Below are 57671 nucleotides of genomic sequence, written 5' to 3' on the forward strand. Positions count from 1 at the left end.
TTCATAAAATGGATCTCCTTTGCGCTTTTTACGACTGCAATCGTATTTTATAATATCAAGTATATCATAAAAATATGGTAAAAGTGTGAAAAAAATAACACGATTCAACATTGTCAATGCTCAAAAATGACGATATAATGAGTGCAAGTGAGCCAAATGAAAATTTATTTTCAGTTGGCGAACGACGAATGTCGCTTACGCGATAGCGTAAGATTGAGTGCAAGTGAGAAAACGCGGCGAGTAAGGGAGTGAATAAAATGGATGACTGGAGTAGTTTCAGAACGACGACATCCGAACAGCAGCGCCTCCGGGCTGCACTTTCCGGCTTTTGTGAATCGCAGGATCTTCCGGAAGAACAGCGAGCCGCATATACCGCATACCTGCGGAAACGCATCCGTCCCGCTGTCGAAATGCTGATTCGTGAGGATGATTTTTCAAAGCTGGAACGTATTCTGCAGACCGGATGGCTGTCCGATGCAGACCGAAAACGTTTTCTCAACCTTGCTGCCGACCAGCAGAAATGGCAGGCTTTCCGTATTCTCCTGAACCGGAGCTCACAGGATCCGATGCAGGAGAATACGGAAAGCAGAAAAACAGAAGCTGCGTTTCAAAAAGAAAAGCCCACAAAAGAAAAAGAAGCGCTGGCGCTCCGGCTTTTCGAAGAAGCCCGCAAAAACCTCTGCTGGTTGTACCCGGAACTTGGTGAAGCGATTCTTTTCTTTCAGCATCAGCCATCCGACAGGACAAAAGCCATCACATCCGACGGTCATACGATATATTTTAACTCCGATTTTGTACTCTGCATGTGTGCCGAAAATTCATCGTTCCTCAAGGAAGGCTATCAGCACCTGCTGCTGGAATGCATCCGCCGGTTTGGGAAAGAAACACCGGAGCCGGAAAAAAAAGAACAGCCCCCGGTTTCATGGCTGATGCCGGAAAAAGAAAAACAGTCTCCGGTTTCATGGCTGGTGCCGGGAAAAGAACCGGAACTTATCGAGTCTTTTCAATCAGTCTGGAAACGTGCTTCCCGCAAGTTGGCGGAAAACTACGGCACCGGCGGCCTGCGGCGAGGCCAGAACCGTGGTGGAAAAAAAGAAACCCTGTCCGGGATCGAAAAAAGAGCGTACGATTACCGCCGCTTCCTGAAACGCTTTACCGTTACCCGCGAGGAAATGGAGCTGGATCTCGACAGCTTCGATCCAGTCGCTTACCATTATGGGCTTATGTATTACGGAAATTTCCCTTTCATCGAGCCGCCGGAGACGCGCGAGGGAAACCGTCTCGAAGAGCTGGTTATCGCGATCGACACATCCGGTTCGTGCAAAAAAGAAATTGTAGCAAAGTTCCTTGGTGAGACGCGCAGCATTCTTGAAGAAAAAGAAAACTTCTTTTCCCGATGGAACGTCTGCCTGATCCAGTGCGACAGCTTCGTGCAGGATGTCACGATGATCCATTCACCGAAAGAATGGGAAGCTTACCGTGAAACAATTATCATCAAGGGCCGAGGCGGAACCGATTTCCGTCCTGTCTTTCAGAAAGTGGAAGAGTTGCGGAAACAGCATGTATTCCGAAACTTAAAAGCGTTGATCTATTTTACCGACGGAGACGGAATTTATCCCGAACAAAAGCCCGATTACGAGACGGCATTTGTCTTTGTCAGACAGACCGAAAAAATGAATCTTGTCCCAAAATGGGCAAAAAAACTGCTGACAGAAGAATGTACTCTTTGAACAAAACTGACAAAAAAGCATCTCGCAAAATCAAACACAGAAAGATTTCGAGAGTACATAAAGAGTGCATAAGATAAGAGAGATCATATGAACATACAAGAAGCAAAAGAGACAATTGAAAAAGCCCTGCGCGCATACTTTGCAAGAGATGAAATTGGTTTTCCGCTGGTTCCGCTCCGGCAGCAGCGTCCCATTCTCCTGATCGGCCCGCCGGGCATCGGAAAAACGGCAATTATGGAGCAGATCGCAGAAGAGTGCGGTGTGGGGCTTGTCGCCTACACGATGACACACCATACGCGTCAGAGTGCCATGGGCCTTCCGGAGATCTGCACACGTGGAATCGAAGGGAAAATGGTACATACAACGGAATACACGATGAGCGAGATCATCGCCTCGATCTATGACTGCATGGAGCAGACCGGAAAGAAGCGGGGTATCCTCTTTCTCGATGAAATTAACTGCGTCTCCGAGACCCTCGCTCCGGTAATGCTGCAGCTTTTGCAGGACAAAAAATTTGGCAATCAGCACATCCCGGATGACTGGCTGATCGTGGCCGCCGGAAATCCGCCGGAATATAATAAATCTGTGCGGGAATTTGATGTGGCAACGCTTGACCGTGTGCGGAAGATCGAGGTGGTTCCCGAGCTTTCCGTGTGGCTTTCCTATGCAGAGAAAAATCAGATCCACAGCGCCGTGACAACGTACCTTATGGCACACAGTGACCATTTTTATTCTGTTTCGCAGGAAGCGGATGAGAAGCGTTTTGTGACAGCACGCGGCTGGGAGGATTTGTCGGCAGTGCTGAAAAGTTATGAAATCCTGCATTTTCCGGTCGACGAAGCACTGATCGGACAATATTTGCAGGAAGAAAAGACGACGGAGGAATTCAGCTCGTACTACCGGATTTACGAAAAATATGGACAGGATTACGGTGTAGAGGAGATTCTGACCGGTGCATTTTCCGGAAAATCATGGCAGAAAAACAGAAGATGGCGGCAAATGGTTCCGCAGAAGAGCGATCTGTACTGCTGTCTCTGTTTCATGCGGCACTTCAGAAAGAGGCATCCGGCTGCCAGAAGCAGGAGCACACGGCAAAGGAGCTCTCCGAGTGCTTTCGCCAGTTTACCGGGCTTTGCAGGCAGAAAAAAGATGAGACATACGCATCCTGGCTACAACAGAAAGAGCAGGGATTTGCAGTGTGCAAACAGCAGGGACTGCTGAAAAAGGGCGAGAAAGAAACGAATGCGCGGGTCTTGAAAAAGTTAAAAAAACTCGAGGAGACCGCTAAAAAATGTCGCAAAACCGATTCGGATCAGATGAAAGAGCTTTTTGAAACGGTATGTGAACTGGAACAGGAAAAAGTGGAGAAGGAAGTAAAGGATGTGAAACTGCAGATCCGCCGTGCCGCTGAATTTTTACAGAACAGCTTTCCGGGCGGAGCAGAAGTGGTGCTGTTTGAAGCAAATCTGGCGCGAAGTCCAGCGTTACGGAGCTTTTTGATTGAGAAAAGCATGGATGCCAAATGATAAGCTGCCACTTTGGAAAGAAGAAAATGGTTCTGAAAAGCCCATCTCTGGAGAAAAATGATTTGAAAGGAAGAGGAAGAACAGGACAGAGGAAGGAAGAAAAAGATGAATTATAAAATGATCCTGCAGTACGATGGCACGCGCTATAACGGCTGGCAGAAGCAGGGAAATACGGACAACACGATTCAGGGCAAGCTCGAAACGCTGTTGTCCAGGATCGCAGGAGAGCCGGTGGAGATCCACGGCGCGGGCAGAACCGATGCCGGCGTCCATGCGGCGGGACAGGTCGCAAATGCAAAGTTCCATACTGATTTATCCGATGAAGAACTTCTGCAGACAATCAACCATTATCTGCCGGAAGACATCGAAGTCACCAGCCTCGCGCGGATGCCGGAGCGCTTCCACAGCCGTCTGAATGCGGTGGACAAAACATACGAATACCGTATCGTGATCGATGGCAGAAAACATGTTTTCGAGCGGAAATACGTGTATTTTCCGGAAGCACCGCTCGATGTGGAAAAAATGAAAGAAGCATCGAAAGCGTTTATCGGAACGTATGATTTCAGGAGCTTCTGTGCCAACAAACGTATGAAAAAATCGACAGTACGGACGATTACCGGAATTGATTTCTGCGAGAAAGACGGGATTCTTATCATTTCCTATACCGGAACCGGTTTTCTGTACCACATGGTGCGGATCCTGACCGGAACACTTGTGGAGGCCGGGATGGGAAAACGGGATATCGCATCAATGACGGAGCTTCTCAAAGCAAAAAATCGCGAAAGTGCGGGTTTTCTTGCACCGGCATGCGGACTCCTGTTAAAAGAAGTCCGATATGAATAACCGAAATAATCAGGGCAATGCACCAGCCTTTTTTGCATAAAAAACCGAAAAAAGGCTGTGAATTGATAAATGCAGCATAGAAAAGAGAAAGGATGAGGTGAAAAGCATGTTTCAGAAGAAAAGAAATACTTTTCATGGCGGCGTTCACCCGTACGAGGGAAAAGAGCTCTCTAAGGACAAACCGATTGTCAAAGCGCAGCCGGGCAACTTATTGTATTACGCAGTGTCACAGCACATCGGAGCGCCTGCTGTGCCGATCGTACAAAAAGGCGATCATGTAAAAGCGGGACAGAAAATCGCAGAAGCGGGAGGGTTTGTTTCGGCTCCTGTTTACGCATCGGTTTCCGGCACGGTAAAAGGAATTGAGAAAAAAGTTTCCGCAGCCGGTTCCCCGGTAGACTGTATCGTTGTGGAGAACGACGGGTTGTATGAAAAAGAAACATTTGAGGAGTGCCCGCACTGGGAAAAACTCGACGCAGATACGATTCGGAACAAGATCAAAGAGGCCGGAATCGTGGGAATGGGAGGTGCAGGCTTCCCGACACACGTCAAAGTATCCCCGAAAGATCCGTCAGCGATTGACCACATTCTCGTCAATGGAGCAGAGTGTGAGCCGTATCTGACGAGCGACTATCGCAGAATGCTCGAAGAGCCGGAAAAGGTGATCGGAGGCTTAAAAATCATGCTGCATATGTTCCCGAAAGCAAAGGGAATTATCTGCATTGAGGACAACAAACCGGACTGTATCGCGAAATTTTGCGAGCTGGTGCTTCCGGGGGACAATATTGAGGTTCTAGAACTAAAACGAAATACCCGCAGGGTGCCGAGCGTATGCTGATCTATGCAGCAACGGGGCGAAAGGTAAATTCTTCCATGCTGCCGGCGGACGCGGGCTGTATCGTGGATAACATTGATACCGTGACCGCTATTTACCAGGCAGTCCGCTTCGGCGAACCGCTGATGAGCCGTATCGTTACCGTGACGGGAGATGCTGTACAGAATCCGTGCAACTTTGAAGTACCGGTCGGCATGCTCTTGTCCGAACTTTTAGAGCAGGCAGGCGGTTTGAAAAACGAGGCGGTCAAGATCATCTGCGGCGGCCCGATGATGGGAAGAGCCCTGTTTACAATGGATGTTCCTGTTACCAAGACAACATCTGCACTGACCTGCCTTACGGAGGATGAAGTATCTGCGCTGGCACCATCTGCCTGCATCAATTGCGGACGCTGTGTTTCCGTCTGTCCGGGTCAGATTCTTCCGGCCCGCCTTTCTGTTTTTGCGGAGCACGGTGAGGAAGAGAAGTTCCTGAAATATGGCGGAATGGAGTGCTGTGAATGTGGCTGTTGTTCCTTTATCTGCCCGGCAAGACGTCCGCTGACGCAGGAGATCAGCTCAATGCGTAAAGTGCTTCTGGCAAAGAGAAAGAAAAAATAGGGGGACCTTACATATGAATGGATTATTACACGTATCATCTTCCCCGCACGCACGGTCCAAGGTAACGACGGATAAAATCATGTTTGCCGTCCTGCTTGCCCTTGCCCCGACAGCCTGCGTGGGAATCTGGAATTTCGGCCTTAGGGCGCTGCTTCTGATTGTGATTTCGATGGCAGTCTGTCCCCTGACGGAATATCTGTATGAAAAAGGAATGAAGAAACCGGCGACGATTGCCGACGGCAGTGCACTGGTAACCGGCCTTCTGCTGGCCATGAACATGCCGGTGCAGGCGCCTCTTTGGATGCCGGTAATCGGCGGTGTGTTTGCAATTCTCGTCGTAAAACAGCTTTTCGGCGGTCTTGGCCAGAACATTATGAATCCGGCGCTTGCAGGAAGATGCTTCCTTTTGATTTCCTTCCCGGGTCATATGACCAACTTCGCTGCCCCGGCAGCCGCACACCTCGTGGATACCGTATCCGGTGCGACACCGCTCGCCGCAGCAAAAGCAGGAGAGCAGGTGAATCTGCTGTCCATGTTCCTTGGAAATACGGCCGGAACGATCGGTGAGACTTCCGCACTGGCACTTCTGATTGGCGGCATTTTCCTTGTCTGCATTCATGTGATCGACCTCAATATTCCGCTCATCTACATTGGAACAGAGCTTTTATTTGCCCTGATTTTCGGCGGCCACGGTTTTGATATCAACTTCCTTGGCGCGCATCTTTTTGGCGGTGGTCTGATGCTTGGTGCGTGGTTCATGGCAACTGATTACGTTACCCGTCCGATCACAAAGAAGGGACAGTATATCTACGCGGTCATTTTAGGACTTCTGACCGGTGTATTCCGTATCTTTGGAAATTCGGCAGAGGGCGTTTCCTATGCCATCATCTTTACCAATCTTCTGGTTCCGCTTATTGAGCGCGTGACCGTGCCGGTTGGATTCGGAAGAGGAGGCAAGAAAAAAGCATGAACAAAATCATAAAAAACGCACTGATTCTTGCGGCGATCACGCTGATTGCCGGATTGCTTCTCGGGGCGGCACATCAGGTAACCCTGGAGCCGATTCAGAAGCAACAGGAGAAAGAAAAACAGGAATCCTGCCAGAATGTATTTCCAGAGGCAGCTTCCTTTGAAGAAGTAACGATGAGCGATGCAGAAAAGGCAGAGCTTGCGGCAGCATTAACTGGCCACGATTTTAATGCCCAGACGATAGATGAGCTGCTGTTTGCAAAAGACGCATCCGGCGCGACGATCGGCCTGGTTGAGATCATCTCCACAACCGAAGGCTATGGCGGCGGCATGCAGTTCTCGATGGGAATTGCATCGGACGGAACGACAAAAGGAATCTCTTTCCTGTCACTTTCCGAGACGGCCGGCCTTGGTATGCGTGCCGACACAGACGATTTCAAGAATCAGTTCAAGGATAAAAACGTAGAAGCATTCTCCTACACAAAATCCGGCGCATCCGCGGATGATGAAATCGATGCGCTGAGCGGAGCAACTCTGACAACGAACGCTGTAACAAACGGTGTCAATGCAGGAATCTGCTGTTTTAACTACTGCAACGAATCCGGTCTGCTTTCCGGAGAGGGAGGGAACTCATGAGAAAAGATACGCCGCTGGAACGGCTTTATAATGGTATCATAAAAGAAAACCCGACCTCGTCATGATGCTAGGTATGTGTCCGACGCTTGCGGTTACCACTTCTGCAAAGAACGGTATCGGCATGGGCCTTGCGACGATGGTCATCCTGACCGCCTCCAACCTGATGATTTCCCTGCTTCGGAAAATCATCCCGGACGGCGTGCGTATGCCAGCATACATCGTTGTTGTGGCATCGTTTGTAACCATCGTGGAATTTTTGATGGAAGGTTTTATTCGGGCACTCTATTCCGCCCTTGGCATCTACATCCCGCTGATCGTTGTAAACTGTATCATCCTGGGACGCGCCGAGGCATATGCTGGAAACATGGTCCGATCCCGTCTTTATTTGATGGTATCGGAATGGGCCTTGGTTTTACCGTCGGTCTGACCCTGATCGGTATGTTCCGTGAACTGATCGGAGCCGGAACCCTGTTCGGTATCCAGGTAATGCCAGGCGCTTACGAACCGGTCAACATCTTTATTATGGCGCCGGGAGCCTTCCTTGTGCTGGCAATGCTCGTTGCGGTGCAGAACCGCATCAAACGCCAGAAGTCAGAGAAAACCGGAAAACCGGCAGTCCCGGCAGAAGAGACCGGCTGTATGGCATGTGCCAATAAGGCATACTGCCAGGCTGTGAAAGGAAAGGAGGAAGCGAAATGAAAGAACTGATTTTAATTGCGATCGGTGCGGCGCTGGTGAACAACGTTGTCTTAAGCCAGTTCCTCGGCATCTGTGCTTTCCTCGGTGTTTCCAAAAAGATGGATACGGCGGCCGGCATGGGCGGAGCGGTTATTTTTGTCCTCACGATTTCTTCATTTGTGACAAGTCTGATTTACAAATTTATCCTGGCACCGGCAGAACTTGATTATCTGAAAACGATCGTTTTCATTCTTGTCATCGCGGCGCTGGTACAGCTCGTTGAGATGTTCCTGAAAAAGACGATTCCGTCTCTGTATCGAGCGCTCGGCGTTTACCTTCCGCTGATTACAACAAACTGCGCGGTACTCGGTGTGGCACTCATCAACGTACAGAAGGATTACACGATTCTGCAGGGTACGGTTTACGGTCTGGCAACCGCAATCGGCTTTACGATTGCCATGGTGCTGATGGCCGGCCTGCGGGAAAAGATGGAGTACAACGATATCCCGGAGTCATTCAAAGGAATGCCGATCGTTCTTCTTACGGCTATGCTGATGTCAATGGCATTTATGGGATTTTCCGGAATGATCTAGGAGGGATGAAGAGATGAATGGTATTTTAGCAGCCACCCTGATGGTGGGTGGAACCGGCCTTTTGATTGGTATTCTCCTTGGAATTGCCGGAAAGAAGTTTTATGTGGAAGTGGACGAGCGCGAGACGAAGGTCCGTGAAGCGCTGCCGGGCAACAACTGCGGCGGCTGCGGTTACCCGGGCTGTGACGGAGCGGCGGCTGCAGTGGTAAAGGGTGAAGCCCCGATTTCGGTCTGTCCAGTCGGCGGTTCTCCGGTTGCGGCAGCGATCGGTGCCATTATGGGACAGGAAGCCGGAGCACAGGAGCGCAGAAAAGCAGTGGTACGGTGCGCCGGTACGTGTGACGTGGCAAAGAACAAGTATGAATACACGGGTGCAAGGGACTGCTCCTACGCTGGTTTTGTACCGGGCGGCGGTCCGAAGAGCTGCGGAAACGGATGTCTTGGTTTTGGAAACTGCGTGAAGGCATGTAAGTTTGATGCGATCCATATTGAAAACGGCATTGCCGTTGTGGACGGCGAAGCGTGCAAGGCATGCGGTGCCTGCGTGAAGGCCTGTCCGAGAAATCTGATCGACCTGATTCCGTATGAGCAGAAGATCACGGTGAAATGCCGCTCAACCGAGAAGGGCAAGGCGGTGATGGCAGCGTGTGAGATCGGCTGTATCGGATGTAAGAAGTGCGAGAAGAACTGCCCGTCGGATGCAATTCACGTTGTGGACCAGCGCGCGGAGATCGACCCGGCAAAATGTACAGGCTGCGGCCTCTGCGCGGAGAACTGCCCGCGGAAGTGTATTATGGTAGAAAAATAAAAATGAGAAATTCCATGCTGTGGGAGGGAACTTCTGCGGCGTGGAATTTTTGCTTTTCGGTGATATCGTGTTAGCCAATGCCGGGGGTGGCTGGCTTGACTTGAATTTGGGAAAATGATAAACTGAAAGTCAGAAAACGAGGGGCGAAAAGCTAAAAAAATATAAAATAGCAGAAAGGACGGGGCAAAAGTATGACAATGACAATGGATGAACTGATGAAAGTGCTCGATATGCAGGAGGATATTCTGCAGTTTACGCATTTTACAAATGCAGACGCATGGGAACTGGGAACGATGATCCTGATGGAGGCAAGACGGCGCGGAGCGCAGGTTGGCATCATGATTCGCAGAAGCAACGGGGAAGTTGTATTCCAGTATTGTGATAACGGCATTACGCCGCACAATGTGGAGCTGATGAGACGGAAGAGCAATTCGGTGCTTCTGACGGAGCGGAGTTCGCTGCAGCTCTACATGGCAGCGACGAATGCGCCGGAGAGCGTAAAACAGATGGTACTGGACCCGAAGGAATACGCAATGCTGGGCGGAGGTTTTCCGATCTGCGTGGAAGAAGTCGGCGTTGTGGCAACCGTAGCAGTGTCCGGCATGGGACAGGTTTCGGATCATGATGTGATTGTGAAATGCATCAGCAAATATTTGCATATCGATGAAGTACCGAGAATCAGAACTGTATGAAAATGATGATTGAAACTAAATTTTGTGTATGATACAATGTCACCGGCAAAAAGACATGACAGTTCCATCAGGGACAACAAAACCCCCGTGAGCGGCAACTCACGGGGGTTGGTTTATGTCAGCAGGTTTTGCATATCTTCCGGCAGTGGTGCGTGGAAGTTTAAGGGTTCTCCGGTGATCGGATGGACGAAGGAGAGCGATGCAGAGTGAAGTGCCTGGCGGGGGAAAGTGCCGGGAGTTTTGTTGTAGAGGGTATCGCCGAGCAGCGGATGGCCGATGTAAGCCATGTGGACGCGGATCTGGTGGGTGCGGCCGGTTTCGAGGTTGAGTTCGAGGTGGGAGAAAACGGAGCAGTGTGCGAGGGTGCGGTAATGGGTTACGGAGCGCTCGCCGGAGGCAAAGTCGACGGTGCGTTGGATGAGGGAGCCGTCGAGGCGGGCGATCGGGGCGTCGATGGTGCCGGATGCAGCGGTTTCGCCGAGGGCGAAGGCCTGATACGTGCGGTGGATTTCGCGGGAGCGCATGGCCTGGGAGAGGACGGCGGCGCTTAAGGCGTGCTTGGCGAGTACGATAAGGCCGGTGGTGTCGCGGTCGAGGCGGTTGATGCAGCGGTAGACGAAGGGTTCACCTTTCTGTTCAAAATACCATGCAATGCCGTTTGCCAGCGTATTTTCATAATTTCCAATCGACGGATGAATCGGCGTATCAGCGGGTTTATCCACAACGAGGATGTCGTCATCCTCATACACAACCGAAAACGGAACCGGCCGCGGCAGAATTCCGTCGGAGGGTTCTGTTTCGACAAGGTGCGTTTCGATCACATCCCCGGCGTGCACGGCCTGGCTCGTCCAGGCGCGGACGCCGTTTCGGAAAATGCCGTCCTCTGTGCGTTTTAGCCCGTAATAATATGGCGCGAATATCCATGCCGGCGGAGAAACCATTCCACAGTCAGATTTTCCCGTTCCTCCTCCGGCGAAACCACATATGTAAACCTGTGTCCCATACACAAAACCTCCGTTTCTATAGCTTTTTTATCGAATGAACCCTGTCATTTCGGGGCAAAATTTCAAAAAGAGACTTTCCCAGTCTTTCGCAAGTATAGCCGAAAACAGATGGAAAAGCAAGAAACTTACCTTTCTATAGCGAAAATATAAAAAAGTATAAAAGTTTCATGAAATGTCAGAATTTGATTGATTTTAGCGAAAGAAAAGTTTATGCTACTAAAAAAGAAAGAAAATCAAGAAACAGGAGGGGATACAGATGAAACAGGTGCAAAAACCGAAAAAACCCATAATTTTTTATTATGTGATTGCGCTGATCGTCATTCTGCTGTTAAATCTTCTGCTTTTCCCGAGACTTCTCGAGCCAAAAGTAACAGAAGTTGATTACGGAAAATTTTTGCAGATGGTAGATAACAACGAAATCAGCGAAGTCCAGATCCAGTCAAATGAGATTATTTTCAGCGACAAATCAAGCCCGGCGAATTATTATAAGACGGGTGTGATGAATGATTACAAGCTGGTAGATCGTTTATATGAGGCAGGTATTACCGAATTCGGAACGCCGATCATAGAGCAGATGTCGCCACTCATGGAATTTCTTTTAACATGGGTAATACCGATCGTTGTGATGGTTGCGCTCGGACAGTGGCTGATGAAACGCATGACGAGCAAGATGATGGGCGGCATGGGAAATGCGATGAGCTTTGGAAAGAGCAACGCCAAGGTTTATGTACAGTCCGAAACCGGCATTAAATTTGCAGATGTTGCCGGAGAGGATGAGGCAAAAGAAATTTTACAGGAGATTGTTGACTTCCTCCATAATCCCAAAAAATATGAAGAAATTGGTGCAAAAATGCCGAAAGGAGCACTGCTTGTCGGCCCTCCAGGAACCGGTAAAACGCTGCTTGCAAAGGCAGTAGCCGGAGAGGCAAATGTTCCGTTCTTCTCCATTTCCGGTTCTGAGTTTGTCGAGATGTTCGTCGGCATGGGAGCTGCGAAGGTGCGTGACCTGTTCCAGCAGGCAAATGAGAAAGCACCGTGTATCGTCTTTATCGATGAGATCGATACCGTCGGCAAAAAACGTGACGGCGGCGGATTCTCCGGAAACGACGAGCGTGAGCAGACCCTGAACCAGCTGCTTGCCGAGATGGATGGATTCGATGGAAAGAAAGGCGTTGTCATTCTGGCAGCGACGAACCGTCCGGATTCCCTGGACCCGGCACTTCTTCGTCCGGGCCGTTTCGACCGCCGTGTGCCGGTTGAACTGCCTGACTTAAAAGGCCGTGAGGAAATCCTGAAAGTCCATGCGAAAAACATCCGCGTGGGCGACAATGTCGATTACAATGCGATCGCACGTATGGCATCCGGTGCTTCTGGTGCAGAACTTGCCAATATGATCAACGAGGCAGCACTCCGTGCCGTCCGTGATGGAAGAAAATTCGTCACCCAGGCGGATCTGGAGGAGAGCGTTGAGGTTGTCATCGCCGGATACCAGAAGAAGAATAAGATCATGACCGACAAAGAGAAACTGATCGTTTCCTACCACGAGGTCGGCCATGCACTCGTCGCAGCACTGCAGAGCCATTCCGCTCCAGTTACGAAGATCACCATTATCCCGCGTACGTCCGGCGCCCTCGGCTATACGATGCAGGTGGATGAAGATGAGCATAATCTGATGAGCCGTGAAGAGCTGGAAAATAAAATTGCAACCCTGACCGGCGGCCGTGTGGCAGAGGATCTGGTGTTCCATTCCATCACGACAGGTGCTTCGAACGATATCGAGCAGGCAACGAAGGTGGCAAGAGCCATGATCACCCGCTTCGGTATGAACGAGGAATTTGGTATGGTTGCATTTGAGACGGTAACGAACCAGTACCTCGGCGGTGACACTTCCCTGGCATGCTCCGAATCGACAGCAGCACAGATTGATGAGAAGGTTGTTGCAGCAGTCAGAAAACAGTACGACAAAGCAGAGCAGCTCTTAAAAGATAACATGCCGAAACTCCACGAGCTGGCAAAATATCTGTATGAGAAAGAGACGATCACAGGTGATGAGTTTATGGAAATCCTGAATTTATCCCCGGATCAGCTCACGACAACGAGAATGGAAACAAACTAAAAAGCGATAAAAGCAGATGAGAATCCCGCGTTTCAAGGCGACTTCAGCCTTGCGCGGGATTCTTTCTTGTGCTATAATGCTGTAATGCGAAATTATGACACAAAAAGACAGATTTTTTTAGGATAGACCAAGAGAACATAAGGAGAAACGCAATGAAGAAAAAACAGGCATGGAAAGTGATGGGTGCTGTCCTTGCGGGCACACTGGTATTTTCCGATGCAGTTCCGCTCCGTGCCAGCGCATCGGCAGGAACGGAAAAAAGCGCAGTACAGAACGAAACTGTCTCCGGAACGGAGAACGGTACAGAGACAAAACGGGCAGCCGTTTATGTGAATCTGAAAACCGGCGATGATACGGCAGACGGTACAACGGCAGAGACAGCAGTAAAAACCGTGGAAAAAGCACAGGAGCTTCTTGCAGTTGCAGCGGCAGAACTGCAGGCGGACGGGAAAACAACCGAAAAAAACACTGCTGCAGATACCAGCAAAACGGCAGCGGAGGAAGCAGCAGAAAAATATCTGGTATTCGTCGGAATGGATGAAAAAGAGCTGGAAACGTATCGAAAGAAACAGCAGAAAACAGACTTTTGGGGAAGAGTAACAGATACCGTTTTTGCGGCAGATGAAATCGTGGTGACAGAAGCCGGATATGAGGCTGTTCTGGCAGCAGAAAAAGCAAAAGAAACGGTTTCGGAAACACCAACGCTTGCGCCAGGCGAGTCTCCGGCACCGGATGCGGCAGAAGATACCGTAACACCAACTCCGGGTCCGACGGAAACGCCGGATGCAGAGCCAACCGCAGAACCAACGGTGACCCCGGACGCAGAACCGACGGAAACGCCGGACGCAGAGCCGACCGTAACGCCGGCGGAGGAACCAACGGCAACTCCGACACCGGATGCGGACAACGGAGAAGATACAGGGGATACACCAACGGCAGCGCCGACACCGGATGCGGAACCGACCGTAACGCCGGAAGTAACTCCGACGACAGCACCGGGCGAGAATACCGATGACAGTGAAAATCCGGAGAATCCGGAAACTCCGGCAGAAGATCCAACCGTGACACCTGCCCCGGATGATACAGCAAAAGACGATCCTGCAGCAGATGATACAAACCAGGACGATACAAACCAGGATAACCAGAACGGAACGGGAAATGATGCATCATCGGACCAGTGGAAACAGGATGAAAATCTGGATGACCTTGTAAAAGATGAAATTCAGAAAGAAAACGAAACCGTAAAAAATTTCGATGAAATTTCCAATCCATCCGGTACGGACAGCACAGAAGACGGCTATCTGATCTCCAATGTCTCTCTTTTGATCCAGCCGGTGGCAGTAAGTCTGTCCAGAAGCCTTGTATCAGAGGAGCAGACGGAAACAGCAGAAGCTGAGACGGCGGACGAAGGCGAGCATGAACTGCTTGCAGCTGCAGAGCAGAAATCCAACCTGAGTGCAGGTGAAATGACAGCAAGTGCAGCCGATGACGTAAGTACGCTGCGTGCCGCAGGAACGATCCTTGTAGGACCGGACAACTACGGAACGAATAAGACATCCACTCCGACTCCGACAGCCACACCGTCGAAGAGCAGCAGTAACAACAGCTCTTCCAATTCCAATACCGGAAGCACAAAGATTCCGCAGAAGAAGACACAGACCACTGTAAGCATCCGCAGCATCCCGGTCAACACCGGCGATGAGACGATGGTGCTTCCGCTGGCGATCAGCTCCGCACTTTCTGCAGCCGTTATGTTCTGCATGGCATTCCTTCAGATGCAGGCGAAACGCGCAAATAGCATGGCCGCATGGCTGGAATTCAAAAAGAATCATCCGTTTGACGAAAAATAAAGAAACAGGCATATCCGGAAAAGCCATTCCATACATTTACAGTATGGGAGGGCTTTTTCTTATGGAAGAAAAGAAAACATGGGCGGTGGGTGCGGGCAGCGGGATCAGCTGGCTGAAGGCTCTTCTCGTTTCCTATCTGATCTCGGTGCTTCTTCTTTTGCTGCTGTCTTTCCTGCTCTGGAAATTTTCCTGGAAGGAAAGCTGGGTGCAGGCGGGCATTGTGGTGATCTATCTGGCATCAAGCTTTTCCGGCGGAAGAATGGCAGGAAACATGGCGGGAAAACGGCGGTTTCTCTGGGGCATCTGCTTTGGAATCGTGTATTTTGCCATTCTGATCATCGTCTCCGCAGTCTTCCTGCCGGGCGGATTTGCCGGAGCCGGAAGACTTCTGTGGGCGGCAGCAGTCTGTGCCGTCGGCGGAATGGCAGGCGGAATGACGGCACACGGCAGATAAAAGCGGACAAAACAGAACATTTTTTCAAAAAACAGACTTTTAAATTTGAAAAACCTATGCTATAATGGGAAGAGCTAATGGCCGAAGACTATAAAAAAGTCGCGCGTCAACTACAATGAAGGAGGAATGTGCCATGAAACACATCAAAACTTTAAATACAAAAAGCTTACAGAACACTGTAAAAAAAGGTGGATGCGGTGAGTGCCAGACATCCTGCCAGTCCGCATGTAAGACTTCTTGCACCGTAGGCAACCAGAGCTGCGAGCATAAGTAAAAGTAATCCATAAGGACGAGTAAAAGGTGTTCCCAGAACCGGTTTCGCCGGATTTGGGAACATTCTTTTTGCCAGGCACATCAAAAAAAGAGAGAGTTATAGAAAGGAATACCACAGTGATACATTTATATAAAAGCAATGGCTTCAACATGGTGCTGGACGTCAACAGCGGCTCCGTCCATGTTGTGGATGACTGCGTATACGATGTCCTTTCCTGCATGAACGAAGGAAAAAATGCAGAAGAGGCAGCAGAGGCGCTTAGCAGTAAATATGCCGAGCAGGACATCACCGAAGCCAGAGAAGAAATTCAGGAACTTACAGATAACGGCATGCTCTTTACAAAAGACATTTACGAAAACGCAATTGATCAGTTTTCCAACCGTCCGACCGTCGTAAAAGCACTCTGCCTCCACATTGCACACGACTGCAACCTTGCCTGTCGTTACTGCTTCGCAGAAGAGGGCGAGTATCACGGAAGACGTGCACTGATGTCCCTGGAAGTCGGCAAAAAAGCGCTTGATTTCCTGATCGCAAACTCCGGCAGCAGAAGAAACCTCGAGGTAGATTTCTTCGGCGGTGAACCGCTGATGAACTGGGATGTTGTAAAACAGCTCGTAGCCTACGGAAGAGAACAGGAGAAGTTACATAACAAGAACTTCCGTTTCACCCTGACCACCAACGGTGTTCTCTTAAACGACGAGGTCATGGAGTTCTGCAATAAAGAGATGGGCAACGTCGTATTAAGTATCGACGGAAGAAAAGAAGTTCACGATCACATGCGTCCGTTCCGCAAAGGTGCCGGAAGCTACGATCTGATCGTGCCGAAATTCCAGAAATTCGCTGAGCTTCGTCATCAGGATAAATACTATGTGCGCGGAACCTTCACGCATTACAACACAGACTTTGCAGCTGATGTTCTCCATCTGGCAGACCTCGGCTTCAAGCAGATCTCGGTTGAGCCTGTTGTAGCGCCTCCGACCGAGGACTATGCGATCCGTGAGGAAGACCTTCCGGTGATCTTCGAACAGTACGACATTCTGGCAAGAGAGATGATCAAGAGAGAAAAAGAAGGAAGAGGCTTCAATTTCTTCCACTTTATGATCGATCTGACCGGCGGACCATGTGTTTATAAACGTCTTTCCGGCTGCGGTTCCGGAACCGAGTACCTTGCGGTAACACCGTGGGGCGATTTCTATCCGTGCCACCAGTTCGTAGGACAGGAAGATTTCTGCCTTGGAAATGTTTACGAAGGCGTGAAAAAGACAGAAACGGTCAACGAATTCAAAAAATGCAACGTTTATTCCAAAAAGGAGTGCAGCCAGTGCTTTGCACGGTTCTACTGCAGCGGCGGATGCGCGGCAAACTCCTACAACTTCACAGGTAAGATCAACGATGTTTACGAGATCGGCTGTAAGATGCAGCAGAAGCGGATCGAGTGCGCATTGATGATAAAGGCAGCTCTGGCCGAAGATTAAAGAAAAGAGGAAAATCGCGACATGATGAAAAAGAAACAGAGTATCATCGCGCTCGTCCTGGCAGCCATTGTAACAGTGCTTCTTGGATGGACGATGATCAAAGGATGGGGTCCTACCGGAACCGGTTCGATGAAGAACATCAACCTGGGTCTGGATCTGTCCGGCGGTGTCAGCATTACCTACCAGGCCGTAAAGGACAACCCGACAGACGAAGAAATGTCAGATACCCGCTACAAGCTGGAACAGCGTGCGCAGCAGTACAGCGAAGAGGCACAGGTATATCTGCAGGGCGACAACCGTATCACCATTGAAATCCCGGGTGCAACCGATGCAACCACCATTCTGGAAGAGATGGGTAAACCGGGAAGCCTGTATTTCATCAAACAGACCAACGATGACGGAACAGAAAACTACACCTACGACAGCTCGACCGGCGAGTACGTTCTGAACGGAAAAACTATCGAAGAGCTCGAGGAGGACGGCTCCGTCGTTCTGACCGGTAAAGATGTGGAGAGCGCAGAAGCCATGCATCAGCAGAACTCCACCACAAAAGCAACCGAGAGCGTCGTTCAGCTGAAAATGACCGACGAAGGAAAACAGAAATTTGCAGACGCAACCCAGGAAGCCTACAGCGCAGGAAAGAGCATCGGTATCTATTATGATGAAAAATTCGTCAGTGTACCGAGTGTAAACGCTGTGATTTCCGATGGTACTGCAGTCATCTCCGGCGGAAACATGGACTGGGATGAAGCAACCAGCCTGGCATCCACCCTCCGTATCGGTTCCCTTTCCCTGAAACTTGAGGAGATCAACTCCAGCGTCGTTGGAGCACAGCTTGGATCTGCAGCTGTTTCCACCAGCGTAAAAGCGGGAGCGATCGGCATTGTACTGATTATCCTTTTCCTTGCAATCGTATATCGCCTGCCTGGTATTGCTGCCGGATGGGCACTGCTCATCTATGTTGAGCTGAATCTGATTGCTTTAAATGCATTTGACCTGACATTGACCCTGCCTGGTATCGCAGGTGTTATCCTGTCGATCGGTATGGCGGTCGATGCGAACGTTATCATTTATGCCCGTATCGAGGAGGAGATCGGTGCCGGAAAGACGGTTCATGCGGCAATCCGCGACGGATTCAAGAAGGCAGCTTCTGCCATCCTGGACGGAAACGTGACGACCTTGATTGCAGCAGCTGTTCTGTATGCGCTTGCGAGCGGAAGTGTCCGCGGATTCGCCATGACACTTGCTCTTGGTATTGTTCTTTCCATGTTCAGCGCCATGGTTGTTTCCAGACTGCTGGTCAACAGCCTGTACGGTATGGGACTGAAGGATGCGAAATACTACGGAACCAAGAAAGAGCGCAAGGGATTTCCATTTGTGGAAAAGAGAAAGATCTTCTTCACGATCTCCTGCATTCTGCTGCTTGCCGTTCCAGCCAGCATGATTTTCATGCATCAGACAAAGGGAAGCGCACTGAACTTCGGCCTTGACTTCAAGGGCGGTACTTCCATCAACGTTCCGTTCAACGAGGATTACTCCATCGAAGAGCTGGACAAAGAGGTAGAGCCGGTTGTGGAAGGCGTGACAAAAGATTCCAATATTCAGATGACAAAGGTTGTCGGAGGCAACAATGTCATCATCAAAACACGTTCTCTGACTCTGGAAGAGCGTGAGCAGGTTTACCAGGCAATGGCAGACAATTTCGGTGTCGATACTTCTGAAATCACTTTCGACAACATTTCTTCTACTGTAAGTAAAGAAATGAGCCAGAATGCGATGAAAGCAGTTATCATCGCTGTAGTCTGCATGCTGCTGTACATCTGGATCCGTTTCCGCGACATCCGTTTCGCATCGAGTGCCATCCTTGCACTGATGCACGATATCGCCATTGTATTCGGATTCTATGTGGTATCCCGTATTTCGGTCGGCAGCACCTTTATCGCGTGTATGCTGACGATCCTCGGCTATTCCATCAACAGTACGATCGTCATCTTCGACCGTATCCGTGAGAATCTGCCGGAGTTAAAGAGAGAGCCGATCGAGTCCCTGGTTGACCGCTGCATCACGGACACCCTGACCCGAAGCATTTACAGTTCCCTCACCACCTTTATCACCATCTTTGTTCTGTTCGTGATGGGAGTTTCTTCCATCCGCGACTTTGCAGCACCTCTGATGGTTGGTATCGTATGCGGAGCTTACACTTCTGTCTGCATCACAGGTGCCCTGTGGTATGTGATGAAGCACGTTGGAAAAAACAAATATGTGCCGTCCAAAGCAGTACAGAATAAGACAAAAAATAAATAAAAGCAGCAAAAACCATAAAAAGAGAAACGCCGGACCGGAAAAGTCCGGCGTTTCCTGCTAACAGGAAAGAGGAGAACATATGAAGAAAGAACGCTGGGTAGTTTCGGCAAAACGCGCCGATTTCCAGGCAATTGCGGACCGGTTCGGCATCGATCCCGTCATCGCCCGCCTGATCCGGAACCGGGATGTGACCGGGGAGAAAGAGATCGAAGAGTATCTCTTCGGTGATCTGGAGCAGCTCCACGATCCGCTGCTGATGAAGGATATGGAGCGCGCGGCAGATCTGATCGCAGAAAAAATTCGGGAGAAAAAGCCGATCCGCATCATCGGGGACTACGACATCGACGGTGTTACGGCAACGTATATTCTGCTGACCGGATTAAAAGATCTCGGTGCCGATGCGGATGTGCGTATCCCGGACCGGATTGCAGACGGATACGGCTTAAATGAGCATCTTGTGCAGTTTGCCGCGGATGAGGGGCGGGACACGATCGTCACCTGTGACAACGGCATCGCGGCGGGCAGTCAGATCCGTCTGGCAAAAGAACTTGGCATGACGGTTGTTGTGACGGACCACCACGAGGTTCCGTTTGAGGAGGATGAAAACGGAGAACGCCGCTACATCCTGCCGCCAGCGGACGCGGTTGTCAATCCGAAACAGAAAGACTGTTCCTATCCGTTTCCGGGCCTCTGCGGTGCGGCCGTCGCATGGAAACTGATCCAGACGATGGAGGCAAAAGCAGGTATTCCAAAGGAGCACAGCTTCCGCTTTCTGGAATTTGTCGCCATTGCGACGATCGGTGATGTGATGGATCTGCAGGGAGAAAACCGGATTTTTGTAAAAGCCGGCCTCGGGCGCTCCATAAAACGCAGAACCTCGGCCTGCAGGAGCTGATCCGTGTGCAGGGCATCGAGGCGGAAAACGTGACACCGTATCACATCGGCTTCGTTCTCGGCCCGTGCATCAACGCATCGGGACGGCTTGACACGGCGGAGCATTCGTTAAAACTGCTCTGCGCAAAGACACGTGAGGAGGCCGCAAAGCTTGCCGGGGACTTGAAAGACCTGAATGAAAGCCGCAAAGAGCTGACGCGCCAGGGTGAGGCGAAAGCAATCGAGCTCGTGGAAACCTCCCCGCTGCAGAACGACAAAGTCCTCGTCGTCTATCTGCCGGACTGCCACGAGAGCCTTGCCGGAATCATCGCAGGTCGCCTGCGGGAGCACTTCCACAAACCATCCTTCGTACTCACCAGAAGTGAGGAGGGCGTCAAGGGCTCCGGCCGCTCGATCGAAGCGTATTCGATGTATGAGGAGCTCTGCAAATGCAAAGAACTGATGACGAAATTCGGCGGCCACCCGATGGCTGCGGGCCTTTCCCTCGCAGGAGAGGAGATGATCGAACCGTTCCGCCGGGCACTGAACGATAATTCCACGCTGACGGAAGAGGATTTCGTCGAAAAAGTTGTGATCGATGTGCCGATGCCGATCACCTACATCACCAAAAATCTGATCCGCCAGTTAAGTCTCTTGGAGCCGTTCGGAAAAGGCAACACGAAACCGCTGTTCGCACAGAAAGGACTGACTGTATTAAATTACCGCATTTTTGGAAAGAATAGAAACGTGGTGAAAGTACAGCTTGCCGATGCGGGCGGATACCAGATGGATGGTGTCTATTTCGGCGAGGGAGAAGCGTTCGCCGCATACGTGGATGCACATCCGACCCTCTCGGTAGCGTACTATCCGTCGATCGATACGTGGAACGGACGCGACAAATTACAGATCAATATCCAGAGTTATTTTTAAAGATGCAGAAAAGCCGCAAATACCTGATTTTTCTGCCCTGTTTTCTATCGGAAACAAAATTGACGCAGAAGAATATTGATGCTATACTGTAAGGTGAATTGTCAAACCTTGACGAAACGGAGGAATATTTTATGAAAAAAGTAGAGGATTACGTAAGAAGTATTCCGGATTTCCCGGAACCGGGTATTATTTTCAGAGATGTAACGAGTATCCTGCAGGACGCAGACGGACTGCAGCTTGCCATAGATGAGATGCAGCATTTTGTAGAAGAAGTAGACTGTGACGTAATCTGCGGAACCGAGTCCCGCGGCTTCATTTTCGGTATGCCGATTGCTTACAATCTGCACAAACCGTTCGTGCCGATCCGTAAAAAAGGAAAACTTCCTCTGGAGACCATCGAGGAGAGGTATGACCTGGAGTACGGCAGCGCAACGATCGAGATGCACAAAGACTCCATCAAACCGGGCCAGAAGGTAGTCATCATCGACGACCTGATTGCAACCGGCGGTACCGTGGAGGCTTGTGCAAAAATGATCGAGCGCCTCGGCGGCGAAGTAACCAGAATCGTGTTCCTGATGGAGCTTGCCGGCTTAAAAGGACGCGAAAAACTGGCAAAATATGATGTAAAATCTGTCATCCGTTACGATGGCAAATAACGTATCCAACGAAACGCAGGGGTTAATCATGAGAGCGGAGGATACATATGGAAGAAGAGAAAAGAATCAGTGAAGAAGAATTAAAGAAGGATGTGGCGGCGGCAGAAGCCAGAATCCGCAAGACGGACGATTTTACAAGTCCGGAGGAATTATACGGGGAATTGATCGCTTCTGTGAAAAAATATCATCCATCGGACGATATTTCCCTGATCGAAAAAGCATACCGCGTGGCAGCGGATGCACATAAGGACCAGAAAAGAAAGAGCGGGGAACCGTACATCATCCATCCGCTCTGTGTGGCAATTATCCTGGCAGATCTGGAGCTCGACAAGGAGTCGATCGCGGCAGGCCTTCTGCACGACGTTGTCGAAGATACCGTCATGACCGAAGAGGAGCTGACCGAGGAGTTCGGCCCGGAGGTGTCCTGATTGTAAGCGGTGTCACGAAGCTGGCACAGCTGAAATATTCTGCGGATAAGGTCGAGGAGCAGGCAGAAAACCTGAGAAAGATGTTCCTTGCGATGGCAAAGGATATCCGTGTTATTCTGGTAAAACTGGCGGACCGTCTGCACAACATGCGGACTGCACAGTACTGGTCGCCGGAGACGCAGAAGAAAAAAGCGCGTGAGACGATGGATATTTATGCCCCGATCGCACAGCGCCTCGGTATTTCCAAGATCAAGGTCGAACTCGATGACCTTTCTCTGAAATATCTGGAGCCGGATGCGTACTATGAACTGGTGCAGAAGGTCAGCATGAAGCGGGAGCAGCGGCAGGAGTTTGTCGATGCGATCGTAAAAGAGGTGACCCGTCATATCCACCAGGCCGGCATTGAGGCAGATGTCAACGGACGAATCAAGCACTTTTTCAGCATCTACAAAAAGATGGTCAACCAGCATAAGACGCTGGATCAGATCTATGACCTCTTTGCGGTCCGCATCATCGTGGAATCCGTCAAAGACTGCTATGCAGCGCTCGGTGTCATCCATGAAATGTACACGCCGATCCCGGGCCGTTTCAAAGATTACATTGCGATGCCGAAGCCAAACCGTTACCAGTCCCTGCATACAACCCTGATCGGACCGAACGGACAGCCGTTTGAGATTCAGATCCGTACTTATGAGATGCACCGGATTGCAGAATACGGTATCGCTGCACACTGGAAATACAAAGAGGCCTCCGACGGCAAGAAACCGGGACCGGAGCAGGAAGAGGAAAAACTGACCTGGCTGCGCCAGATTCTGGAGTGGCAGCAGGACATGGCGGACAACCATGAGTTCATGAACCTCTTAAAGAGCGATCTCGACCTGTTTGCCGACAATGTTTACTGTTTCAGCCCGGCGGGCGATGTCAAAACGCTTCCGGTCGGCTCCTGTGCCATCGACTTTGCTTATTCCGTCCACAGTGCGGTCGGCAACAAGATGGTCGGAGCGAGGGTCAACGGAAAACTCGTGCCGATCGAGACGGAACTTCACAACGGAGACCGCGTCGAGATCATCACCTCGCAGAACTCCAAGGGACCGAGCCGCGACTGGCTGAAAATTGCGAAGAGTTCCCAGGCAAAGAGCCGCATCAACCAGTGGTTCCGCCAGCAGAACAAGACGGACAACATCGTCAAAGGCAAGGAAATGCTCACCAGCTATGCAAAGCTGAAGGGCAAAAACCTTGGAATCTATACGAAACCGATGTACGAAGAGGCTGTCATGAGAAAGTACGGCTTCCGCGACTGGGATTCCGTTCTTGCGGCCATCGGCCACGGCGGCTTAAAAGAGGGCCAGGTCCTCAACAAGCTGATTGAGACGTACGAAAAGCAACATAAAAAAGAGATCACCGACGAGCAGGTGCTCGAGGCGGCATCCGGAGAGAAAGTTCTGCCGGTTGGAAAGAGCAAGGGCGGCATCGTCGTGCGCGGTATCCACGATGTGGCAGTTCGCTTCTCAAAATGCTGCAATCCGATCCCGGGCGATGAGATCGTGGGCTTTGTCACAAGAGGACGCGGCGTGACCATTCACCGCACCGACTGTGTCAATGTCCTGAATCTGCCGGAATCTGAGCGGGCGCGCCTCATTGATGCTGAATGGCAGGCAGAGGACAACGGCGGCTCTCTCTATACCGTGGAGATCAGCGTTTACGCAAACAACCGTACCGGTCTTCTGGTGGATATCTCCAAGATCTTTACCGAGCGGAAGATCGACCTTGCGGCGATGAACGTGAGAACGAGCAAGCAGGGAACGGCTTCCATCGATGTGACGTTCGACGTGCACAACAACGAAGAGCTGAACAGCATCATCGAGAAGGTACGCCAGGTGGAGAGCGTGATCGATATTCAGAGATCGAGAGGATAAAAAGGAGAAAAGCGTATGATAAAGGTAAATTACCGGGCACTTGGAATGCTCTCGACAAACTGCTACGTTGTGGAAAATCCGGACAGCCAGAAGGTGCTGATCGTGGACCCGGGCGATTCGCCGCTGGAGATTGAACGCCAGATCGACGAGATCGACGGCGACCCGGAGGCCATTCTGCTGACCCATGGCCATTTCGACCATATGCTGGCAGCGGATGCACTGCGGAAAAAGTACCATATCCCGGTCTATGTCCATGAAAAAGAGCAGCACCTGCTGGGGGATCCAAAGAAAAATCTTTCCGGGCTCTGGAGCAAACCGTACACGATGCAGGCGGACAAAACCGTAAAAGAGGGCGATGTGCTGCATCTCGCAGACTTTGAAATCCACGTTCTTGCGACACCGGGGCACACGGCAGGCGGTGTCTGCTACTATATTCCGGCAGAGAAAGCACTTTTTTCCGGTGATACGCTGTTCTGCGAGTCCTACGGAAGATACGACTTCCCGACATCCTCCGGCAGAGAGCTGATCGCGTCGGTCAAGCGCCTGTTAAAAGAGCTTCCCGGGGATGTGACCGTGTATCCGGGCCACAACGATGAAACTACGATTGAACATGAAAAGAGGTACAATCCCCTTGCTTAATATCAGCCTTTGTTTTAACAGAAAAGATTTTGAATACGATGTGTATTCCTTGATCAAGGCATTCTATCCGGGCTGTGAGATTACCTCATGGTACGAAGAGGATGGGGCGCTGGACGGGGAATTTGCATATTATGATACGATCACATACGAGGCGGATCAGATCTGTTTTTCGATTGCAGACGAGAAACATGAGACGCTCGCTTCGCAGTGTGAGGCGGTGGAATATGAAAAAGACCGCCATGAAACGAAAAATGTCCTGAAACGGATGGTATACCGCACGCTTTCCGAAGTGAGCGGCAAAGAACTTCCATGGGGCGATCTCACCGGCATCCGTCCGACGAAAATTCCGATGAAGATGCTTGAAGAGGGTAAAAAAAATGTAGAGATTGCGAAATACATGCGCGAAACTTACTACACCAGCCCGGAAAAGACGGCACTTGCGATCACGATTGCCAACCGGGAAAAGGACATTTTAAAGACGATCGACTACGAACACGGTTACAGCCTGTACATCGGCATCCCGTTCTGTCCGAGCATCTGCCTGTACTGTTCCTTCGGCTCCCATGTGTTAAGCCGCTGGGAGCATATGGTAGATCCGTATCTCGATGCACTGATCAAAGAACTGATCTTTATCAGTGAGAACATGAAGGATTACACCCTTGATACGATCTACATCGGAGGCGGTACGCCGACCACGCTGAATGCGGCACAGATGGAGCGCCTGCTCACGAAAGTGACAGAGCTCTTCCCGATGGAGCAGGTGCAGGAGTTCACCGTGGAGGCAGGACGGCCGGATACGATCAATGAGGAGGTCTTAAAAGCCATCCGCAAATTCCCGGTCACCCGTATTTCGATCAATCCACAGACCATGAACCAGGAAACGCTGGATCTGATCGGACGCCACCATACCGTGGAGGAGATCGAGGAGAAGTTCCGTATGGCGCGTTCCCTTGGATTTGACAACATCAACATGGATCTGATCGTCGGTCTGCCGGGCGAGGACAAGGAAAAAGTGGCGCATACGTTGGAAAAAGTGGAAGCGCTGAATCCGGATTCCCTGACCGTCCATTCCCTTGCGTTAAAGCGTGCAACGAGACTCAACCTGTTCAAAGACAAATATCAGGAAATCTCGTTTGAAAACTCTGCCGAGATCATGAAAATGACGATGGACAGCGCACACCGCATGGAGATGGGACCGTATTACATGTACCGCCAGAAAAATATGGCGGGTAACTTTGAGAATGTCGGCTACTCCCGCGAAGGAAAAGCAGGTATCTACAACATCCTCATTATGGAGGAAAAACAGTCCATTCTGGCCGCGGGAGCCGGAGCGTCCACGAAATTCGTGTTTGAACACGGAGAGCGCATTGAGCGGGTGGAGAACGTGAAGGATCTGAAAAACTACGTGGAGCGTATCGATGAAATGATCGAGAGAAAACGTATCGGAATGGAGAAGTATCTGCCAAAATGAAAGAAAATTCCAGTCAGCAGCTTCACATGCTGCGCTATACCCTGACCGAGCAGCTCATCCATGGCATGGAAGTGAGCAATTTAGCTTACGATCTTGCGCGGGAACTTGGGTATGAGAAAGAAATCTGCTATGAGCTTGCAAAAGCGGGCGTTCTCCACGATATCGGAAAGATTGTACTGGAGAATTACGTAGAAGAACAGGATACGCTCGTCGTTGAGGAGATGCGCTTTGTGCGGACCCATTCCACACTGGGCTATGAACTCCTGCAGGGACGCGGCTACTCCGATTTTGTGCTGGAGAGTATTCTGTATCACCATGAAAATTATGACGGAACCGGGTATCCGGCCAATCTGGCGGGAGAAAAGATTCCGTTTGGGGCGCGTATCTTACGCATCTGTGATGTGTACTGCGCGCTGACCTCCGACCGCCCGTACCGGAGTGCGTTTACGCGGGAACAGGCGATGGAGCTTATGACAGAAGAAGTCAAAAATTTCGATCTGAAAATGTTCCTGGCATTTCAGAGAGTGATCCACAGCGGCAGCCGGAAAGCGATCGAGCTTTCTGATGTCGATGAATTGATCCGGGAAATCATAAAGGAGAAAACAGAAAATGGCATTAAAAAAGAAACCGGTTACCGGAATGAAAGATATTTTACCGAAAGAAATGGCAATCCGTGACTACGTGATCCGTCTGATCAAGGAAACTTACGGAACCTTCGGCTTTACCTCCATGGAGACCCCATGCGTGGAGCACATCGAAAACCTGAACAGCAAACAGGGCGGCGAGAATGAGAAACTGATTTTCAAGATCTTAAAAAGAGGAGAGAAGCTGAAACTTGAGACAGCTGAGAAGGAAAACGACCTTGTGGACAGCGGCCTTCGTTACGACCTGACCGTTCCGCTCTGCCGTTATTATTCCAACAACGCAAACGAGCTGCCATCCCCGTTCAAAGCACTTCAGATGGGAAATGTATGGCGTGCCGACCGTCCGCAGAGAGGAAGATACCGCCAGTTCATGCAGTGCGATATCGATATCCTCGGCGAGCGACCAACCTCGCAGAGATTGAGCTGATCCTTGCTACCACCACACTGCTTGGAAAACTGGACTTCAAGAACTTTACGATCCGTATCAATGACCGCCGCATCTTAAAAGCAATGGCAGCCTACAGCGGATTCCCGGAGGAGTCCTATGACACCGTATTTATTATCCTCGATAAGATGGATAAAATCGGTTTTGAGGGCGTTGCCAAAGAGCTCGAGGAAGCCGGCTTTGCAAAAGAGTCCGTAGAGAAATACCTGAAAATGTTCGAGGAGATCACCCCGGATACCGCAGGCGTAGAGTACTGCCGTGAGAAACTTGAGGGATTCCTTGACAAAGAGTACGCAGACGGCCTGAAGACCATCATCGACAGTGTCAATGCCGTGAAGACCGCAGAATTCAAGATCGCTTTCGATCCGACTCTGGTGCGCGGAATGTCCTACTACACCGGACCGATCTTCGAGATCGCTATGGATGAGTACGGCGGATCTGTCGGAGGCGGCGGACGCTACGATGAAATGATCGGAAAATTCACCGGAAACCAGACCTGCGCATGCGGATTCTCCATCGGATTTGAGCGTATCGTTATGCTTCTGCTTGAGAGAGATTACCAGATCCCGGGCGCGCAGAAGAAAAAAGCGTACCTGATCGAGAAAAACATGCCGGCAGAGGGAATGCAGAAGATCATTCAGCAGGCGACAAAAGAGAGAAGTGAAGGCACGGCCATCAACATCGCCGTGATGAAGAAGAACAAGAAATTCCAGAAAGAGCAGCTTGCCAGCGAGGGCTACACTGAGATCGAAGAATTTTTTGTTGACAAAATGTAAGGAATATCCAATAATAGTAATCGCATGAAAAAACGATGTGCTGCGGATGCAGATTCTTTGTGTCCGCAGTTCCAAATAGGAGGAACAAGAAAATGGCTGAATCCATGAAAGGCCTGAAGAGAACCTGCCGCTGTGCGGAAGTCACAAAAGCAGATATCGGAAAAAAAGTAACCCTGATGGGCTGGGTACAGAAGAGCCGTAATAAAGGCGGAATTATTTTCGTCGATCTGCGTGACAGAAGCGGTATTATGCAGATTATCTTTGAGAACGGCCCGATCAGTGAGGAAGGTTTTGAGAAAGCAGCAAAACTGCGCAGCGAGTTCGTCATCGCCGTAGAAGGTGAAGTTATGGCCCGCTCCGGTGCTGTCAATGAAAATCTGGCAACAGGAGAGCTCGAAGTAAAGGCTGAGTCCTTACGCATTCTTTCCGAGGCAGAAACCCCGCCGTTCCCGATCGAGGAGGATTCCAAGACGAGAGAAGAGCTCCGTCTGAAATACCGTTACTTGGATCTGCGCCGCCCGGACATCCAGAGAAACCTGATTATGAGAAGCAAGGTGGCAATGCTCACCCGTGAGTTCATGTCAAAAGAAGGTTTCCTTGAGATCGAAACCCCGATGCTGACGAAATCCACACCGGAAGGCGCCAGAGACTATCTGGTACCGAGCCGTGTTCATCCGGGCAGCTTCTATGCACTGCCGCAGTCTCCGCAGCTGTTCAAACAGCTTCTGATGTGCTCCGGCTATGACCGCTATATCCAGATTGTAAAATGCTTCCGTGACGAGGACCTGCGTGCCGACCGTCAGCCGGAGTTCACCCAGATCGATATGGAGCTTGCTTTCGTTGATGTAGATGATGTTATCGATGTCAATGAGAGACTGCTGGCACACCTGTTCAAAGAGGTGCTCGGCGTTGAGGTACAGCTCCCGATCCAGAGAATGACCTGGAAAGAGGCTATGAACCGTTTCGGTTCCGACAAACCGGACCTGCGTTTCGGTATGGAGCTGGTTGATGTTTCCGAGACCGTAAAAGATACCGAGTTCGTTGTATTTAAGGGCGCACTTGAAAACGGCGGTTCTGTCCGCGGTATTAACGCAAAGGGACAGGGCGCAATGCCGAGAAAGAAAATCGACAAGCTCGTTGAGTTTGCGAAAGGTTACGGTGCAAAAGGTCTTGCATACATTGCAATCCATGAGGATGGAAGCTGGAAATCTTCCTTCTCCAAATTTATGACAGAGGAGCAGATGGAAGCCCTCATCAAAGCCATGGACGGACAGGCTGGAGACCTTCTTCTCTTCGCAGCAGACCGCAACAAGATTGTTTGGAACGTTCTTGGCGCACTTCGTCTGGAACTGGCAGAGCAGATGGGACTGCTCGACAAGAACGAGTACCGTTTCGTATGGATTACCGAGTTCCCGCTTCTGGAGTGGTCCGATGAGGAGAACCGTTTCACCGCAATGCATCACCCGTTCACCATGCCGATGGACGAGGATCTGCCGCTTCTGGACACCGATCCGGGCGCAGTTCGTGCAAAAGCTTACGATATCGTCCTGAACGGCACTGAGATCGGAGGAGGAAGCGTTCGTATTCACCAGAACGATGTGCAGGAGAAAATGTTTGAGATGCTTGGTTTCACAAAGGAACAGGCACATGAGCGATTTGGTTTCCTTCTGGATGCTTTCAAATACGGAGTTCCGCCTCACGCCGGACTGGCTTACGGACTGGACCGTCTTGTGATGCTGATGGCAAAAGAGGACAGCATCCGCGACGTCATCGCATTCCCGAAGGTAAAAGATGCTTCCTGTCTGATGACCGAGGCTCCGTCACCGGTTGACGCAGTACAGCTGGAAGAGCTTGGTCTTGAGGTTGAGCCGCAGGCTGAGGAAGAGACAACAGAAGAGTAAAGAAAATTTTGTGATTTACAGGACAGACAATTTTGCAGAAGTGCAGCGTTGTCTGTCCTTTTTTAGGTTTCACTCGATCGGTGTAAAGAAAAACTTAAGAAATTCTTCCACGTCTTCCCCGTTGTTTTGCTGGAAAAAAGTGCTACAATATGGTTTGTAAGAAAGATACGGAAACATCCACAGCAAGTGGAACACATAGAGAAAAAGACAAGGAGGGATCACGATGTTAGTTACATTAGTCATGCTGGCAACCTGTTTTGGTCTGCTCTGCGGAATTGGAATTTTATTTGGGATCGTCGGACTGCTGCTGAAATTTGGAGGAAAAGTCCTCGGCGCATGCGCCACTATTCTTCTCCCGATCGGCGTGATCTGGCTTGGATTTAAAATCGTGTTCGCCGTCGTTCCGCTTCTGTTCAAACTGGTCTGTGCAGCGCTGATCTGTTATCTCGTATACCGCATTCTGCGGGAGATGAAACTTGTAGCATAAAAAATAAAATCTAACAGATTCGAAAGAAAACCTGCTTTCCGTCATAAACACGGAGGCAGGTTTTTAATGACAAAAACAAAAATCTATTTTCAGAAAAAGCCAGTATTTGCTAAAAAAAGAGTAAGGAAAAAGTAAGAAAACAAAAAACAAAATGTGATACGATAGAACTAACTTGGGAAAGCAGAAAATTAATTTGTAAAATAGAAAAGTGGGAGGAAGCGTATGAAGAAAAAAGTAATCGCGATTGTGTGTGCAGTCGCAGTGCTGGCGGCAGCCGGAGGGGGAGTGACATGGCATTTCCTTGGAAACGGTACAAAAGAGGACGATAACGTCGTCTATGTCAATACTGTAAAAGCCCTGACCAATCTGGGAACTGGAAATGGAATGGAAAACCGCTATGCCGGTGTTGTGGAGTCGGAAAATACCTGGAAAGTAGAGAAAAACAGCGAGAAAAAGGTAAAGGAAGTTTATGTGGAAGTCGGTCAGGAGGTTCAGGTCGGAACACCGCTGTTCTCCTACGATACCGAGAAATTCCAGAGTGACCTCGAGCAGGCGCAGCTGGATCTGGAACGCATAAACAATGAACTTTCAAGTATGAATACCAATATCAACCAGCTTTACAAAGACAAAAAGCAGGCATCAAAAGACCAGCAGGCAAGCATCACACTGGAAATTCAGGAAGCGGAGCTGGATTTAAAGAAAAAAGAATATGAAGGAAAATCAAAACAGGCGGAGATTGATAAATTAAACGATAACATCACCAATGCGACCGTGATCAGTGAAATCGCCGGTGTCGTAAAATCAATCAACAACGATGACAGCAGCGCCGGCGCTTACTCCGGTGACAACTCCGACAATTCCTTCCTGACCGTTCTTGCAACGGGAGATTTCCGTGTAAAAGGCCAGATCAATGAACAGAATATGAGCGACGGTTCGATTACCGAAGGAAGCCAGGTGATCGTGCATTCTCGTGTAGATGAGAATCAGACCTGGACCGGAACCGTGACAAAGATTGATCGGGAAAATGCACGGACAGGAAGCAATAACGTTTACAGCAGTTCGGGAGACGGTATGACGCAGTCAAGCAACTATCCGTTTTATGTACAGCTCGATGGAACAAATGGCCTGATGCTCGGTCAGCACGTTTACGTAGAGCCGGATGTCGGCCAGCAGGAAGTCAAAACAGGAATCTGGCTGTCTGACTCCTTTATCAACGATGTCGACAGCAATCCTTACGTCTGGGCCGATAATGGAAAAGGCAAACTGGAAAAACGAAGCGTAACCCTTGGAACACACGATGAAAATATGATGGAATATCAGATCACCGACGGCCTTGCAGAAGATGATGCAATCACCTTCCCGGAGGACGGTCTGGAAGAAGGGATGAAGACCGTAGTCAGCACCGACGGATCACTGGGACAGAGCAATCCGGCCGGCGGCGAGGATGACGGTATGCTTGACAACGACGATGGAATGGTCGACGACGGTATGACGCAGGATGAAAACGGCATGGTTGACAATACCATGGACGGCGCAGAGTACAGCGGTGAGGAAGATACAACGAACGTGATCGGCGGCGCCGACAATGGTAAGGCAGAACCGGCAGACACACAGGAAGCCGGATCAGCAGATGACGGGGAGGTGCAGCCGTGATTCTGGAATTAGAGAATATCTGTAAAGAATATATGCAGGGCAAAATCCCGGTTCCGGTTCTGAAAAACATCAACTTCTCCATGGAAGAAGGCGAGTACGTTGCGATCATGGGTCCTTCCGGTTCCGGAAAAACAACACTGATGAATATTGTCGGCTGCCTCGACCAGGCGACGAGCGGACGGCTGATCCTCGACGGACAGGACATCAGCAAATGCAGTGACAATCAGATGTCGGACATCCGCCTGCAGAAAATCGGCTTTGTCTTCCAGAACTTCCAACTCCTTGCAAGACAGAGCGCAATGGAAAATGTATGCCTGCCGTTGACGTACGCGGGCGTGCCGAAAAAAGAGAGAAGAGAGCGGGCAGCGATTGCCCTCGAGCGGGTGGGGCTCGGCGACCGTATGAGTTTCAAACCGACCCAGCTCTCCGGCGGACAGAAACAGCGTGTGGCGATTGCAAGAGCGATCGTCAACCATCCGAAAATTCTGCTGGCTGATGAGCCGACCGGAGCGCTCGACTCCCATTCCGGCGAGCAGGTCATGGAGCTGTTCCAGAGCCTGAACGATGAGGGCGTCAGCATCTTGATGATTACGCATGACGCGGAGATCGCATCGATGGCACAGCGCACCGTGGAGATCCGCGACGGAATGATGAAATCGAAGGAGGTGGCCGAAGCATGAAAAAAGGAAAAGCCGCAAAGAAAGCAGCGATTGCAGTCGTGACAGCGGTTGCCGTGGGTGGCGTAAGTGTCGGCGGCTATTATGGGATTCGCCAGGCGCAGAAGACAACCGTAAAAGTGTATCCGGTCAGTGACTTTACGAGTGGATACTGGGGAGACAGCATGAACATGGAAGGCCAGATCACCTCGACGGCTTCCCAGAACATCTATCTTTCCGACAGCCAGACCATTTCCCAGGTTCTCGTCAAAGAGGGCGATGTGGTAAATGCCGGAGACACGCTGATGACATACGATACCAGCATGATCGAGCTGGATCTGGAAACGCAGCAGTTACAGCTTGCACAGACAAAGCTGAAAATCCAGCAGAGTGAAAAAGAACTGGAAAAGCTGAAAAAGACAAAACCGGTATCGGATACGCCGCTGAATCCGGTGGAGCCGGATTTCCCGGATTTCCCGGATTTTCCAGATGAACCCATCGATCCGGATTTCCCGGACGAACCGATTCCGACCCCAGAACCGGAGCCGACGTACGAGGATGCTGTTCTGTACAGCAGTACGAATAAGCTTGTATTTGGTTCCAAACCATACAAAGGAGAAGGAACGCAGGAAGACCCATACACCTATCTCTGCGCACCGGGAACAGTCCTAACAGGCGGATTCCTGAATCAGATGGCAGGATACGCGGATGAAAAGGGAACGAAAAAAGAAGAGGACAGCGAAGGATACTGGTTTCGCCTGGAGATTCATGAGGAAAACAAAGCCGCAGAGGCGCTGGAAACCGTGTGGGAGCAGGATGGAACGAAGATTGCGAAAGTATACGAGACTTCGTATGAAGCAGTCCTGAGTCTGAAAGAATCCGAATCGGCGGATGCACCGGAAATAAAAATCACCACGCCGCTTGCCAACACAGAGGTGGCAGAGGGCGGCGAGCTGAAGCTGAAAATCGGAATCAATGAGAAGAAAGATACCGAAGAGAAGCCGGATGAGAAAGCAGACGATAAAACGGATGATAGAACCGAGAGTCCGTCCGAGGACGATGTGACACAGCCGGGTGAAGCCGGAAATGGAAGCGGTGAGGCAGACGATTCCACAGAAAACACCGAAACGGATGGCACTTACACATACGTCTGGAAACACAACGGAAAGACAATCGACGGAGATTTTAAGGATACTTACACAAAAGAAAACATCACAAAAGAGGATGCCGGAATCTATACAGTAGAAGTGACAGCGAAAAATGACAAGGGTACTTCCATGGCAGTCAGCACTGCAAATGTGGCGGTAAAAGAAGGAACGATTACCCCGACACCAAGTGTAACTCCGACCCCGAGCGTTACGCCGGGACCGAGTGTAACTCCAGAGCCGACCGTCAGCCCGGAACCAAGTACAACACCGATTCCGACCACAGAGCCGGTTCCAACAGAAACTCCGGTGCCGAGCGAGACCCCAGTTCCGACGGAAACGCCGACGCCGACTGAAGCCCCGGCAGAACCGGAAGCGGAACCGCAGAGCGAAGATGCGCCGGAAGCAGTGCAGACGACAGCAAAAACCGTATTCTACGGTGAAAAAGCATCGGTACAGTCCCTCTTTACATCATCCACAGGAAGCAGCGCAAATAACAATACTTCTTCCGGTGATGATACCCAGATGACCTACACAAAAGATGAGTTGAAAAAAGCCATCAGCGAAAAAGAAAGCCAGATCCGTAATCTGAAGCTTGATCAGAAGGAAGAGGAACTCAAAGTCAAAAATACGCAGAAATCCCTGGATTCCCAGACCGTAAAAGCGACGATCAGCGGTGTGGTAAAGAAGGTTGGAAATGCAGAAAACCCGTCCAACGACGGAAGCGCCTTTATCCAGGTCAGTGGAAACGAAGGTCTGTACGTGCGCGGCTACTTAAGCGAGACGTATCTCGATCAGGTAAAAGTCGGCGATGAACTTAACGTGACTTCCTGGTCTTCGGGTGCTTTTGCAGCGGCAACCGTAACCGAGATTTCTCCGTACCCGACAACAAGCTACATGTCGTACAGCGAGACACCAGCCTCCTTCTATCCGTTCACAGCCGTTATCCCGGAAGGCGGAGAAGGTTTTGAAAACGGTGACTGGATCGAGATTGCAATCACTGTCGGAAACGATGTAGAAAACGGCAACGGCCTGTACGTCAGCAAAGAATTCATCCGCGAGGAAAACGGACAGAAATTCGTTTATATCCGGGATGAAAATGATAAATTAAAGAAACAGAATGTGGTAACCGGAAAACTTCTGTGGGGCAGTTATTACGAAGTGAAGAGCGGTCTTTCCGAAGAGGATTACATTGCATTTCCGTACGGCAAAACCGTGGTGGAAGGCGCAGACACGAAGGAATCCAGTTCATCGGATTATTACAACAGTTAAGGAGGCGCATTATGTTAGAAAATGTAAGACTTTCCTTTCAGGGAATCTGGTCACACAAAATGCGTTCCTTCCTGACGATGCTGGGTATTATCATCGGAATTGCGTCGATCATCTCAATTGTCTCCACGATCAAGGGAACGAATGAGCAGATCAAACAGAACCTGATCGGAGCTGGAAACAACAACGTGACCGTCAGCTTAAAGCAGGGCGACGGTGATTACTGGATGGACAACGGACTGCCAAGCGGCGTGTCGAAACTGTCCGATGATCAGAAAAAGCGGATCCGCGAGCAGGATCAGGTGGAAAATGCATCGTTTTACACCGAAAGAACGTATGTGAGCGGCATCGCAAAAGGAAACACAACACTGGACAGTGCGAAGGCGCTTGGCGTGGATGAAAATTATCTGTCGACGTGCGGATATCAGATTTATCAGGGACGCGGCTTTGTGGAGAGCGATTTCTCGAAGACCCACAAAGTTGTCCTCCTCGACGATACCGCAGTGCTGACACTCTTCCCGGATGAGTCGCCGGTCGGCAAAACGATCGAGATCATGGGAGAGCCGTTCACGGTGATCGGCGTGATCAAAAAAGCCGATTCGTTCCAGCCGGTCATCAATTCCAGAGATGACTACTATACGTACAATCAGGAATCCTATCCGCTGGTGCTGATGCCGGATGTCTGCTGGCCGATCGTATTCCAGTATGATGAACCGGAAAATGCCGTTGTGATGGCAAAAACGACTGAGGATATGAGCACGGTGGGAAAGACAACAGCGGATATCATGAACGAATCCGTGACCAATACAACTGATTCTCTTTCCTATCAGGCAGAGGATCTGCTGGAGAAAGCAAAGAGTCTGCAGGAGTTAGGCCAGAGCACGAACCAGCAGCTGATCTGGATCGCGAGCATTTCGCTTCTGGTCGGCGGTATCGGTGTTATGAATATTATGCTGGTATCTGTAACGGAACGTACAAGCGAGATCGGTCTGAAAAAGGCGATCGGAGCAAGAAAACGCAGAATTCTGTTCCAGTTCCTGACGGAGGCGGCAGTGCTTACCAGCATCGGCGGACTGCTCGGTGTACTGGGCGGCATCATCATGGCGCAGGTGATCTCGAGAGTATCACAGACGCCTGTGGCAATCAGCATTCCGGCGATCATCTTCTCCGTGGTATTCTCCATGGTGATCGGTATCGTATTCGGACTGCTGCCGTCGGTAAAAGCAGCAAATCTGAATCCGATCGATGCGCTGCGAAGAGAATAGAACAAAAAAGAGTTGAAAAATCCGTGCGGGCACAGCGTAGGTGCTGGATCCGTGCGGATTTTTTGTGCGGCGTGTGCGGATGAAACTTAAGATCTTTACTTTTTGCGGAAAGTCGGTTATACTGGAAAATAAGCGCAATTTGCGGCGCAGCAAAGAGGCATTCGAGTTTCGGATTCGGTATGTTTATGAAAATATAAGAAAGATTCAAAGACATTTCACATTCGTTTATGGTATAATCAAACAAGAGTATGACCAACGAAAAGGAGTATACGCGAATGAATATTTTGTTTTTTATCACACCGAAAAGTGAAACGGCTTATCTGTATGACGACTGCTCACTTCGGCAGGCCATCGAGAAGATCGAATATCATAAATACACGGCGGTTCCGGTACTGAACAAAAAGGGCTGCTATGTGGGAACACTGACGGAAGGAGATCTGCTCCGCATCATAAAAGAACGGTATCTGCTGAATTACCATGAAGCAGAGGATATCCCGCTCTGGCAGGTTCCGAAACGGTGGAATTATGAGTCCGTCAACATCAACAGCAACATCGAGGACCTGATCGAGATGTCCATGCGGCAGAATTTCGTTCCAGTTGTGGATGACGAGGGAATCTTCATCGGCATCATCCGAAGAAGAGATATCATCCAGTACTGTTATCAGAAAAGCGGCATCAAAGAAGAGGAAGAAGCCCGGCGCAGCGCGCGGAAACAAAACGCAGAACAGATGATTCTGCAGTAAAGAAGAAAATGAGGGAAACATTATGAAAAAACTGATCGATCTTATCCAGGAAGAGCTGGTAAAAGCCTTTACCGCTGCGGAGATGGACCCGTCCTATGCAAGGGTTTCCGTTTCCAACCGCCCGGATCTGTGCGAATACCAGTGCAACGGCGCAATGGCAGCTGCAAAAGCATACCACAAAGCACCGATCCAGCTGGCTGAAGCAGTTGTAGAAAAAGTGACCGATCACAGCGTGATCGGTGAAATTGAAGCCGTAAAACCGGGATTCATCAACCTGAAAATCAACCCGGAATTTCTGGCAGATTATCTTTCCAAAATGCAGAACGACAAAGATCTTTCTGTAGAGAAAGCAAAAAATCCGAAAACCATCATCGTAGATTACGGCGGAGCAAACGTGGCAAAACCGCTTCACGTCGGCCATCTCCGTTCCGCGATCATCGGCGAGAGCATCAAGCGTATGGGACGCTTCATGGGCCACAACATGATCGGTGACGTTCATCTTGGAGACTGGGGTCTGCAGATGGGACTGATCATCACCGAGCTGCAGGAGCGCCATCCGGAGCTTGTTTATTTTGATGAGTCCTTTACGGGAGAGTACCCGGAGGAAGCACCGTTTACGATCAGCGAGCTCGAGGAGATTTATCCTTGCGCAAGCGGCAAATCGAAAGAGGACGAGGACTATAAGAAACGTGCACTCGAGGCAACGAGAGAGCTGCAGCAGGGCAGAAGAGGATATCGTGCGATCTGGAAACACATTATGAACGTTTCTGTTGCCGATCTGAAAAAGAACTATGGAAACCTCGACGTTCATTTCGATCTGTGGATGGGTGAGTCCGATGCACAGGAGTACATTCCAGACATGGTAGATTACCTGAAAGACAATGGTTATGCACATTATGACCAGGGCGCACTCGTTGTTGATGTCAAAGAAGAGACAGACACAAAAGAGATCCCGCCGTGCATGATCTTAAAATCCGATGGGGCAGCTCTGTATGATACGACAGACCTGGCAACCATCATCCAGCGTATGAAACTGTACAAGCCGGACGAGATCTGCTATCTGGCAGACAAACGTCAGGAGCTTCACTTCGTACAGTGTTTCCGCTGTGCAAGAAAAGCAAAACTGGTGAATGATGATACCGTTCTTTCCTTTATCGGCTTTGGTACCATGAACGGAAAAGACGGAAAACCGTTCAAGACCCGTGAGGGCGGCGTTATGCGTCTGGAGCGTCTGATCGGCGAGATCAACGATGAGATGTATCAGAAAATCGTGGAGAACCGCAGCGTAAAAGATACGGATGCAAGAGGAACGGCACAGATTGTCGGACTGTCTGCTATTAAATACGGTGACCTGTCCAACCAGGCATCGAAAGATTATGTATTCGATGTTGAGAGATTTACTTCCTTCGAGGGAAACACCGGTCCGTACATCCTGTACACGATCGTTCGTACAAAATCCATCCTCGGAAAATATAAAGAAGAGGGAAATGAACTGAAGAAAGGCGCACTTCTGGCACCGAAGAGCGACAGCGAGAAAGCTCTGATGCTTTCCGTATCCCGTTTCAACGGCGTTGTGGAGAACGCATTCGAGGAGAAAGCACCGCATAAGATCTGTGCTTATATCTACGAGCTTGCAAACGAGTTCAACCATTTCTACCACGAGACCAAGATCTTAAGTGAGCAGGATGAGGCAAGAAAAGCATCTTACCTGGCACTGCTGGATCTTGTCCGCGAGGTACTTGAGACCTGCATCGACCTGCTGGGATTCTCGGCACCGGAACGGATGTAAGATTCGTCAAGAGGGAAAAAATAGATAAAAAACAGGCGATTTTTTTGGCAGCCGTCGGCTTCTGTAGTTCTTGCGGAAACGGCGGCTGTTGTGTTATACTTACATCACGATTTTTCATCCGCTTGGACATTCGTCCTGAAAAATCGATTCTATATTACTCTATCGAAGAGCCATTCGGCTCAATTTATATCCATGTACAAAAACAGAATATCGGACTGACAAACACTTTGACGTAAAAAGAGGAGGCGGGATCATTGGAAAAGTAGAACTTCCGGGAGGGAAGTATCGCCTGCTGTCAGTGCTCGGAAGAGGGGCAACGTCTGTCGTTTATCTTGCAGAGAAAACTGGATCCGGAAAGCGGTATGCAGTCAAGGTAAGTATATGTGACAGGGAAAAACTGCGCCGAGAAGCGTTTCTTTTACAGAAGTTTTCATATCCCGGGATTCCCTGTGCGGTGGAACTTCTGGAAAGTGGGACAAAAAGCTTTCTGGTGATGGAAGCTGTAAACGGAAAATCTATCGGACAGCGTATGCGTAAGGGAGAACGGTTTTCCAGCCGGGAAATTCTGAAAACGGGAATTGCCCTGAGCGGGATTCTCTGTTATCTCCATGCACAGAACCCGCCGGTTTTCTACCGGGATCTGAAGCCGGACAACGTGATGATAACAGAGCGTGGTGAAATATACCTTGTGGATTTCGGTGCAGCCGGAACAGAAGAAACGGGTGTGGAAGTCCGTTATGGAACCCGCGGTTATGCAGCGCCGGAGCAGTATGACGGGAAGTGTGACGCCCGTTCCGATCTTTATGCACTCGGCGCACTGCTTGCGGCAATGGCGAAGCATGCGAAAAAGCGGCAGAAAAGAGGACTCTGGCGGGTGATGGAAAAGTGTATGCAGAAAAAGCCGGAGGAGCGGTATGCGTCTGCCGGAGAAGTCAAAAAGGCACTGCGGCGGCTGGAAAGAAAGCAAAAAGGCAGGAAGACTCTGCGGATCTTTGCAGTTTTTGCTTTTCTGACAGGAGGAGCGGCTGCAGTTGCCAGCAGGATGCCATGGGGGCAGTTTCCGGCGGCAGACGAATGGGAGGAGCAGGGCGATCTCTGGTTCTGCGGAAATCCGGTGGAAGAAGGCAGTCTGCCGAACTACCAGAAAGCGCGGGAAGCGTTCTTAAAGGCAGACCATCTCAGTCAGGCGGGGCGTGTGGAGCAGGAACTTGTGGAATACTGTCTGGCGGATGATGCGGCAAGGGAAAAAATGCAGATGGAGCCATTGCTGGCTGAATTTTATGATGACACGCAGCAGGAGCCGGAAAAAGAAAAACGCTGCCGCAGATATCTTGCTGTTGCAGGAATGTATTTCAGTTTTTCCGAAGAACTGGCGCGTGAAAATGACATAGACGCCATGCGGAAAGGAATCGAAGTGCTGGAAAAGGCCGCAGGCGAGAATATGGAGGGGCAGTGGGAGGCGGTTATCTGGCAGAGACTGGCGGATGCGTGCTATCTTGGCGGAAAATCTGGGGATGGGGAAAGAGAACAGGACTGGTGCCAGGAGAGCTTTCTCTATTACGAACGGCTTCTGTGCAGCAGACAGGATGGAAACCGGCGGAAAAATCTGCTCAGGGCCGCAGAGCTGGCACTTCAGTTCGACATGCAGGAAAAAACAGAACAGTACCTCAACGAGGCAGCAGAAATTCCGGGAATGGAGGAGGACATTTTTTATCAGCAGATCAGAAAAAGATGGGAGGAAGCAGGATGAGAAAAAAGACCATATGCGCAATGATGACAGGATTCCTGGCCGTCCAGGGAATCGAAGTCCATGCGGAGACACAGCAGACGACAGGCGAGGCCGCAAGTGCGGTGGAAAGCGTGGAATTAGAAGCTGAAATCATCGAGAACAGTGATGTGACAGATGCAGACGGGAAAGCCGGACCGGAGGAACTGCTGCCGGACGAAAAGTCAGAAGAAGAACCGCCTATAGAAGAGAAACCAGAGCAGGAACCAGAGCCGCCGGAAGAGAAAACAGATCCGGCAGAGACCGGAAAGAAAGAGACAGAAGAAGAAAAAATGCTTCCCCCGACGGTAATTCCGGATCCGGAGAAAGAACCAGCGGAAAGGTGGGAAGAAGAGGAGGAAGAAATTTCGGAGGATTCAGAATCGGGGAAGCCAGAAGAATTGCCGGAGGCAGGAGATATGGGTTCCGGGGAATCGGAATCAGAGGAAGGATGTGAAGAAACAGATACAAAAGAATCAGAGACAGAAGAGTCAGATTCGGAGAGAACGGATTTTGGAGAAATGGACACAGAAAAACCAGATTATGAAGATGCAGGTTCAGAAAAATCCGGAACGGAAAATTTGATGCCAGAAGATTCGGAACCGGAAAAGCCTGATATGGAAGAAACGAAGCAGGAATCTCCGTCAACCGAAAAAGAGTCAGAAAATCAAACCTCGGAAACAAAAGCACCAGAAAAAGAGGAGCCTACCGTAATGCCAGATGCCGGAAAGTCAAACACAGAAAAGCAGGAACAAACGGAGCCCGGGCAATCGTCTCCGGAGAAAGAAGAACTCAAAACAGACGAACAGCTGCCCGTTGCTGCAGCCACGCCCGAGGAGGTGACCCAAGATCCAGATGATACTCCGCTACAAACAGAAGAAAGCAGTCCTCCGCCTGCCGAAACTCCATCTGAGACTGCCGGGAGAGCCATCTCAAATACGGCCGCAGATCATCGCCGATTTCATATTATCACAGATAGCAGACGAAGATTTCGAAGTGCCGAACCCCCTGATTATCCGCCCGGCCGACACCAGCGTCGAAATAGATCCCGGTTATACCCCGGAAATTCTGCTCGAGGGAGCCGCCGACACGGCTGAAATTCTTTCCTGCATGGTAAATGGCTCCGAAGCCGAATACGAATGGAAAGAAAACAAAATCTGTCTGAAAGCCGAGAGCCTTTCCGAAGGCTACAACCGCATCACTGTAAAAGTGCGTGGCGCAGACGGCATTGTACGAACCATGAAACCGTGGGAAGTCAACGTGAAACCAAAAACTTCCACACTTGTCAGCCAAAGAACCAGCCAGAAACCAAAAGGAACCCGCCTCTTGCAGTCCTTAAGGCGCCTCTGGAACCTGATTCGTGCCATTGCCGAAATTCAGAATCAGACCACCCGCTATCTGCGTGCACTCTGCAGAAAATAGCCTGATCCGGTTTTGTTTGTATTTCTAATTTCGATATGCTAGAATAAAAGACATGTCATACGATAAAAAAGTAAAAGAGGAAATAAGAGTATGTCAGATATGATATTATTTGATCTGGACGGAACCCTGACCGATTCCGGTCCTGGAATTACAAGATGCGTACAGTATGCGCTGGCATCCTTTGGCATCGAAGAGCCGGATCTGGAAAAACTGAACTGTTACGTGGGACCGCCGCTTCTGGAATCTTTCATGAATTTTGCAGGCCTTGGCTGCGAAGAAGCACAGCAGGCCATCACAAAATACCGGGAGCGGTACGAGGCAGAGGGCATTTTTGAAAATGAAGTATACGAGGGAATCCCGGAGGTTCTGGCGTATCTGAAAGAGAAGGGAAAAATTCTGGCGGTAGCATCGTCCAAACCGGAAAAATACGTGGAGCAGATCCTGGAGCATTTCGAAATCAGAAAGTATTTTACCGTAGTAACCGGTTCAGAAATGAACGAAACCAGAACCGACAAAGGAGAAGTCATCGCAGAGACGCTGCGCCGACTCGGAGCAGAAGACAGCCGTTCCGACGTGGTGATGGTTGGTGACAGAAGCTATGACGTAATCGGGGCAAGAGAAAACGGACTGCTCTGTGTCGGCGTATCGTATGGGTACGGCGGAAGAGAAGAACTCGAGGCAGCAGGTGCCGCAAAGGTATGTGATACACCGGAAGAACTGAAACTGCTGGCGGAGGATCCGAAAGAAGAGAAGAAAAGACGCGACCGCATCAAAAAAATGAAGCCGGAGCGTATCCCGTGGCTGACAAGAGGAGAAAGTGGAACAGGAATCTTTGCGCCGAAAGAGAAAAAAGCAGAGAATATAAAAGAAAAAAGGACAGCGAAAACAGAGCCAAAAACGGAGGAAATCGTAATTCCTATCCAGCGGAAGCTATGGCGTCTTTTAAAACCGCTTCTGACGTACGAACTGTTTCTGATCGGAGCAACCGTACTTCTGGCGCTGATCCTGATGACGTTTACGACCGGCGGTTATCTGGAAGAGCGTATGCACGCGACATCCGTTCTTGCATCAGCAATCGGCAGTCTGGCGGCGATCCCGGTTCTCTGGAAACAGTACAAAAAAGATGAAGGCATGTTCCCGAAACCGGAAAAACGGTGGAGTGCGGCAGAGGCAGCCGCCTGTATTCTGCTGGTTATGACCTTCGGCCATCTCCTGAATACTGTAATGAACGTGACCGGCTTTACCAGAATCTTTTCCGGATATCAGGACATGGCATCAAAGATTTATGAAGGACAGAACCCGCTGCTTCTGATCCTGTCCGTCGGTGTGCTGAGCGCGGCCGCAGAGGAAATTGTTTTCCGCGGCATGATTTACCGCAGGGCAAAAGATTTCTGGGGAACCGGCTGGGGCATCGCAGCATCATGTCTGCTGTTCGGTGCATATCACGGCAATGTGACGCAGTTTGTCTATGCAGCCGTGGTAAGTGTGCTTTTGATCCTTATTTATGAGCGGTGCGGAACACTCCTTGCCCCGGTTCTTGCGCACATGGCAGAAAATATCTGGGGACTTTACCGGAGCCAGTTCGTATCCTGGATGACCCAAAAAGCGCCGGCAGGTGCATGGATGTTCATCTTTTTGGAAGCGGTAATCTGCGCCGGAACGTTCTGGTATCTGTTTTTAAAGGATAAACAGGGAAAAACACAAAAATAACAGAAAAAAACCGCAGAATCCGCGAAAAAAATGCTTGTCATGAAAAAAACTCTGTGATACAATCTTACTGTTGCACAATAAGCACCCATGCGGTACCAAGGATGGTGCCTGTTTTTTGAAAAACAGGTTCCAAGGTGAAAAAACATGGGGAAGAATAAAACCATAAGGAGATAAAACAATGAGCGTAATTTCAATGAAACAGTTACTGGAAGCCGGTGTTCATTTCGGACATCAGACAAGAAGATGGAATCCTAAAATGGCTCCGTACATCTACACAGAGCGTAATGGTATCTACATCATCGACCTGCAGAAATCTGTAGGAATGGTAGATGACGCATACAAAGCTGTTGCAGACATCGCAGCAGACGGCGGCACAATCCTTTTCGTAGGAACCAAAAAACAGGCTCAGGACGCTATCGCTGTTGAGGCAGAGCGCTGCGGAATGTACTATGTAAACGAGAGATGGCTCGGCGGTATGCTGACCAACTTCAAAACCATCCAGAGCCGTATTGCAAGACTGAAAGCAATCGAGACCATGGAGCAGGATGGCACCTTCGAAGTTCTTCCGAAAAAAGAAGTCATTGAGTTAAAGAAAGAGCTTGCAAAACTGCAGAAAAACCTTGGCGGTATCAAAGAAATGAAGAGACTGCCGGACGCTATCTTCGTAGTAGATCCGAAAAAAGAGAGAATCTGCGTACAGGAAGCTCATACACTGGGAATTCCGCTGATCGGTATCTGCGATACCAACTGCGATCCGGAAGAGCTTGACTATGTAATTCCGGGTAATGACGACGCTATCCGTGCCGTAAAACTGATCGTTTCCAAAATGGCAGACGCAGTTATCGAGGCAAAACAGGGCGAGGCTGAGGAAGCTGCATACGAAGAAGCAGCAGAGACAGACGCTGAATAATTTACGCGAAGTAATGAACTGGGGGGAACTTGAAATTCAGGTTCCCTTCGGCGAATCTCACAATAGCAGACCGGCATGAAGATGCAGTCTGCTGAATCACGTATACGGAGGAATAAAACAATGGCTATTACAGCAGCAATGGTAAAAGAGTTAAGAGAAGTAAGCGGTGCTGGTATGATGGACTGCAAGAAAGCTCTTACAGCTACCGAAGGTGATATGGACAAAGCAATGGAGTTCCTGAGAGAAAAAGGACTTGCTACTGCTCAGAAAAAAGCTGGCAGAATCGCAGCTGAGGGTATCGTTATGCTGAACGTATCCGAGGATGGAAAGAAGCTGTCGCTGTAGAAGTAAACGCTGAGACAGACTTCGTTGCAAAGAACGAGAAATTCCGTGGCTATGTAGCACAGGTTGCAGAGCAGGCTATGGATACAACTGCAGCAGACGTAGAAGGATTCCTGGCAGAGCCTTGGAAATTCGATACCAACGAGACCGTTGGCGAAGAGCTGGCTCATCAGATCGCTACCATCGGCGAGAACATGAACATCCGTCGTTTCCAGCAGGTAAAAGAGGAGAACGGTTTCGTTGCTTCTTATACTCATATGGGCGGTAAAATCGGTGTTCTGGTTGACGTTGAGACAGATGTTGTAAACGATGACCTCAAAGAGATGGCTAAAAACGTTGCAATGCAGATTGCAGCTCTTCGTCCGCAGTACACAAACCGCGACGAAGTAAGCGCTGATTACATCGCACATGAGAAAGAAATCCTCATGGCTCAGATTCAGAACGACCCGAAAGAGTCTCAGAAACCGGAAAAAGTTATCCAGGGAATGATCCAGGGCCGTATCAACAAAGAGCTCAAAGAGATCTGCCTGCTTGACCAGGTATACGTAAAAGCAGAAGACGGAAAACAGTCCGTAGCTCAGTACGTAGCACAGGTTGCTAAAGCAAACAACGCAACCGTAGCAGTAAAAGGTTTCGTTCGTTTCGAGACCGGTGAAGGAATCGAGAAGAAAGAAGAGAACTTTGCTGAGGAAGTTGCTAAACAGATGAACGCATAATTCAACTGTGAATTTGTAAAAATAACGCAAAAATATAAAACCCTCATAAATGTGCAGAAAATACACGATTTATGAGGGTTTTTTACTGTCACAGGCAGTATCCATCGGAAATGCAGTAAGTGCCCTGAAGGATACCGTCCCCGGAGATTTCCCGGCAATGAATCTTTCGGAGATTTGTGAATTAATCCAGGAACATAAATCGAATGGTCCGGTAATGGAGATGAAACGTTAAACATAAGAAAAGAGGAACAAATTTGAAAAAACAAGACAAAAGAAACTGGCCGAAAGCAGTGATTCAGATCCTTTCTTTCCTGCTGATCCCGGGCTTGTTTGAGGCGCAGTTTTCTGCGGTTGGGACGATTATTTCCGCAGTTTATCAGGGGACGGTTTCGTGGGAACGGATCAGGTATTCGGTATGGATGGTGCTGGCGACGGTTCCGGCGGTGATTATTGTGGGACGGTTTTTCTGCGGATATTTCTGCAGCTTCGGGGCTGTGCAGGATTTTCTGTGGTTTGCAGGAAATAAGCTGAAAAAGCGGTTTCGAAAAGCAGGTGCGAAAAACCTGCATTCAAATTCAAAGAAGAGTGGAAGAAATGTTCCAACAGGCTGGATCAAATATGGTGTGCTCCTGTTCTGGGCAGTCTTCGTATGGAGCGGTATGATAAAATGGAACATCGCAGGGCCGTGGCAGGTGTTTGGACAGTACAGTTCCATCGGACACTGGCCGGGCGTGAAGCCGATGTTTTCGATTGGCGGTGCGCTGATTCTGGTGATTTTCGTCGGATCCGTCTTAATCCAGCGCTTTTTCTGCCGGTATCTCTGTCCCATAGGAGCCATCTACAGCATGATTTCCAGATGTACGCTGTTAAAAATTGTAAAACCGCGGAGCAAATGCGGAAGCTGCCGTCTCTGTACTGCAAAATGTACCATGGGAATTGATCTGACAGAAAAAGAGCAGACGGCAGGCGGCGAGTGTATTGGATGCGGGGTATGTATAAACGGATGTCTGAAGAACAATGCACACTGGAAGTACCGATACAGCGTGTGGATCGGTGTCGGGGTGACCTGCCTTACGATTGCAGCGTCACAGTTCCTGATCCGGAGCGAGAGCGGTTCCGTTGGTAAGACAGCAGGTGATGCGGCCATTGATACGGCAGAACAGAATCTGGACAGCAGATTCCAGGACGGCACTTATTCCGGAAGTGGAGAAGGCTACCGCGGAACCGTGACCGTTTCCGTAAAAGTGGAACAGGGAACGATAACCGGACTGACGATAGAGAACGCCGAGGATGATCAGACATATCTGGACAGAGCAAAGTCAGGAATCTTTTCGGAAATCATGAAAAAACAGAGTGCCGAGGAGATAGATACCGTTTCCGGCGCCACCTACAGCAGTAAAGGGTTGATTGAGGCCACTCAAAATGCGTTAAAAGAAGCCGCCGGAGATGAGAATACTGTACAGGAAAATACAGCATCTGAATCGACGGATACAACGGAAGAAAAACAGGCATTCCTGGACGCCGGCCGTTTCCACGACCTGAAAGACGGCATCTGCACGGGTACCGCCGATGCCTTCCGCGGGGATGTCGAAGTGCAGGTAACGGTAGAAAACCAGAAAGTGACCGACATCTCCATCCTTCCTACTGCGACACCGAGGAATACTTTTTCCGTGCAGCGCCTTACGTGATAGGGCAGATGAAAGAAGAACAGAGCCTTAACATCGACGCCTTGAGCGGTGCCACCTACAGCAGCAACGGTATCATTCACGCCACCGCCAATGCACTCGAAATCCCGGAAGACGAATATGCACCGCGTCCTGGCCGGGATCTGGCACATAAGCAGAAAGAGCACGGTCATATTGTAAAACATACGATCGAGAGCCAGGAGCAGTATGAAGAAAAAGTAAAAGAATACGAAGACGCACAGAATTAAAAAACAAAAATAATCTCAAAATAAGCACTGTAAATACATCCATCTGTATTTGCAGTGCTTTTCTGCTGTAACAGAACCCCGCCTGACTGCATCAAAAATATAAAAAATTTAACAATCATTTGATATAGACCTTATAGGAACAGGATAGCAGTTAAAATACAAATGTGCTACGATCGTGATTGTAGTAAAAAATATTCTGAAAGAAATGGCAGGAACAGCAAAAATACAGCGGTTAGGCTGGAGTCTGGAATGGATGCAGCGCATATCTGAAAAAGGAAACGAAAACCTGGGACAGCTGGGATATACGGATCATTCGCAGAAACACTGTATGCAGGTTGCCCATCATGCAGAGTACGGTACACTTCTTGCAAATGAACTTTTAAAAGAAACGGATATGACGTTGGAAGACAGAGTAACCATCGTTCCTCGGTTCTGCAGTTATTGCAGCTGTAAAACTGGCAGGCGGAACGATCAACGTGGCGGTTGCATGCCTGGCGATTTTCTTTGCACTGGGATTTGTTTTCCTGAAAATTGCAGATCGGCAGCCGATGGCGGGGGAGAGATAAAACAGAACATAGCATAAAAAATCTCAAAGCAGGAGAGAAATCCGCTTTGAGATTTTTTGCGTTTCACTCCGGGGTTCCGCAATGAGAGGTTTTGTGGTACAATAAGCAGTGAGTCGGGCCGCAGGGGATGAGGGGGCCTGAAAAATATGAATCATACAGACAGGATGAAACAAAAATGGAAAAAACCAAAAAACTGGCGGTAGGCATTTTAGCGCATGTCGATGCGGGAAAGACGACGCTGGCAGAGGGAGTTTTATATAAAACAGGCCAGATCCGGAAAGCCGGAAGAGTGGATCACAAGGACGCCTTTCTGGACACGGAGGAACTGGAAAAAGCAAGGGGCATCACGATCTTTTCCAAACAGGCCGTGCTGAAGCTGAACGAGACGGAGGTCACACTCCTTGACACGCCGGGCCATGTGGATTTCTCGGCGGAGATGGAGCGCACTTTACAGGTCATGGACTATGCGGTTCTTCTGATCAGCGGTGCGGACGGCGTGCAGGGGCATGTGGAAACCCTGTGGCGGCTGCTCGCGCGGTATGAGATCCCGGTCTTTCTCTTTATCAACAAGATGGATCAGCCGGGCACGGATGCGGAAAAACTGCTGGAAGAACTGCAGAGCCGTCTCTCAGAGCACTGCCTGAATTTCTCGCAGGATCTCCAGAACGCAGAATTGCTGGAAGAACTCGCCATGTGTGATGAGGACGTGCTGGAGCAGTATCTGGAAACGGGAAGCGTGGAAGAAGACCAGATCCGCACGATGATCGCAGAGCGGAAGGTTTTTCCGTGCTGCTTTGGCTCTGCACTCAAGATGGAGGGCGTGACGGAATTTCTGAAAATTCTGGACCGGTTTACAAAAACGCCGGAGTACGGCGGGGATTTTGGCGCGCGCGTTTTTAAGATTTCAAGGGACACGGCAGGAAACCGTCTGACGCATCTGAAAATCACGGGCGGCGTGCTGAAGGTGAAGCAGATGCTCGGCGAAGAAAAGGCAGACCAGATCCGTATTTATTCCGGTGCGGGCTATACGATGGTACAGGAAGCACCGGCGGGGACGATCTGTGCCGTAACGGGACTGAACAGCACTTTCTCCGGTCAGGGCATCGGCAACGAAACCGAGGCGGAAAAACCGGTGCTGGAGCCGGTGCTGACGTACCGCATCGAGCTTCCGCCGGACTGCGATGTCCATCAGATGCTTGGAAAACTGCGCCAGTTAGAAGAAGAAATCCCGGAGCTCCACATTGTCTGGAATGAGCGCCTCGCGGAAATCCATGCGCAGGTCATGGGTGAGGTGCAGATCGAGATCTTAAAGAGTCTGATCCACGAGCGTTTCGGCGAATGGGTGGAATTCGGAGCCGGAAATATTGTATACAAAGAGACGATCCGCAGTACCGTGGAGGGTGTCGGCCATTTCGAGCCGCTGCGCCATTATGCGGAAGTTCATTTGCTGCTGGAGCCGGCAGAACCGGGCAGCGGACTGCAGATTGGAACCGTCTGCAGCGAGGACACCCTGGACCGCAACTGGCAGCGTCTGATCCTCACACATCTGCTGGAGCGGAAGCATCCCGGCGTGCTGACCGGGTCGGAGATTACCGATATGAAAATCACGCTAGTCAAGGGCCGTGCGCACATTAAGCACACCGAGGGCGGCGACTTCCGCCAGGCGACGTACCGTGCGGTGCGGCAGGGGCTGAAAAAAGCAGAATCCGTTCTGCTGGAGCCGGTCTATGCGTTCCGTCTGGAAATTCCGTCGGAATCGACGGGACGGGCGCTGAACGATATCCAGCGGATGTACGGCAGCTTTGAACCGCCGGAAATGGAAGGCGATATGACAGTGATCACCGGAACCGCACCGGTTGTGACGATGCGGGATTATCAGAAAGAAGTGACTGCTTACAGCCGGGGACGCGGAAGAGTGTTCTGTACCTTAAAAGGATATGAGCCGTGTCACAACGCGGAGGAAGTGATTGCCTCCATCGGCTACGATTCCGAGGCGGATGTGGAAAATCCGACGGGTTCTGTGTTCTGTGCCCACGGGGCAGGCTTTGTCGTTCCATGGAATGAAGTGGAAGACCATATGCATCTGGAATACACGCTGGAAAATCCGGAAGAAGAAAGCGATTCAGCCGAATCTGCGGCAGACCGGAGCGGCGGAGCATCCTCTGTGCAGAAAGCAAAAAAAGCATCCGACCGCGTGCCGATGGCAGCTTCCCTGCAGGAGGCAAAGGAGCTGGAAGAAATCTTTACGAGGACATACGGCAAAGTGGAGCGGAAGCGCGCCGGTTTCGAGCGGCGGACACGTCCGGTCACCTCGTCGTCCGGCATCGGGGATCCCAAATATGCAAAATCAAACCGCCCGAAGGAGCCGCAGGAGGAATATCTGCTGGTGGACGGCTATAACATTATTTTTGCATGGGATGATTTAAATGAGCTGGCGAAGTATAATATTGAGAGCGCCAGAGGAAAACTGATGGACATCCTGTCAAATTATCAGGGATATAAAAAAATGACGCTGATTCTTGTCTTTGATGCCTACAAAGTAAAAGGCAACCAGGGTGAGGTCGGCATGTACCATAATATTCATGTCGTTTATACGAAAGAGGCGGAGACGGCTGACCAGTACATCGAGAAAACGGTTCACAGGATCGGCCACAACGGCAACGTAACGGTGGCTTCCTCGGACGGTCTCGAGCAGATCATCATTATGGGAGCGGGCGCGCATCGTCTCTCCGCACGGGATCTGCGCACCGAGATTGAACATACAAACGGCCAGATCCGGGAAAACTATCTGGAGAAAGAACAGAAAACGAAGTCGTACCTGCTGGAGAACGCCTCCGGAGAACTGGGAGACTTTTTAAAAGAGCTGGAAGAAGAGCGAAAAAAAGAGAGTAAAAAGAGCAAAGGAAAGGCTTAAGATGAATTACGCAATCATACTATCGGGGGGAATCGGAACGAGAATGCAGATGGGGGATTTTCCGAAGCAGTATCTGGAAGTGGAAAAGAAACCGATTCTGCTGTATACGCTGGAGCAGTTTCAGAAAAGCAGTGCCGTTGAGAAAATCGTCATCGTGGCGGCAGATGCCTGGAGAGAGAAGATCCGCGGATGGATGGAAGAAGACGGGATTACGAAATTTCTCGCCTTTGCGGATGCCGGGGATACGCGGCAGGAATCCATTCATAATGGCCTTACCGTCTGCGTGGAGGATTCCGTATCGGAGAACGACGGTGTGATCATCCACGACGGCGTGCGGCCTCTGGTGAGCGAACAGCTGATTGGCGACTGCCTTGCGGCGCTTGCCGATCATGAGGCTGTATGCCGGTGCTGCCGATGAAGGACACGATCTATCAGAGCAGCGACGGAACGAAAATTGACCATCTGCTGGAGCGCAGCACGCTGTTTGCCGGTCAGGCGCCGGAAGCCTTCCGGCTGCATCCGTACGCGAAGATCAACCGGGAAGCATCGAAAGAGGAGCTGTCCCTCACAAGGGGAACGAGTGAAATTGCCTACCGCCATGGAATGGATGTGGCGATGATCCCAGGGGATGAGCGGAACTTTAAGATTACAACAAGGAGCGACCTGGAGCGTTTCTGTACGATTGTGGAAGGAGAAACGAAATGAGAGCATACGAGCTGCATGGAGTCAATGATTTAAGAAGGGAAGACATCGAAAAACCGGAAATCCCATCCGGCTGGGTTCTGGTGCAGGTAAAGGCATCAGGAATCTGCAGCTCCGATATTCCGCGGATTTTCACAAACGGAACATACCATTTTCCAACGATTCCGGGTCACGAGTTTTCAGGCGTGGTTGCCGCATACGGCGAGGGTGTGCCGGAAGAGCGAGTTGGAAAACGGGTCGGCATTTTCCCGCTGATCCCATGCCGCACCTGCCGCAGTGCCGGCAGAAAAAATATGAGATGTGCGAACACTACGATTACCTCGGCTCGCGCCGGGACGGCGGCTTTGCGGAATACGTGGCCGTGCCGGACTGGAACCTGATGGAGCTGCCGGAAAACGTCAGCTTCCGCGAGGCAGCAATGCTGGAGCCGCTCTCTGTGGCGCTTCATGCGGTGAAACGAAGCGGTGTGAAGCCGGGCGATACCGCAGCAGTGATCGGAACGGGCATGATCGGTTTTGCAGCGGCAGCGTGGGCGAAAGCGCTCGGCGCCGAAACCGTTTTTGTGATTGGACGGGGCGAAGCAAAACGTGCGATCGCAGAACAGATCCCGGGCATCTCATATGTGACGGAAGAGGAGAGTAAAGCGATTCAGGCGGATGTTGTAGTAGAAGCGGTCGGAACGCCGCAGGCCGTTTCCAGTGCAGTTCTTCTTGCAAGACCGGGCGGAAGCATCGTGCTGATGGGAAATCCATCGGGCGATCTTGCGATGGAAAAGAACGTGTACTGGCGCATCCTGCGCAAACAGCTGAACCTGATGGGAACGTGGAATTCTTCTTATGAAAAAGATGAAGCCTGCGACTGGACGGAGGCACTCGATGCGCTTTCGAAGAAGAAAATCCCGGCACAGGCGCTGATCACGCACTGTTTCCCGTCCGAAAAGCTGATGGACGGACTGGAACTGATGAAAAATCATAAAGAGCCATACTGCAAAGTAATGGTTTCATGGGAGTAGAAATATGAGAAAAAGTCAGATATCGGCATCCATGATGTGCTCAAACCTTGTGGATCTGCAGGCGACGATCGATGTATTTGAAAAAGAAAAAGTCGAATATCTCCATATCGATGTGATGGACGGCGAGTTCGTTCCGAACTTCGGCCTTGGCGTCGACTACATCCGCGGACTGCGGGAACTGACGAGTATTCCGCTCGATCTTCATCTGATGATTAAAGACCCGGAGTACAAGCTGCCGTGGATCGGCATTTACAAAGAGGACATCGTGACGATTCATTATGAGAGCACTTTCCAGGTGCAGCGCGCGCTCGATTACCTCGTGCCGTACGGCTGCAAGCGGTTCCTCGCGATCAACCCGGCGACACCGATCGGGCAGATCGAGGAAGTGCTTGATTATATCGACGGCGTCAATCTTCTGATGGTGAATCCGGGCTTTGCCGGACAGAAAATTGTGCCGAGTACGCTGCGCAAGGCGGAAAAGCTGCAGAAATTTCTGCAGGAGATGCACCGGGAGGACATCATTTTAGAAGTGGACGGAAACATTACGAAGGAGCACGGCGCGACGCTGCGTTCCTTTGGAGCCAGCATTTTTGTGGCGGGAACTTCGAGCATTTTCTGCACCGATGTATCGCACTTCGGAGAAAAAATCCGGGAATTCCGGAAAGCAGTGGAATAAGAAAAAGAACTGCCTTCCCGGGATGCACGGTTTGAAAAACAGACGAATACTGTAAAGTGAGAAATGACGGAGCGTGTCATATGGTAGAATTGCTTCTGCTTGCTGCGGCGCTCTCAGCCGATAACTTTGCAGTAAGCATCGGATATGGAAGCAGCAATACGAGAATTTCACCCGGCATGACGGCGCTGCTGAATCTGTTTTGCAGTGCTGCCCTGGTTGCTTCCGCGCAGTTTGGAAAAAGATTTCTGCAGTCCGCAGGACCGGAATGGGGAACCAGAGTGGGTGCGGGCTGCTTTTTTCTTATGGGAACGTTGAAAATTTTCGAAGAACTGAGAAAACGCAGAAGAAAAAAGCAGGGAAAACCAGAAGCAAGACTGGAACATCTGGAAAAACAGCTCCACCCACTGGAATTTGGCCTGCTGGCGGTTTCGATGTCGGTGGATGGAATTGTCTCCGGCGTCTTTGCCGCGGATCTTCCGGTGACAGGAGGACAGATCTTTTTTGCCTCCTTCGCGGTCGGAATGGCGGCGATGTATGCCGGAACTGCCATCGGAAAAAAGACGGGGCAGAAAAACGGCGGAAACGGAGCACTGTTCGGAGGAATTCTGTTCTATTTACTGGCGTTTTTAAAGCTCACATAGAATTACATGTAAGAAAGAAAAACCAGCAGATCCCGGCGTAAAATTGACAAGCCCGTGCAGATATGCTATAAAAGTAGGAGGTTTGCTGCTGGAAAATTTAAAAAACAGATGCAGCAGACAAAGTAAGAGAGGAAAATACATGATTTCAGTAGTAATCCCTTCGTACAACGGTGCAGAAACACTGTTTCAGGCAATCGACTCAGTCCTTTGCCAGACAACAAAAACCCCGCTGGAAATCCTGGTGATCGACGACCATTCCACGGACGATACGATGGAAAAGATGGGGCGTTACGGAGAAAATGACCGGGTACGGTATATCCGGAATGAGACAAACAAAGGAGCGTCCGCATCCAGAAACCGCGGTGTACAGCTCGCAAAGGGCGATTACATTGCCTTTCTGGACGCGGATGATTACTGGGATCCCGAAAAACTGGAAAAGCAGGAAAAAGCCCTTGCAAAGACCGGTGATGTGCTCTGCTGTACGGGTCGGGAGCTGATTTACGATCAGGAACCGGAAAAGCAGAAGATTTTTTCTGTCCCGGAGCGGATCACCTACAAAATGCTGCTGCGCGGCAACGTGATCGGCTGCTCGTCGGTACTGGCCAAAAGAAGCGTTCTGCTGGAATTCCCGATGGAAAAGGACGAGTGCCACGAGGATTATCTGGACTGGCTGCGGATCCTGAAAAAATACGGGAAAGCCTGCGGTGTGGATGAGCCTTTGCTGAAATACCGGCTGTCCAGCACAGGAAAATCGGGGAATAAACTGCATTCTGCAGGAATGACTTACCGTGTTTACCGCGAGCTGGGAATGGGAACGTTCCGCTCCCTGTACTGTTTTGCGTGCTATGCCGTAAACGGTGTGCGGAAGTATTACGGTAAGGGCAAAAAGAGAGGAAGAGATTGATGAACTATAAAAACAGGGAACAGTACAAACATCTGATGCGTGTCCTGGCGGTCGCGGCGATTGTGCTTCTGGAATGCACTGTTTTTTCTGTGTTCTGGGACAGATACTATGCGAGCCACCTGTGGCTGGAGCCGTTCTGGGATAAGGGAAATCAGATTATCGTCGTGATCTACGGTATTTTTCTTCTGGTTTTCATGTACATTTACGGCGGCATGAAGATCGGCTACATGAAGGGAAGCAGCATCATCTATTCCCAGATGATGACGGCATTCTGTGCCAATGCGCTGATGTATCTGCAGATTATCCTGCTGTGGCGCCACCTGCCGTACATTCTGCCGATGGTCGGCATGACACTCGTGGACTTTGCGCTGGCAGGCATTGTATCCTGGCTTTTTGAGAAGACGTTTGCGCGTCTCTTTCCGCCAAGAGAGGTGCTTCTGATTTACGGTGAATACCCGATGGAAAGCCTGGAGCTGAAGATGAACCAGCGGCCGGACAAGTATATTGTAGCACATAAGGTGAGCGTGGAAGTGGGAGAGAAAGAGCTCTGCCGCCAGATTGACGCATACGGTCAGGAGGGCGTGATCCTGGGCGATCTTCATTCGGAGCTGCGCAACCGTCTGCTGAAATATTGCTATGCGAAAGAAATCCGTGTCTATCTGACGCCGAAGCTGTCGGATATTATGGTACGGAAAGCGGAAGCGCTCCATATTTTCGATACACCGCTTCTGCTCGCGCGAAACAGTGGTCTTTCGTTTGATCAGAGATTCTGCAAGCGCCTGCTGGATCTGCTTGTATCGACGATTCTTCTTGTGATCACGTCGCCGATTATGCTGATCGCAGCGCTCTGCATCAAGCTGTATGACCATGGCCCGGTGTTCTTTAAACAGAAACGTCTCACGATCGGCGGAAAAGAATTCTATGTCTACAAATTCCGAAGCATGATCGTGGATGCCGAAAAAGACGGCGTAGCCCGTCTGGCAACGAAGAACGACAGCCGCATTACGCCGGTCGGAAAGGTGATCCGCGCGACGAGAATTGATGAGCTGCCGCAGCTTCTGAACATTTTCAAGGGCGATATGAGCGTCGTCGGACCGCGCCCGGAGCGGCCGGAGATTGCAAAGGAATATGAGGAATCGATTCCGGAGTTTGCTTACCGTCTGAAAGTAAAGGCAGGCCTTACCGCTACGCCCAGATTTACGGAAAGTACAACACGACCGCATACGACAAGTTGAAGCTGGATCTGATGTACATAGAAAGCTATTCGATTTTAGAGGATCTGAAGCTGATTCTTGCAACCTTTAAGATTGTCTTCACAAAGGAGAGCACAGAAGGGCTCGAGGAAGGACAGACGATCAGCCTGAACGCAAAGGAAGAGGAGAAAAAAGATGTTTAATACCGAGGACGAAATTCTGCGCCGGCTGCAGGAAAAAAATCTGGAAATGGCCGTCATGTTTTACCACTGGTGCCAGAGAAACCATCTGACCTGTTATCTCTGCGGCGGCGGCTGTATCGGTGCAATCCGCCACGGCGGCTTTATTCCGTGGGACGATGATCTCGACTTTTTCATGCCGCGGAAAGATTACGAGAAGTTCCTGAAAATCTGGGATACACAGGAGGAGAGTAAAATCTACAAGCTCGAGTACCCGAAAGAGGGCTTCTGCAATGCGCATACGTTTGCGAACATCCGCGACAGCCGCACCACGCAGGTGAAAAAGGAGCAGGTCGATATGGATCTCTGCCACGGCGTTGCACTTGATATTCTCCCGATCGAGGGCTATGCACCGGGAAACCTTGCGCGGAAATGGCAAGTGATCGAGGGAAAGATTTTCCAGCTCTTCTGCACGCAGGTTATTCCGACCAAAGAACGCCACGGCGCGTTTATGCATTACCTGGGAACGATTCTGCTGGCGCTGGCTCCGACGCAGAAGATGCGGTACCGGATCTGGAAGCAGGCAGAGAACTATATTACAAAATTTGATATCGACAGCCCGCGGGTGGACGGCATCACCGAGATGTGCGCACCGCAGGCGATTCTCCGGAAATATCCGAAAAAGATTTTTGCATCGGCGATGGAGGTTCCGTTCGAGAATGAGCGCCTGCCGATTCCGGTCGGATATGACACATATCTGCGCATGGCGTTCGGCGATTATATGAAACTGCCGCCGAAAGAACAGCAGAAAGGGCACCACGATGCGGCGTTTCTGGATCTCGATCATCCGTATGAGCAGTATAAGGGGATACACTACTGCTGTAAGAAATAAAGAAAGAGGATAAAACAATGCCGGAAATTTCAATCATTACCCCGGTGTATCAGGCAGAAAAATTTTTAAAAAAATGTGTGGATTCCATTCTCTCCCAGTCTTTTACGGACTGGGAGCTGCTT

At 50.2% G+C, this 57671-nt stretch carries 45 protein-coding genes and 8 pseudogenes (2 of these 53 cut by a window edge); 51 read left to right on the forward strand and 2 right to left on the reverse strand.

Annotation, left to right across the window (positions count from 1 at the left end; translation table 11 throughout):
- Positions 1 to 5, reverse strand: the start of a protein-coding gene (locus tag DWZ60_RS19535; protein WP_119221453.1) for an FKBP-type peptidyl-prolyl cis-trans isomerase. The gene continues 517 nt to the left of window position 1, outside the view; 5 of the gene's 522 nt are visible here — the first part of the coding sequence; the start codon lies at positions 3 to 5; the stop codon falls past the left edge of the window.
- A 252-nt stretch (positions 6 to 257) separates the two neighbouring features.
- Between DWZ60_RS19535 and DWZ60_RS07430 the strand changes: the two genes are divergently transcribed.
- The 11 genes and pseudogenes from DWZ60_RS07430 (at position 258) to DWZ60_RS07480 (ending at position 9909) form a co-directional block, all read left to right on the forward strand.
- Positions 258 to 1730 carry a vWA domain-containing protein gene (locus tag DWZ60_RS07430; protein WP_119221454.1) on the forward strand — a complete coding sequence of 491 codons (1473 nt, stop codon included), beginning with the start codon at positions 258 to 260 and terminating at the stop codon, positions 1728 to 1730.
- A gap of 87 nt (positions 1731 to 1817) precedes the next feature.
- Positions 1818 to 2951 carry an ATP-binding protein gene (locus tag DWZ60_RS07435; protein WP_119221455.1) on the forward strand — a complete coding sequence of 378 codons (1134 nt, stop codon included), beginning with the start codon at positions 1818 to 1820 and terminating at the stop codon, positions 2949 to 2951.
- On the forward strand, positions 2927 to 3256 hold the full coding sequence (locus tag DWZ60_RS07440; RefSeq protein ID WP_119221456.1) for a hypothetical protein: 330 nt from the start codon (positions 2927 to 2929) through the stop codon (positions 3254 to 3256). Before DWZ60_RS07435 ends, DWZ60_RS07440 begins: the two co-directional genes overlap by 25 nt.
- Before the next feature lie 105 nt (positions 3257 to 3361).
- Positions 3362 to 4099: a tRNA pseudouridine(38-40) synthase TruA gene (gene truA / locus DWZ60_RS07445; RefSeq protein ID WP_117760794.1), complete on the forward strand. Its 738-nt coding sequence runs from the start codon at positions 3362 to 3364 to the stop codon at positions 4097 to 4099.
- Positions 4100 to 4205: 106 nt separating this feature from the next.
- Positions 4206 to 5533, forward strand: a pseudogene (gene rsxC / locus DWZ60_RS20700) (electron transport complex subunit RsxC).
- A gap of 13 nt (positions 5534 to 5546) precedes the next feature.
- Positions 5547 to 6503: an RnfABCDGE type electron transport complex subunit D gene (locus DWZ60_RS07455; protein WP_119221457.1), complete on the forward strand. Its 957-nt coding sequence runs from the start codon at positions 5547 to 5549 to the stop codon at positions 6501 to 6503.
- Positions 6500 to 7138, forward strand: coding sequence for an FMN-binding protein (locus DWZ60_RS07460; RefSeq protein WP_119221458.1), 639 nt, complete (start codon positions 6500 to 6502; stop codon positions 7136 to 7138). Before DWZ60_RS07455 ends, DWZ60_RS07460 begins: the two co-directional genes overlap by 4 nt.
- Positions 7135 to 7837: pseudogene (gene rsxE / locus DWZ60_RS20705) on the forward strand (electron transport complex subunit RsxE). Before DWZ60_RS07460 ends, rsxE begins: the two are co-directional and overlap by 4 nt.
- Positions 7834 to 8409 (forward strand): electron transport complex subunit RsxA, encoded by a 576-nt coding sequence (gene rsxA, locus DWZ60_RS07470; protein WP_022461368.1) that lies wholly within the window; start codon positions 7834 to 7836, stop codon positions 8407 to 8409. The pseudogene rsxE and the gene rsxA overlap by 4 nt, the downstream one beginning before the upstream one ends.
- Positions 8410 to 8422: 13 nt before the next feature.
- On the forward strand, positions 8423 to 9217 hold the full coding sequence (locus DWZ60_RS07475; protein WP_055219472.1) for an RnfABCDGE type electron transport complex subunit B: 795 nt from the start codon (positions 8423 to 8425) through the stop codon (positions 9215 to 9217).
- A 191-nt stretch (positions 9218 to 9408) separates the two neighbouring features.
- Positions 9409 to 9909 (forward strand): heme-degrading domain-containing protein, encoded by a 501-nt coding sequence (locus DWZ60_RS07480; protein ID WP_022461366.1) that lies wholly within the window; start codon positions 9409 to 9411, stop codon positions 9907 to 9909.
- A 113-nt stretch (positions 9910 to 10022) separates the two neighbouring features.
- Here the strand turns inward: DWZ60_RS07480 and DWZ60_RS07485 are convergent, their stop codons facing one another.
- Positions 10023 to 10916: an RluA family pseudouridine synthase gene (locus DWZ60_RS07485; protein ID WP_330422174.1), complete on the reverse strand. Its 894-nt coding sequence runs from the start codon at positions 10914 to 10916 to the stop codon at positions 10023 to 10025.
- A gap of 253 nt (positions 10917 to 11169) precedes the next feature.
- On the opposite strand from DWZ60_RS07485, the gene ftsH reads away from it, so the two are divergent.
- The 40 genes and pseudogenes from ftsH to DWZ60_RS07690 form a co-directional block, all read left to right on the forward strand.
- Positions 11170 to 13029, forward strand: a complete 1860-nt coding sequence (ftsH, locus tag DWZ60_RS07490) for an ATP-dependent zinc metalloprotease FtsH (RefSeq protein WP_117509257.1) — start codon at positions 11170 to 11172, stop codon at positions 13027 to 13029.
- A 152-nt stretch (positions 13030 to 13181) separates the two neighbouring features.
- Positions 13182 to 14879 carry a hypothetical protein gene (locus DWZ60_RS17270; RefSeq protein WP_158576351.1) on the forward strand — a complete coding sequence of 566 codons (1698 nt, stop codon included), beginning with the start codon at positions 13182 to 13184 and terminating at the stop codon, positions 14877 to 14879.
- Positions 14880 to 14940: 61 nt separating this feature from the next.
- On the forward strand, positions 14941 to 15333 hold the full coding sequence (locus tag DWZ60_RS17275) for a TIGR04086 family membrane protein (protein WP_158554962.1): 393 nt from the start codon (positions 14941 to 14943) through the stop codon (positions 15331 to 15333).
- Between the two features lie 133 nt (positions 15334 to 15466).
- Positions 15467 to 15607, forward strand: coding sequence for a six-cysteine ranthipeptide SCIFF (scfA, locus tag DWZ60_RS07500; protein WP_022461131.1), 141 nt, complete (start codon positions 15467 to 15469; stop codon positions 15605 to 15607).
- A 116-nt stretch (positions 15608 to 15723) separates the two neighbouring features.
- Positions 15724 to 17082, forward strand: a complete 1359-nt coding sequence (scfB, locus tag DWZ60_RS07505) for a thioether cross-link-forming SCIFF peptide maturase (RefSeq protein ID WP_117509255.1) — start codon at positions 15724 to 15726, stop codon at positions 17080 to 17082.
- 24 nt (positions 17083 to 17106) lie between these two features.
- Positions 17107 to 19386, forward strand: a complete 2280-nt coding sequence (secD, locus tag DWZ60_RS07510) for a protein translocase subunit SecD (RefSeq protein WP_117509424.1) — start codon at positions 17107 to 17109, stop codon at positions 19384 to 19386.
- A 79-nt stretch (positions 19387 to 19465) separates the two neighbouring features.
- Positions 19466 to 21189, forward strand: a pseudogene (gene recJ, locus DWZ60_RS20710) (single-stranded-DNA-specific exonuclease RecJ).
- Between the two features lie 131 nt (positions 21190 to 21320).
- A complete protein-coding gene (locus DWZ60_RS07520; RefSeq protein ID WP_119221460.1) occupies positions 21321 to 21845 on the forward strand; it encodes an adenine phosphoribosyltransferase in 525 nt (174 codons plus the stop codon).
- A 47-nt stretch (positions 21846 to 21892) separates the two neighbouring features.
- Positions 21893 to 24189, forward strand: a pseudogene (locus DWZ60_RS07525) (RelA/SpoT family protein).
- A 15-nt stretch (positions 24190 to 24204) separates the two neighbouring features.
- Entirely contained in the window at positions 24205 to 24828 is a 624-nt protein-coding gene (locus DWZ60_RS07530; RefSeq protein ID WP_119221461.1) for an MBL fold metallo-hydrolase, read from the forward strand.
- Positions 24800 to 26299: a coproporphyrinogen dehydrogenase HemZ gene (gene hemZ / locus DWZ60_RS07535; protein WP_117509250.1), complete on the forward strand. Its 1500-nt coding sequence runs from the start codon at positions 24800 to 24802 to the stop codon at positions 26297 to 26299. Before DWZ60_RS07530 ends, hemZ begins: the two co-directional genes overlap by 29 nt.
- Positions 26296 to 26976, forward strand: coding sequence for an HD-GYP domain-containing protein (locus tag DWZ60_RS07540; RefSeq protein WP_117509249.1), 681 nt, complete (start codon positions 26296 to 26298; stop codon positions 26974 to 26976). The genes hemZ and DWZ60_RS07540 overlap by 4 nt, the downstream gene beginning before the upstream one ends.
- Positions 26909 to 28164, forward strand: a pseudogene (gene hisS / locus DWZ60_RS07545) (histidine--tRNA ligase). The gene DWZ60_RS07540 and the pseudogene hisS overlap by 68 nt, the downstream one beginning before the upstream one ends.
- A gap of 92 nt (positions 28165 to 28256) precedes the next feature.
- Positions 28257 to 30065, forward strand: coding sequence for an aspartate--tRNA ligase (gene aspS / locus DWZ60_RS07550; RefSeq protein WP_117804368.1), 1809 nt, complete (start codon positions 28257 to 28259; stop codon positions 30063 to 30065).
- A 223-nt stretch (positions 30066 to 30288) separates the two neighbouring features.
- Positions 30289 to 30552 (forward strand): hypothetical protein, encoded by a 264-nt coding sequence (locus DWZ60_RS07555; protein ID WP_022461142.1) that lies wholly within the window; start codon positions 30289 to 30291, stop codon positions 30550 to 30552.
- Between the two features lie 222 nt (positions 30553 to 30774).
- A complete protein-coding gene (locus DWZ60_RS07560; protein ID WP_119221462.1) occupies positions 30775 to 32205 on the forward strand; it encodes an efflux RND transporter periplasmic adaptor subunit in 1431 nt (476 codons plus the stop codon).
- The gene (locus DWZ60_RS07565) at positions 32202 to 32885 is read left to right on the forward strand and encodes an ABC transporter ATP-binding protein (RefSeq protein ID WP_117801729.1); all 684 of its coding nucleotides are present in this window, start codon (positions 32202 to 32204) and stop codon (positions 32883 to 32885) included. The genes DWZ60_RS07560 and DWZ60_RS07565 overlap by 4 nt, the downstream gene beginning before the upstream one ends.
- A complete protein-coding gene (locus DWZ60_RS07570) occupies positions 32882 to 35278 on the forward strand; it encodes an efflux RND transporter periplasmic adaptor subunit (RefSeq protein ID WP_118640223.1) in 2397 nt (798 codons plus the stop codon). Before DWZ60_RS07565 ends, DWZ60_RS07570 begins: the two co-directional genes overlap by 4 nt.
- A gap of 11 nt (positions 35279 to 35289) precedes the next feature.
- Positions 35290 to 36540 carry an ABC transporter permease gene (locus DWZ60_RS07575; RefSeq protein ID WP_055219448.1) on the forward strand — a complete coding sequence of 417 codons (1251 nt, stop codon included), beginning with the start codon at positions 35290 to 35292 and terminating at the stop codon, positions 36538 to 36540.
- A gap of 275 nt (positions 36541 to 36815) precedes the next feature.
- Complete coding sequence (locus tag DWZ60_RS07580) at positions 36816 to 37283, forward strand: CBS domain-containing protein (RefSeq protein WP_022461147.1); 468 nt, start codon at positions 36816 to 36818, stop codon at positions 37281 to 37283.
- Positions 37284 to 37305: 22 nt separating this feature from the next.
- Entirely contained in the window at positions 37306 to 39072 is a 1767-nt protein-coding gene (argS, locus tag DWZ60_RS07585; RefSeq protein WP_119221463.1) for an arginine--tRNA ligase, read from the forward strand.
- Between the two features lie 292 nt (positions 39073 to 39364).
- Positions 39365 to 40822: a serine/threonine protein kinase gene (locus tag DWZ60_RS07590; protein WP_279220318.1), complete on the forward strand. Its 1458-nt coding sequence runs from the start codon at positions 39365 to 39367 to the stop codon at positions 40820 to 40822.
- Positions 40819 to 41934 (forward strand): hypothetical protein, encoded by a 1116-nt coding sequence (locus DWZ60_RS07595; RefSeq protein ID WP_119221465.1) that lies wholly within the window; start codon positions 40819 to 40821, stop codon positions 41932 to 41934. The genes DWZ60_RS07590 and DWZ60_RS07595 overlap by 4 nt, the downstream gene beginning before the upstream one ends.
- A gap of 13 nt (positions 41935 to 41947) precedes the next feature.
- A complete protein-coding gene (locus tag DWZ60_RS07600) occupies positions 41948 to 42259 on the forward strand; it encodes a hypothetical protein (protein WP_119221466.1) in 312 nt (103 codons plus the stop codon).
- A 90-nt stretch (positions 42260 to 42349) separates the two neighbouring features.
- Complete coding sequence (locus DWZ60_RS19580) at positions 42350 to 43969, forward strand: HAD hydrolase-like protein (protein ID WP_117801725.1); 1620 nt, start codon at positions 42350 to 42352, stop codon at positions 43967 to 43969.
- A 178-nt stretch (positions 43970 to 44147) separates the two neighbouring features.
- Positions 44148 to 44879, forward strand: coding sequence for a 30S ribosomal protein S2 (gene rpsB, locus DWZ60_RS07610; RefSeq protein ID WP_022461152.1), 732 nt, complete (start codon positions 44148 to 44150; stop codon positions 44877 to 44879).
- Positions 44880 to 44999: 120 nt separating this feature from the next.
- Positions 45000 to 45937, forward strand: a pseudogene (gene tsf / locus DWZ60_RS07615) (translation elongation factor Ts).
- Between the two features lie 254 nt (positions 45938 to 46191).
- Entirely contained in the window at positions 46192 to 47625 is a 1434-nt protein-coding gene (locus tag DWZ60_RS07625; RefSeq protein ID WP_119221467.1) for an FMN-binding protein, read from the forward strand.
- A gap of 8 nt (positions 47626 to 47633) precedes the next feature.
- On the forward strand, positions 47634 to 47870 hold the full coding sequence (locus tag DWZ60_RS07630) for an FMN-binding protein (RefSeq protein WP_119221468.1): 237 nt from the start codon (positions 47634 to 47636) through the stop codon (positions 47868 to 47870).
- Positions 47871 to 48045: 175 nt separating this feature from the next.
- Positions 48046 to 48453, forward strand: a complete 408-nt coding sequence (locus DWZ60_RS18035) for a hypothetical protein (protein WP_242998498.1) — start codon at positions 48046 to 48048, stop codon at positions 48451 to 48453.
- A 158-nt stretch (positions 48454 to 48611) separates the two neighbouring features.
- On the forward strand, positions 48612 to 51350 hold the full coding sequence (locus DWZ60_RS07640; protein ID WP_119221469.1) for a translation factor GTPase family protein: 2739 nt from the start codon (positions 48612 to 48614) through the stop codon (positions 51348 to 51350).
- A gap of 1 nt (position 51351) precedes the next feature.
- A pseudogene (locus tag DWZ60_RS19590) lies at positions 51352 to 52055 on the forward strand (IspD/TarI family cytidylyltransferase).
- Positions 52052 to 52432 carry an alcohol dehydrogenase catalytic domain-containing protein gene (locus DWZ60_RS07655; protein WP_119207740.1) on the forward strand — a complete coding sequence of 127 codons (381 nt, stop codon included), beginning with the start codon at positions 52052 to 52054 and terminating at the stop codon, positions 52430 to 52432. Before DWZ60_RS19590 ends, DWZ60_RS07655 begins: the two are co-directional and overlap by 4 nt.
- On the forward strand, positions 52351 to 53064 hold the full coding sequence (locus DWZ60_RS07660; RefSeq protein WP_119221471.1) for a zinc-binding dehydrogenase: 714 nt from the start codon (positions 52351 to 52353) through the stop codon (positions 53062 to 53064). Before DWZ60_RS07655 ends, DWZ60_RS07660 begins: the two co-directional genes overlap by 82 nt.
- Positions 53065 to 53068: 4 nt before the next feature.
- On the forward strand, positions 53069 to 53740 hold the full coding sequence (locus DWZ60_RS07665; RefSeq protein ID WP_117801721.1) for a ribulose-phosphate 3-epimerase: 672 nt from the start codon (positions 53069 to 53071) through the stop codon (positions 53738 to 53740).
- Positions 53741 to 53820: 80 nt separating this feature from the next.
- Positions 53821 to 54381 (forward strand): manganese efflux pump, encoded by a 561-nt coding sequence (locus DWZ60_RS07670; RefSeq protein WP_055219426.1) that lies wholly within the window; start codon positions 53821 to 53823, stop codon positions 54379 to 54381.
- A 139-nt stretch (positions 54382 to 54520) separates the two neighbouring features.
- Positions 54521 to 55285: a glycosyltransferase family 2 protein gene (locus tag DWZ60_RS07675; RefSeq protein ID WP_119221474.1), complete on the forward strand. Its 765-nt coding sequence runs from the start codon at positions 54521 to 54523 to the stop codon at positions 55283 to 55285.
- Between the two features lie 830 nt (positions 55286 to 56115).
- Positions 56116 to 56681: pseudogene (locus DWZ60_RS19595) on the forward strand (sugar transferase).
- Positions 56674 to 57549 (forward strand): LicD family protein, encoded by an 876-nt coding sequence (locus DWZ60_RS07685; protein WP_118741696.1) that lies wholly within the window; start codon positions 56674 to 56676, stop codon positions 57547 to 57549. Before DWZ60_RS19595 ends, DWZ60_RS07685 begins: the two are co-directional and overlap by 8 nt.
- Positions 57550 to 57566: 17 nt before the next feature.
- Positions 57567 to 57671 carry the 5' end (the start) of a glycosyltransferase family 2 protein gene (locus DWZ60_RS07690; RefSeq protein WP_055219419.1) on the forward strand. 876 nt of this gene lie beyond the right edge of the window, so 105 of the gene's 981 nt are visible here — the first part of the coding sequence; it begins with the start codon at positions 57567 to 57569; its stop codon lies beyond the right edge, outside the window.

This window comes from Blautia sp. AF34-10 (genome assembly GCF_003477865.1).
Classification (GTDB): Bacteria; Bacillota; Clostridia; order Lachnospirales; family Lachnospiraceae; genus Fusicatenibacter; species Fusicatenibacter saccharivorans.

Coding starts and splice junctions, on each gene's coding strand:
- DWZ60_RS07430 (WP_119221454.1), top strand. CDS start 258: ATGGATGACTGGAGTAGTTTCAGAACGACGACATCCGAACAGCAGCGC.
- DWZ60_RS07435 (WP_119221455.1), top strand. CDS start 1,818: ATGAACATACAAGAAGCAAAAGAGACAATTGAAAAAGCCCTGCGCGCA.
- truA (WP_117760794.1), top strand. CDS start 3,362: ATGAATTATAAAATGATCCTGCAGTACGATGGCACGCGCTATAACGGC.
- DWZ60_RS07455 (WP_119221457.1), top strand. CDS start 5,547: ATGAATGGATTATTACACGTATCATCTTCCCCGCACGCACGGTCCAAG.
- DWZ60_RS07460 (WP_119221458.1), top strand. CDS start 6,500: ATGAACAAAATCATAAAAAACGCACTGATTCTTGCGGCGATCACGCTG.
- rsxA (WP_022461368.1), top strand. CDS start 7,834: ATGAAAGAACTGATTTTAATTGCGATCGGTGCGGCGCTGGTGAACAAC.
- DWZ60_RS07475 (WP_055219472.1), top strand. CDS start 8,423: ATGAATGGTATTTTAGCAGCCACCCTGATGGTGGGTGGAACCGGCCTT.
- DWZ60_RS07480 (WP_022461366.1), top strand. CDS start 9,409: ATGACAATGACAATGGATGAACTGATGAAAGTGCTCGATATGCAGGAG.
- ftsH (WP_117509257.1), top strand. CDS start 11,170: ATGAAACAGGTGCAAAAACCGAAAAAACCCATAATTTTTTATTATGTG.
- DWZ60_RS17270 (WP_158576351.1), top strand. CDS start 13,182: ATGAAGAAAAAACAGGCATGGAAAGTGATGGGTGCTGTCCTTGCGGGC.
- DWZ60_RS17275 (WP_158554962.1), top strand. CDS start 14,941: ATGGAAGAAAAGAAAACATGGGCGGTGGGTGCGGGCAGCGGGATCAGC.
- scfA (WP_022461131.1), top strand. CDS start 15,467: ATGAAACACATCAAAACTTTAAATACAAAAAGCTTACAGAACACTGTA.
- secD (WP_117509424.1), top strand. CDS start 17,107: ATGAAAAAGAAACAGAGTATCATCGCGCTCGTCCTGGCAGCCATTGTA.
- DWZ60_RS07520 (WP_119221460.1), top strand. CDS start 21,321: ATGAAAAAAGTAGAGGATTACGTAAGAAGTATTCCGGATTTCCCGGAA.
- DWZ60_RS07530 (WP_119221461.1), top strand. CDS start 24,205: ATGATAAAGGTAAATTACCGGGCACTTGGAATGCTCTCGACAAACTGC.
- hemZ (WP_117509250.1), top strand. CDS start 24,800: ATGAAAAGAGGTACAATCCCCTTGCTTAATATCAGCCTTTGTTTTAAC.
- DWZ60_RS07540 (WP_117509249.1), top strand. CDS start 26,296: ATGAAAGAAAATTCCAGTCAGCAGCTTCACATGCTGCGCTATACCCTG.
- aspS (WP_117804368.1), top strand. CDS start 28,257: ATGGCTGAATCCATGAAAGGCCTGAAGAGAACCTGCCGCTGTGCGGAA.
- DWZ60_RS07555 (WP_022461142.1), top strand. CDS start 30,289: ATGTTAGTTACATTAGTCATGCTGGCAACCTGTTTTGGTCTGCTCTGC.
- DWZ60_RS07560 (WP_119221462.1), top strand. CDS start 30,775: ATGAAGAAAAAAGTAATCGCGATTGTGTGTGCAGTCGCAGTGCTGGCG.
- DWZ60_RS07570 (WP_118640223.1), top strand. CDS start 32,882: ATGAAAAAAGGAAAAGCCGCAAAGAAAGCAGCGATTGCAGTCGTGACA.
- DWZ60_RS07575 (WP_055219448.1), top strand. CDS start 35,290: ATGTTAGAAAATGTAAGACTTTCCTTTCAGGGAATCTGGTCACACAAA.
- DWZ60_RS07580 (WP_022461147.1), top strand. CDS start 36,816: ATGAATATTTTGTTTTTTATCACACCGAAAAGTGAAACGGCTTATCTG.
- argS (WP_119221463.1), top strand. CDS start 37,306: ATGAAAAAACTGATCGATCTTATCCAGGAAGAGCTGGTAAAAGCCTTT.
- DWZ60_RS07595 (WP_119221465.1), top strand. CDS start 40,819: ATGAGAAAAAAGACCATATGCGCAATGATGACAGGATTCCTGGCCGTC.
- DWZ60_RS07600 (WP_119221466.1), top strand. CDS start 41,948: ATGGTAAATGGCTCCGAAGCCGAATACGAATGGAAAGAAAACAAAATC.
- DWZ60_RS19580 (WP_117801725.1), top strand. CDS start 42,350: ATGTCAGATATGATATTATTTGATCTGGACGGAACCCTGACCGATTCC.
- rpsB (WP_022461152.1), top strand. CDS start 44,148: ATGAGCGTAATTTCAATGAAACAGTTACTGGAAGCCGGTGTTCATTTC.
- DWZ60_RS07630 (WP_119221468.1), top strand. CDS start 47,634: ATGAAAGAAGAACAGAGCCTTAACATCGACGCCTTGAGCGGTGCCACC.
- DWZ60_RS07640 (WP_119221469.1), top strand. CDS start 48,612: ATGGAAAAAACCAAAAAACTGGCGGTAGGCATTTTAGCGCATGTCGAT.
- DWZ60_RS07655 (WP_119207740.1), top strand. CDS start 52,052: ATGAGAGCATACGAGCTGCATGGAGTCAATGATTTAAGAAGGGAAGAC.
- DWZ60_RS07660 (WP_119221471.1), top strand. CDS start 52,351: ATGTGCGAACACTACGATTACCTCGGCTCGCGCCGGGACGGCGGCTTT.
- DWZ60_RS07665 (WP_117801721.1), top strand. CDS start 53,069: ATGAGAAAAAGTCAGATATCGGCATCCATGATGTGCTCAAACCTTGTG.
- DWZ60_RS07670 (WP_055219426.1), top strand. CDS start 53,821: ATGGTAGAATTGCTTCTGCTTGCTGCGGCGCTCTCAGCCGATAACTTT.
- DWZ60_RS07675 (WP_119221474.1), top strand. CDS start 54,521: ATGATTTCAGTAGTAATCCCTTCGTACAACGGTGCAGAAACACTGTTT.
- DWZ60_RS07685 (WP_118741696.1), top strand. CDS start 56,674: ATGTTTAATACCGAGGACGAAATTCTGCGCCGGCTGCAGGAAAAAAAT.